Consider the following 49,993-nt stretch of genomic DNA (forward strand, 5'->3'; position numbering starts at 1 on the left):
GGAAGGTCCTGGTGTAATAGCAAGCCCGACATCAGCAGTTACAGAAGTGTCTGGTTTAAGCGTTGGAGAGCATCAATTTACAGTAACAGTAAGCGATGGTGTTGACGCGATGGAGTTAGGTGTTTCAGTAACTGTTACTGCGCAAGAAGTGACGGTACAACCTGAAGTAGAAGCGAAGTCGAGCTCAAGCGGCTCACTTGCATGGCTAACACTTCTAATGGCAGGTTTTGCAGGCTTAAGACGCCGTAAAGCAAAGCGCAGCTAATCACTCCCTAAGTGTGTTATGTGACAAAGGGCCTTCGGGCCCTTTTTTCGTTTGTGTACTCTGCTCAACATAAAAGGATGTGGCCTATATGTCGTGTTTACTTCGCTTTTTAGTCAGGCTGTTTTATTAACGTTTGCAGTTAATTAAAAATGGGGGCAAAAGCCAGATTGTAAAAGGGGGAGATAGGGAAGGTGAGTGTTTATGTTACTCTTTTGTAAGGGAAAATAAGTCATCTTAGAAAGATGGGTTTTTATCTTATAACTAAAAGTAATAAAACGATTGAAAATCCTCTGTAGCAAAATGTACAGAGTATTTCATATTTTTTTCAGTGTGTTAGTTTGAAGTAAGTGAGGGATTAGCCCCGCATTAACATAGTTGTTGAGTGAAAAAATTATACAAAAATGTGTGCAAACGCTATGATCGCACCCAGAAGGGTGGAAACCTGTGGGTTATTAATCGTGTTTAGGCATCATTATAATCATTAATAATGCTATTAAGGTGAATTAAGTTGATGAAAAAATTGCTTGGCTTACTGTGTTGTTTAACGACGTCTATCGCTTATGCGCAGGGAGATGTAAAACAACCACAGTTGATAAAAAAGTCGACAATTCATGCCAGTATTACACTAGGATACGGTGGTATAGAGAACCCTGTTCTTGGTGCGGATAACGTCACGTCTCCTGTTTTACCAAGCGTGGCTTATTATGGTGATGATTGGTACTTCGACGACTTTTCGCTTGGTTACAGCTTAATCGAAACCCCAGATTTCTATGTCGATTTACTCGGCCGCTTTAACGATGATGGTTTCTTTTTTGAGTTGGATGGTATCGATAAACTGTATGCCACGGGTGTTATTAGAACAGGCACTGATAGACCAACAAGACCCTCAGCTTCACCAATAAACCTGACCCCCATTGAACGTGATTTATCGTATATGGCAGGGGTAGCCTCAGCGGTAAACGTGTACGACTCTGTGTGGTTAAGTGCTGCATATTTTCACGATGTAACGCATGTACATGACGGTTATGAATTACTTTTGACTGGCTCTCGTGAATTTAAATTGTTTTCGGGTATCGCGGGTATAGAGGCCGGCGCGACCTATAAGAATGAAGAATTAATCGATTATTACTACACCGTATTACCATCAGAAAGTGTGGTTCGCTTACCTAAATATGATTTAGAGAGTGCGGTTAATTATCACTTAAAAGTAAGTTATGTATACCCACTGAGTGACAGTTTTAGTATCGACTTTAAGCTTAAACACACGTGGCTTGATAGCCATTTGGCACGTTCACACATGATCGAAAAAAATGGTTACTTTTCGGGTTTTGCTGGAATTACTTACCACTTTTAGGCCAGCGTATTGCAATTTCAGCCCCACCGGTGTCTGTGTTGTTTGCAAGTGTTATGACCCCACCATGCCAGCTGGCAATGCGATGCACAATGTAGAGCCCTAACCCATAGCCGCTTGCGAGTTTATCCCCTTCACCTTGTTTAAAAGGCTCTATGAGTGCGTCAGCATTTATAGGCAGTCCGGGCCCGTCATCAGTCACACTAATGGTATAAAAATCACTTTCTTCCGCGCTGTGTATTAAAATGGTGTGTTTTGCGTACTTAGTGGCATTAATCAGCAAGTTTTGAACGGCAATGGCCATAAAGCTTGCTTCGCAATAGGCATTTACTACGTCTAATTTAACGCTAAACTTAAGCTCTTTGTAGAGTTCAAATTTGTGGATCTCAGTCTCAATCAACCTTGTCAGGTTGGTTTTCTCTTGATTAAAGACACTTTGTTGATGCTCTAATCGTGCAAATGACAAATATTGTTCAAGGCGTAATTCAATTTCATCGATATCGCGTTCTATTTGAATACTTTCTTCTGTTTCACATTCAGAAATCGACAGTGCAAAGCGCATTCGCGAGAGTGGGGTACGAATCTCATGGGAAATAATGCGTGATAAATCATTATGAAGTTGTACAAACTGTGTGATGCGATCAGACATATGAGTAAAGGTATTTGCTAAAGGCGCAATGGAGGAGTTTGGTTTGATATCCAGCTCAATACGTTGCGGCTTTTTACTGAAACGGTATGCGGCACGTTGCAATAACCCCAAATCACGAAATACAGGGCGAATAAAGGCTAAGATCATGGCTGCAAGCAAAATGTAAAATGCAAAAAAAGCGAGCCAGTCATTTTTACTTTGTGAAATAAGCGTAATAGGGCCGACTCTTTGTATTGCGCCATTATCGCTCTTCAAATAAACAAATTGTTGGCCGTTTTCATTGACACTGATAATGCCATCTCTGTCGAATGATGCCTGTAAAGAGTCAGGTAAAATTAACTCATTTTGATTAAATGCGTTAATACGCGTGTCTTTATGTTGAGCGATGAGTGCTAATTCATCCACACTGAGTTGAATACTAGGGGTTTGCTCTAAGAAAAACTGATTATAGAGTTGGCCAAATGCAAGCACTAAGGCAATTAAACTTACGGTGATGATTAAATAAAGTTTAAAAAACTGCTGCTTCATATTTCTGAAATATCCAAGCTGTATCCTTTACCTCGCACAGACTTGATATCTAAAGATTCTTTATGATCTTTAATGGTTTCTTTTAGTTTTTTCCTGAGTCGACTGATTTTTAAATCGATAGCACGGTCAAGACCGTCGTACTCACGACCGATAATATGTTTGAACAAGACTTCACGTGAAACGGGTTGCGGTGAGTTTTTGGCAAGGTAGGCAATAATTTCAAATTCACTGTCGTTCAGGTTAAGCGCTGTGTTATGGAAAAAGATATCTCTTTTTTTATTATCGATGCGCAAAATATCGTTTTGCTTAGAAAAGTTATCTTGGCCAACAGAGTGGGTAATAATGGTTTTAATTTTGGCCAGTAGTAATTCAGGTTTGATTGGTTTTAAAAGATAGTCATAGGCGCCCAAATCTAACCCTTTAATTTGTGATTGCACTGAATCTAAGGCGGTTAAAAAGATCACCGGACAGCTGAACTTTTCTTTCAGCTGCGAAATTAGTTCAAAACCATTACCATCTGGGAGCATTATGTCGCAGATAATAAGTGATGGAATAAAGGTAATTTCGCTTTGGCGATATGCCTTTGCAGTATTAAAAACATCAATTGTGTAGCCATGCTTCAATAAATACGTTTGAATTAAGCTAGCTAGCTTTACATCATCTTCAATCAAAAAAATATGGTGCATTATAAACTCCAGCCAAAACGCCGTTTAATACGATAATCTTTAGCTTCATAGTTTGCTATTGAAAGTAATTGTTGTTGAACAACTTCATTGTTTATCGGATTTATTAGTTTAACAGTCAGCGGGTGCTCGGTTTTTATTATAAATTTTTCAATAATTAAGCCGTTTTGTGTATAGCACTGTGTGTACTGTGGGCGTTGTGTTACCTCTAAGCAAAGTTCTTTAAATGGGGCTAACCTAAAGTGAACTTGAATATTAAATTCACATACTTTTTGTTTTGTATCTGTTACACACACAATGGGTGATACTTTAAAAAAAGGCTGGTCTGTACTTTCATCGGCCAGCAAATTTGCTGAAAAGCACAAACATAAAAACAGTAATGACCAGCTTAATCGGTTTATCATTTAACCAAGCCCCTGTTTTCTAAAAGTCTTTTTTTCAAAGTAATTTTAACCATTGAACGCTGGTGTAACGTACCTATCTCAATATGAGAGCTCATTTTTATGCCGCTTATTATAATTATGATTATGCAGCCTATGAGTGGCAATTACACGATAAAAAACGTGTTCATCATACCTTATTTACCGTTCCCGCCACAAATAGCACTAAGAACTGCCAGCGCTTTCAGACCTATTTGTGTTATTGTCGCCACTTCTAAGTTAGCGCCTTGTTTTAAAATAGAATCTGAATTTATATTTAGTTAAAATTAATAACTTTTCATTACGCTCTGGCGCTGCTTTAGTGTTCACTATTGTTGTTCATTTGTTAACTGTTGCGTACAAATTGATACAAAGTTCATTTTAGATATAAAAACCAACATTTTAGTAATTGTAGCTAAACTCTCGCTGAGCGTGTGACTTATATTTAACAGATTCGACCTCTCCTATAAATTTTTCTGGTAGTATAGGCAGGTTATAAGCAGTTTAAGCAGTGAACAATTATGTTAAGTCCATTTTATCAGCAACATGCTGATTACGTCTCTATTACTCGTGAGCAAGGTTGTCGTTTTGCTAAGTCCGTGGCAGATGACTTTAATCCGTTACACGACAAAGATGCCAAAAAGTTTTGTGTACCTGGCGATTTACTTTTTTCGCTTGTACTCAGCCGTTACGGGATCAGCGAAAAGATGGAATTCACTTTTGCTGGTATGGTTGATGAGACATCAAAGCTCTCTTTTCCAGAAGGCGCCGATGAATTTGATATCACTGATGGCGATAAAGTAATGCTTAAAGTGAAACGTGAGGGTGCGGTCAGTCAATGTCCAGATTTGATCAATAGCTTAATTAAAAACTACGTTGAGTTTTCTGGTACCACTTTCCCGCATGTGATCATTCCATTAATGGGTAAGCAAGATGTAATGATCAATCCAGCACGACCTATGGTTATCTATGAGTCAATGCTCATTAATTTAGACCGACTTGATATTACGTCACCAGCGCTGCAATTCGCGGAGCCTGATTTCACTTATACAGGTAAGCGAGGAAAAATCACCTTACGTTTCGATTTATTAGAAAAGGGTGAAAAAGTCGGGTCAGGCGAAAAGCACATGGTGGTGTCAGGTATTCGTGAATACTGCCAAGCAACCGTGGATGATCTGATTGCGTTTTATAATCAACGCAAAGAAACACTTAAACCTGCATAACGGCAACGCTTGTAAGAAAAGGCGCTTTAGCGCCTTTTTTGTTTTTAGTGTTGCGCGTACAATAGACGTTTTACAGTAATTGTGCACCCTATCATGTCAGTAACCAGCTTTTCAGAGTTAAACCTTGCGCCTGAACTCCTTTCAGCATTGCAAGCAGAGAATTATCACACCCCAACGGCTATTCAAAGCCAAACTATCCCGCTTATTTTAGCCGGGGTTGATGTTATGGGAAGTGCACAAACAGGCACGGGTAAAACAGCTGCCTTTGTATTACCACTGCTTGATAACTTATTGCGTGAAGAGCCGCTGCCCGAGGCTGTAAAAGTTTTAATCCTGACACCAACGCGAGAGCTTGCACAGCAAGTATTTGCCAGTGTTGAGCGTTATGCAGCTAATACACCTATTAAAGCCGCGCTTGCTTATGGCGGCGCCAGTATTGGCCCACAAATTAAAGCCATTAAAGGTGCGCAAGTTGTGGTGGCTACACCAGGACGATTACTTGATCATGTGATTAAAGGGAGCATTAAATTATCTGCCATTAGTGCCCTTGTTTTTGATGAAGCAGATCGCATGCTTGATATGGGGTTCATTGATGAAATAAAGCGTATTCTTCGTCATGTTCCAAAACAGCGCCAAACCTTACTCTTTTCAGCCACATTTGATGACAGCATTTTTGAGCTAAGTAAACAGTTGTTGAATGATCCTAAGTTAGTTGAGGTTGATAAACGCAATTCGGCTGCTGTTGAAGTTGAGCAGATTGTGTATGCGGTTGATGAGGATCGTAAACGCGAACTCGTTTCACATATGATCGGCATGAAAAATTGGCAACAAGTACTTATATTCACCCGCACTAAACAAACGGCCGATAGTCTGGCAAAAGAAATGTGTAAGGATGGCTTAAAAACAGAGTCTATTCACGGCGATAAAAGCCAAGGGGCGCGAGACAAAGCGCTGCAAAATTTTAAAACGGGTGTCACTCGAGTACTTGTCGCTACAGATGTTGCGGCGCGTGGCCTTGATATCGCCTCATTAAAGTATGTGATTAACTACGAACTACCTTATGTTGCAGAGGACTATGTTCACCGTATAGGGCGGACAGGACGAGCAGGTGAAACTGGGTTGGCCATGTCATTAGTGAGTATTGATGAGCAATGGTTACTGGATGAAATTGATGTTTTATTAGATACACGCTTAACACCACAATGGCTGCCAGGGTACGAGCCTGATTTAACAAAAGAGCCAAAACAAGTCCGAAAAAACACGAATAAGGCACGACGCTCTCGTGACAAAAAACGTATATTAGGGCAAAAAAATCCTAGGCGCCGATAGATTAAGCTGTATCAGTGCTAATTTAAGGGAGCCTAAATTAGCACTAATCAACACGCTAATAGCATAAAGTCGTGTGTACATTAGCTTGGTGAACAAAAGCGTTTAATGAACTGTTATGCTTACCCGCATTTTCTTTGCTAGCGACCACGTTTTCTTGTTTTAAAATCGCTGTTAATTAAACGTATTGGTATAAACGCGCACATTATTTAAGCGATTTGTTTTTCGGCTAGGTTTAATTCCATGGTTGCTTTAAGTAAGCGGTAAAGATTAATTGACGCATCAATTTCTTCTTTACGGTTTGTTAAGCTCTCAATATTTAAACCAAGTGGCACCGCTAAATGTGCGCAGCTTTGTAATATGAGGTCAAGATTTTCACGGCAAATGCGTACTGACTCACTCAATGGATTTGCAGAATCAAGCATGCGCCATTTTGTTGCCTCCGGTACAGAGATACCCAGCCACTCCATAAAATCTAACGTTTTCTCACCACCACAGGGTGTAAACGTTAAAATTATACGCTTAGGTGCGATGCCTAACGCTTTGCAGCTACGTGCATAGCTAGTGATTAAATCAATGGTTGCTTGTGCGTTGTAGACGGCTTGTGAAATAAAAAACTTACAACCTTGCTCTGTTTTTTCTAATAGACGGTCATGCTCGTTACGTTTGCTTGCATGGCGTTCAGCAATAGTCACACCGCCAAGAAACACATCATTGTCTTGCTTAGCAAGGGTGTTATAAGCATCAGGTAAACTTAGTTTGATATCACCATGCGAAGATGGGCTGCCTACCAAGACTAGATTTTTTAAATCAAACTCATTACGTGTTTCGTGTAGCCAATCGGTAAATTCAGCTTCACTGCGCTGGGCAACACTTTTGTAGGTAATAACATCTAAATGAGACAGGCTACGCAACAAATGGCTGTACTCACGTGGGTCTACGGTTTCTTTAAATGGAAACGGACGCGGCTTTTCTGTACGGCTGCTTTCATCTTGAATGTCGTAGATAATGACACCATCGTATTCAATTTCATGAAGGCGACCCAATAATTTTTGTGCAATGGTTTCAAGCATGGCTTTATCAGTGCCTGATTTAGGCGGTGTGGTACCAATCAGGTATACACCCTGATTGGTGTCTTCAATTTTCTCTTGTAGTGATAAAGCCATAATCCTCATTCCAGCTCGTGCCTGCGTCTATGGGAAATAATATAGCAGCCATTTAGACGTCTAGATAGATTTTTCTGTTGAAAGTTTTTCAATGAGCATGAATTTAATTCAAGTTGGTGGTGGGGTGTTATCTTAAATTGACACACCTGTTTACATTAATTGTGCCCTTGACCCTCATATTTTCCAGTACTTTCATGCATAATCAAACACAACTGATTATGAGAAAAATAACTAACAAGTAAAATTAAAGGATCATTATGAAATTTAGATTATTAGCGACCAGTGTTGCTGTAACGCTTGCTCTTAGCGGGTGTGCGACGAATTCACAATCAAATATGGTTAAAGAAGTCGAAATAGAACAGGTTGTCAGCCAAGAAGATAACCGTGTATTTAGCCAAGATTACGTTTTAGAAGAACTAGAAAATGGTCTTCGTGTCATGGTGGTAAAAACGGATTACCCCGATGTTGTTTCATTACAAATTCCCGTGTCGGTAGGTTCTCGTAACGAAGTAGAAGAAGGCAAAACGGGCTTTGCTCACTTTTTTGAGCACATGATGTTTAAAGGCTCAGAAAAATTCCCACAAGACGTGTATTCAGATATTTTAAAAAACTCGGGTGTTGATAACCGCGCGTATACTACTAATGATTACACCAACTATCATTTAAACTTCTCAAAAGAGCACCTTGATAAAGTGCTTGAAATTGAAGCTGATATCTTTCAAAACCTCACGTACAGCGAAGAACAGTTCCGTACAGAAGCCTTAACAGTGAAAGGTGAGTACTTAAAAAATAATGCCAGTCCAATTCGTAAATTGCTTTCAGCAGTGCGTAACGAAGCATTTGAGAAACATACTTATAAACACACCACGATGGGCTTTTTTGAAGACATTGAAGCCATGCCAGATCAAATGGCTTACGGGAAAGAGTTTTTCGCAAAATTTTATAAACCAGAATATGTATCGTTGGTCATTGTTGGTGATGTCGACCCTCAAGAAACCATGGCAATGGTGAAAAAACATTGGGGTAACTGGAAAAAAGGTGATTACCAAGCAGATATTCCAGTAGAGCCAAAGCAACAAGCGCCAAAATATATACATGAGCAAAATGACGGTTTACCAGGCCATTGGTTGCTTGTATCGTATAAAGGCACTGCGTGGGATCCAACGCAAAAAGATCGCGCCGCACTTGATTTAATCTCACAGCTTTATTTCTCAAATAACTCAGCGCTTTATCAAGAATTGGTGGTTGATAAGCAAATCGCAAGTCAAATGTTCACTTATAATCCTGATACAAAAGATCCGGGGTTATTGCATGTCTTTGTAAAAGTAGAAAACGAAGCCGATCTTGCAAAAGCACGTGATGCCATTAACCGCACATATGTACAAGCACGCACTGAGCTTGTTGATGCCCAAAAACTGGCAGACTTAAAATCAAATTTAAAATACAGCTTTATCAATGGGCTTGATTCATCGCAATCAATCGCCTCGACACTTGCAAGCTACATGCATTTTGAGCGTGATCCAGAGGTAATCAATCAGCTCTATGCGACTGCCGATAGCATCACCCCAGAAGACATTAAAGCGATAGCGAATAAATACTTTGTTGATTCAAGCCGAACTACAGTGACGATGTCGGCTTTAGATAACGTGGCAGGATTTGAGCAAGAAGTTGACCTAAACGCAGCCGTTGCAAGTACAGAGCAAGCGCCAACAGAGCGTCATTTTAAAGTGCTCGATAAAACCAACAGTTCACCATTGGTTGATGTTAACTGGTTATTTAATACCGGTGCCGCGGCCGATCCAGCAGGTAAAAAAGGCGTCGCCGCATTAACGGCAGCCATGCTTGCGAAAGGTGGCTCAGAAACGATGAGCTATAAAGACATTCAAAAAGCGTTATACCCACTCGCGGGTAGCTTTGGGTATCAAATCGATAAAGAGATGATTTCGTTGCGCGGTCGTGTACACAAAGACAATGCGACACAGTGGTATGCGCTTGTGAGTGAACAATTACTCAACCCAGGTTTTAGAGAAGATGACTTCAAACGCCTGAAAAAAGAGCTTATCGATAGCATTAAAGCGGGGCTTAAAGCATCAAACGATGAAGAGCTCGGTAAAGAAGTGCTTTATCATCAACTGTATAAAGGCCACCCATACGAAAGCTATAACTATGGTGACTTATCTGATCTGGAAGCATTGACGCTTGATGATGTAAAAGCGTTTTACGACAAGCAATTCACACAATCAAAACTAACCGTAGGTTTAATTGGTGCGATTCCAAGCGATGTAAAATCGGCGATGCTAAAAGATTTAACATCGCTGCCAGAAGGCAAAGAAAGCCGTTTAGTCATTCCCGATGCGCCAGCACTGAGTGGTCACCATGCCACCATTGTTGAAAAGTCGGCGCAATCAACAGCCGTGTCATTTGGTTTCCCAATAGAGACGATTCGTAGTAGTGAAGATTGGACTGCATTATGGCTAGTGCGTTCATACTTTGGCGAGCACAGAAGTTCGAATAGCTTCTTGTATCAGCGTATTCGTCAAACCCGTGGTATGAACTATGGTGACTATGCGTACATTGAATACTTCCCACGTGGTATGTTCCAAACTAAGCCTGATGCGAACTTAGGCCGCTCTGAGCAAATTTTCCAAGTATGGCTGCGTCCATTGCGCTCTAATAACGATGCGCACTTTGCAACCCGTACCGCGTTATTCGAGTTAGATAAGCTTATTAAAAACGGCATCAGCAAAGAAGATTTTGAAGCAACGCGCAACTTCTTAATTAACTTTGTGCCACAAATGGTTGCAAGCCAAGACCGCCAACTAGGCTACGCGCTAGATAGTGAGTTTTATAATACAGAGAGCTTTGTTGACTATGTACGTGGCAAGCTTGAAAAGCTAACACTTGAGGATGTGAACCGTGTTATTCGCGAGAATCTGCAAACCGACAATATTCACTATGTGTTTATTACAGGTGACGGTAAAGACATGCAAAAGCGCTTAGCGTCAGAGCAAACATCGCCTATGGTTTATAACGCAGAAAAACCAGCAGGACTTGTCGCGGAAGACAACGTGATTGCTGATTATAAGCTCGCTATTCCAGCGAAAAATATATCAGTCGTTGATGTAGAAAAGGTGTTTCAATAACACACAATAGAGTGCTCCTTTAGGGGCACTCTTCTTTATTTGTTTGCGGGTAGTGATCAGCAACAACAAGTTTGTTGCGGCCAGTATCCTTCGCTTGATAAAGTGCATTATCAGCCATTTCGATCAATTGCATGGCATTATCAGCGACGTTTGGCACAAGTGTTGCCAAACCAATACTGACTGTTAAAGGGTGGCCAGCCAGTTCGGGGAGCTTTAATGCTGTAAGCTCGGCCATAAAACGCGTTAATAGCATTTGAGCCTGTAAACAGTGAGTATTTCCCAACACTAATATAAATTCTTCGCCACCGTATCTTGCACATAAATCGCCAGGTCTACGCGCGAAGTCGGGCAGTATTTTTGCGACTTCTTTTAGGCAAGTGTCACCAACGACATGGCCAAAGTTATCATTGAGAAGTTTGAAGTTATCTAAATCAATCATCGCCAGCGATATGGGAAGTTTGAGTCGCATGCAGCGGCTCCACTCTTGCTCATAAAAGTCATCAAAATGACGTCGATTAGCAATTTGTGTCAGACCATCAATGTGCGCTAACTCTTGAACTTGCTGTTCAGCAAGTTTTCGTTCAGTGATGTTTAAATGACTAATCACCACGAAACGCTGCGCATTATACTCCAGTGGCACAGCACGCATCATAAACCAGCGTTTTTCGATGTCGCTATGACAAGGGTACTCTAAGTAAAATTCAGGTTCTTGATTATTGATGACTTTATTGAGACCTGCTAAGGCTTTTATTCCAAAATCATCGCCTTGTATTGCGGCTGACTTGCAGATAGCTAAGTAATTTTGTTTCTGCCATTGAATATCACAGTCACAGTTATTCTCATCGCCAAACGTTTGCCAACTGCGATTAACAAATATGATATCGCCCAGCTCATTGATAACAACGATATGCTCTGAGATGGTATCAAGTATTAATTTCAAAAATTCTTTTGATTCAACCACATTGGTTCCTGACCATGACTACTCAATTAAGATTAGCAATAAATGCTGAGTTTTCACTGTTGTTGATGTAAAAAATAATCCGAAGCACTTAATTTATTGCGCAGTTCATTTTACTGCATTGTGAAGGTGTTACAACAGGGAATAAGTCGATACTTCAAACAACAGTGAAACAGGTTACTCATATTTTTAAGTAACCTGTTTTACGTAATAGAGAGGCTGTTGAGTCGGTTTTAAGGTTTTGCTATTTAGTTTTCTGCCGGAATCACACCAAGGCTCAACTCTGACAGTCAATCTATTTGTTATAACAATGCGCCAACTTTCACACCGATAGCTAACAACAAAGCTGCTGCAATAAAGGCGATGAGTACTACGTGACCACGCTGTTCTTTTTTCATCGTTTACTCCTAAAAAATAACAAATACTGTTGCCATACCCAATGCAAAACTAACACACGATGAAGCTGCAACAATTGCGGCCAAGTTTTGCTTCGATACTGCTTTTGCTTCGCTTTCAATGGCTGGTTCATCGTCTAGTTTGATAAGCTCACCTTGGCGTACTTCAAATACCGCACATAGGCTCATGGTGGTTTCTTTTGATGCCGCACCTTCTTTTTCAACGCGTTGAATGGTTCGTAGGCTCACATCACAGGCGTCGGCCAACTGCTGTTGTGTCCAGTCGAACTTAAGCCTTAATGTTTTAATTGTATTAGGGTTTAATTGCATCACTTACTTCCCAATAAACGGCTCGATAAGTGTGATAAAGGCAAAACCAAAAATAGCCCCCCCAATAAAGCAACCTAAGGTAACCATAGCAACTTGTTTTGGGTTATCAGTCAGTGCGGTTTGCGTGCTTTGCTTTACCAATTTGCCAGCTTTAAAAAACGAACATTCAAGCTTGCCTGTTAGCATATTTTGCATCTTAAATTCGACTGCATACGCATTATCTTGGTAGTTAAAGTCGTGACGACTTTTAAAGCCGAAGCTGCGCTTTTCACTAACCAATTCATCGTTTACATATATTTCTTCTTTGCCGCTCATAATGTGACCAAAGCATGCGATTTGGTTATCACCATCTTGAAAGTAAAGTTTATAACCTAGTTTATGTGAGTTTAGTACGTCGTTTTTCATCATCGTTTCCTTGTTAAGTTGATGATGTAAATTTAATGATTATTTTTGTTTTTTACGCCGTCAGCGATACGCCAGTCCCTATTTTGGCATATGACAGCCAAGATGTCATATTGGTTTTGTTATTGAAATATAAGCGAATTATTTTAAGTGGTTCGATTGATGTTGTATCGGTCACTGTCGTATTGGCTTGCACTAAAATAACCGTTTGATAACAAAAAAGTAGCGATGACACTCTGGTTATTAGATATAACCAGAACAAATAAACAACGGGTTAGTACATCTTGCTACAAATCCGTTAAACTTAGGGCATAGCAGTTAGGTACAACCAGAAAGGCAAAAATATGCGTCATGAAATTTGGCAACAGCTTCGCGAAGAAGCAAACGAAGTCGTTACTCGCGAACCATTATTAGCAAGTCATGTTTACTCGTGTGTGTTAAATCATGAGTGTTTGGGGTCGGCGCTGAGTTTTATTGTTGCTAATAAGCTGGCAGATGCCGTCGTGTCAGCATTTACTATTCGTGAATTATTTGACCAAGCCTTTGTAAAATGTGACTTAATGCTAACGCATGTGGCCCATGACATAAAAGCTGTTAAAGATCGTGACCCCGCAGCCGATAGTTATTTAACTGTGATACTTAACTTAAAGGGCTTCCATGCAATACAAGCACACCGACTCGCACATTGTTTATGGCTGCAAAACAGAAAAGAGCTTGCTCGCTTTATTCAAAGTAGAACCTCAGAAGTATTTGGCGTTGATATCCATCCTGCTTGTAAAGTCGGTCATGGTATTATGTTTGACCATGCAACTGGGATTGTAATTGGTGAAACCGCGGTTATCGAAGATAACGTATCGATTCTACAGTCTGTGACATTAGGCGGTACGGGTAATGAGCAAGGCGATCGCCATCCTAAAATTCGCGCAGGCGTTTTAATTGGCGCGGGTGCAAAAGTACTTGGTAATATAGAAGTCGGTGAGGGTGCGCGTATTGGCGCAAACTCTGTGGTATTGAGTCCTGTTCCTGCCCATACAACGGTGGTTGGGGTGCCAGCTAAAGTAGTCGGTAAACCAAACTGCCCATGCCCCGCAGAAAGCATGAATCAAAACTTTTTAGATGATAGTGCAGCCACCCCTAGCAATGAATCGCATACGAGTGCTATGTTGTAATTTCAATTACATTGTTATTTAAAGGGCAACGGAAGTGTCTAAATTATCTTTAGGGTTAGTCGTTGCAGCGTCTTTTTTATGTGGCGCTGCTGCGATGTCGTTCTATCAATCTTTTTCTGCTACAACAACGTCTGACATTGAGCCAGCAGCGCCGAGTGTTGCTGGTTATGAACCGCATGAAACTTCATCTGTGAGCATTAAAAAACCTGAAACCATGAGCGCTCAAAATGAGCCACTCAACAAGGCGCCTATAGAATCCGCTACGGCAACTGAGCTTGTGCAACAAATTGAAGAGTTACAGCAGCAAGTGGTAAATCAGCAAACAATTATAGCCAGTTACAAAGCGGCGGTTGTCTCACCTCAACAGATTAATTCGCGTACCGAAGCATTGCACAGTTTATTAGAAGAGCAGGCGCGTGATGAAGCATGGGCGTATCAAACAGAAACGGCCATGGCAGACTTTCTCATCATGGCCGATTTACCTGTACAGCCAGATATGACTGTTGCCAACTGTAAAACCTCCGTCTGTGAATTTAAATTGCAACAGCCTGAAGGGGTTGATTCACTTCCTGCACATTATTGGCGAAATATCAGCGATAAGTTGATGGAGCAAGGCTGGTGGAAGCAGTTTAAATACTCTTCTTCCACATCAAGCGACGATACTCTGAGCATCATTGTTAGTACTGAACAGTAAATAACGCACAGCTAGATCACGTTTGATTTTAATTGGCCGTCCGCTAGTTCAGTTATCAATAATTCCCCTGATTTGATATCAGCCACTGACTTCACAACGTGACCGTGCTCATTTTTAGTGATGCTGTAGCCACGTGCTAGCACGCTTAGCGGACTCACCGAGTCTAAACGGCTTGCTTGCAGTGAAAGGGTGTTACGAGAGATTGAGAGCTGTTGTTGCATAGCTTGCGTTAAACGGCCATGTAATTGCACTAATTGATGTTCGCTTCTGGCCAGCTGCTTTTCAGGTGAACGCTGCATTAAACGCGGTGTTAAGTTTGCAAGAACGCGCTCATAATGCTGAATTTTACCGTTAATAGCGCTGTGCAATGCGAGGGTTAACTCATCTAATTTTTGAGTTTGCTGGTTTAATTGGTTACGCGGATGACACAGCTGCAAACGATGTTCAAACTGTGTCGCAGTGCTGCGTTTAACAGACAGTGTATGTTTAAATGCATGGTGTAAATGCTTCACTAACTGACTGACTTTATTGTGTAGCTCCTGCGTGTTAGGACTAACAAGCTCGGCAGCGGCAGAAGGTGTAGCGGCACGTACATCGGCTACATAATCACTGATTGTGGTGTCGACCTCATGCCCAACTGCGCTGACAATGGGTAATTCACTGGCAAATATAGCGCGGGCGAGTTGTTCATTGTTAAAGCACCATAGATCTTCTAATGAGCCACCGCCACGACCGAGTATTAATACATCAACTTCATGTCGTTGGTTAGCAATATTAATTTTTTCAATAAGTTGGCTGTGGGCATCAGCCCCTTGCACCATGGCAGGGTAAATCACAACTTCAAGCTGCGGTGCGCGACGCTTTAAAACGGTTAAAATATCGCGGATGGCAGCCCCGGTCGCAGAGGTAATGACACCAACGCGGTTTATCGTAGTGGGGAGGGGCTTTTTATGTGCAGAACTAAAAAGGCCTTCAGCGGCAAGGCGCATTTTCAGTGCATCGAATTCTTGTTTTAGTAACCCTTCACCAGCCGGCGCCATATGCTCAACAATGAGTTGATAATCACCGCGCGGTTCGTACAATGAAACCCGAGCACGCACTGTGACTTGCGCGCCATTTGTTGGGCGAAAAGTCTGTCCACGGTTATTGCCTCGCCACATAGCCGCTTTCACTTGAGCTCTGTCGTCTTTTAAAGTGAAATACCAATGGCCTGAAGCCGGGGCAATAAAATTAGAAATCTCGCCCGTTAACACAAGTGATGAAAAGCCTTGCTCTAAAACATGGCGAATTTCCTTATTTAGGCGCGAGACCGTATAAATAGGCTGTGTTGAGTGCGTTAAAGCCATTTAAAACCCCAATAAAATAAACTGCGTCTACTTTATCATAAATAAATGCGGAATTTTATTTACTCATGCGCATAACGCTGATAAAATTTGGCCGCAATTCCTTATACTCAGATCCACATGTGAGAAGTTGCCAAAATGCTTAGAATTGCTAAAGAAGCTCTTACCTTTGACGACGTACTTTTAGTACCAGGTCATTCTACTGTTTTGCCACACACGGCAAATATTTCAACTCGCTTAACGCGTGGTATCAAACTTAACTTGCCGCTAGTTTCAGCATCTATGGATACTGTAACAGAAGCTCGCTTGGCGATTGCGCTAGCGCAAGAAGGCGGTTTAGGTTTTATCCACAAAAACATGACAATCGAAGAGCAAGCTAAAAACGTACGTAAAGTAAAAACGTACGAGGCAGGTATTGTTTCTTTCCCTGTTACTGTGACTGCGGATCTAACAATTGCTGATGCTATCGCGCTTTCAGAAGAAAAAGGTTTTTCAGGTTTCCCTGTAACCGACGCTGACAATAACCTTGTAGGTATTGTTACAAGCCGTGATATGCGTTTTGAAACTAAACTTGAGCAGCCTGTTTCTACAGTGATGACGAAAAAAGAATCGTTAGTGACTGTAAAAGAAGGTGCAGACCGCGATGAAATTTTAGGTCTCATGCACGAGCACCGTATCGAAAAAATTCTTGTAGTTGATGATGCATTTAAACTGAAAGGCATGATCACTGTAAAAGATTATCAAAAAGCACAAGACAAACCTCACGCATGTAAAGACGAACAAGGTCGTTTACGTGTAGGCGCTGCTGTAGGTGTTGGCCCAGGTACTGATGAGCGTATCGCTGCCCTTGTTGAAGCGGGTGTTGACGTATTACTTATCGATACTTCTCATGGTCACTCACAAGGTGTTATCGACCGTGTTGCACAAACTCGTCAAACATACCCAGATTTACAAATCGTAGCGGGTAACGTTGCGACAGCTGAAGGTGCAATTGCCCTTGCTGATGCGGGTGTTGATGCCGTTAAAGTGGGCATTGGTCCAGGCTCTATCTGTACTACACGTATCGTTACAGGATGTGGTGTACCACAAATCACCGCTATTTCAGATGCAGTTGAAGGCTTAAAAGGCCGTGACATTCCTGTTATTGCTGACGGTGGTATTCGTTTCTCTGGCGATATCGTAAAAGCACTGGTTGCGGGTGCATCATGTGTCATGGTGGGTTCAATGCTCGCGGGTACAGAAGAAGCACCAGGTGAAGTTGAGCTATATCAAGGCCGTTACTACAAGTCATACCGTGGTATGGGTAGCCTTGGTGCGATGAACCAAAAAGAAGGTTCATCAGACCGTTACTTCCAGAAATCGAACGAAGCAGACAAGCTTGTTCCTGAAGGTATCGAAGGCCGTGTTGCTTATAAAGGACCTATTGCGACAATCATTCACCAACAAGTGGGTGGTCTTCGCAGTGCAATGGGCTTAACTGGCTGTGCGACAATTGAAGAGTTAAATACTAAACCTCAGTTTGTCCGTGTAACGTCGGCTGGTATGGGTGAATCACATGTTCACGATGTGCAAATCACCAAAGAAGCGCCAAACTACCGTTTAGGTTAATAACCGTAACGTATTGAAATTACATGGGCTAGCATATGCTAGCCCTTATTTATTTTTCATCTCCCCTGTGGGAGAGCAGTTCCTGACTAACGAGATACTCCATGAGCAAAGACATTCACGATTCACGAATTCTCATTTTAGATTTTGGTTCGCAATACACGCAATTAATCGCACGTCGTATACGTGAAATTGGTGTTTACTGTGAGCTGTGGGCTTGGGATGTAACAGAAGAGCAAATCCGCGAGTTTAACCCACAAGGTATTATCTTGTCGGGTGGCCCTGAGTCAACAACGCTTGATAACAGCCCACGTGCTCCAGAGTATGTATTTAATGCAGGCGTGCCTGTACTTGGTATTTGTTACGGCATGCAAACAATGGCAATGCAACTTGGCGGAAGTGTACACAGCTCTGATAAGAAAGAGTTCGGTTATGCGCAAGTTGAAAAAGTAGGCAACTGTGCGTTATTCGATGCTATTGAAGATCACATTACTGATGGCGGCGCAGGCGTACTTGATGTATGGATGAGTCACGGCGATAAAGTAATGGAAGTACCTGAAACTTTCAAAACGACCGCTAAAACATCAACGTGTCCACATGCTGCTATGTCATGGGAAGAAAAGCGTTTTTACGGCGTACAATTCCACCCAGAAGTGACACATACTCACCAAGGTCTTCGTCTTCTTGAGCGTTTTGCGATTGATATCTGTGGCTGTGAAAAGCTTTGGACACCTGCAAAAATCATCGACGATGCGATTGAGCGAATTAAAGAAACAGTCGGTGACGATGAAGTTATCTTAGGTCTTTCAGGTGGTGTTGATTCATCGGTTGTTGCGATGCTTATTCACCGTGCGATTGGCGACAAGCTGACTTGTGTATTTGTTGATAACGGTTTACTTCGTTTAAACGAAGGCCAACAAGTCATGGATATGTTTGGTAACAAGTTTGGCCTAAACATCATCAAAGTAGATGCTGAAGATCAATTCCTTGCAGATCTTGCCGGTAAATCAGACCCAGAAGACAAGCGTAAAGCAATTGGTCATACATTTATCAAAGTATTTGATTCAGAAGCGAAGAAACTGAAGAATGCACGTTGGTTAGGTCAAGGTACTATCTACCCAGACGTGATCGAATCTGCTGCATCAGCAACAGGTAAAGCACACGTAATCAAGTCTCACCACAACGTAGGTGGTTTACCAGACGACATGGAAATGGGTCTTGTTGAGCCTTTACGTGAGCTATTCAAAGACGAAGTACGTAAAATCGGTCTTGAGTTAGGTTTACCGTACGACATGCTTTACCGTCACCCATTCCCAGGGCCAGGTTTAGGTGTACGTGTACTGGGCGAAATCAAGAAAGAATACTGTGATTTACTTCGCCGTGCAGACGCTATCTTTATCGAAGAGCTACACAAAGCTGAGCTTTACCACAAAGTAAGCCAAGCGTTTACGGTATTCCTACCTGTTAAATCAGTCGGTGTAATGGGTGATGCGCGTAAGTATGATTGGGTTGTATCACTGCGTTGTGTAGAAACAATCGACTTTATGACAGCACGTTGGTCACACTTACCTTATGAGTTCTTGGGGGTGGTGTCTAACCGTATCATTAATGAAATTGATGGTATCTCACGCGTTGTTTACGATATTTCAGGTAAGCCACCTGCAACTATCGAGTGGGAATAATCCTTTTATTTCTGTAACTACCGTATAAAAAACGGCGGATTAGCTTGCTAATTCGCCGTTTTGTTTATTTTGAAAGCAGTTGAACCACAAACTGTGTTTTTTTACTTTACCTTTATAAAAAGCTCTATATAATTCATCGTCATTGCAGGGGCGTAGTTCCAATTGGTAGAACAGCGGTCTCCAAAACCGACGGTTGGGAGTTCGAATCTCTCCGCCCCTGCCATTTCTTCCCGCTTTACTTTAATCGCAAATCTCCCTATATTACTTGCTCTTAATCATGATTGAGTTGTTATGAATCCAAGTTACGCTGCGATATTTTCTGTACAATCTTTAGAGTTAAACCAACACTATCGAACAGTGCCTGATGTTCAAGTAGAACATGCGCCAATGTCTGAGCAAACGCCGCTTACACTCTCGTTACAGTTTCATCATGATCTTGAAAAAGCATGTGCTCCTTTGGTGATTACACACGTTGTCAAAGCGCCAAATATAAGCTGGCAGGATGGCTGTTTAGCCTTACCAAGTGAGAAACTTAACAGTGAGCAAAAAAAACAATTGTGGTCTTTAATTGGTGAACAACTTGATAAGCTTTAAGCCTGTTGATGCAAATTATATAACTCAGCTAATGACAATCGAAAATGCCTGTCACAGTCACCCATGGACCGAAAAAACCATGTTGTCGTGTTTAGCTGGACGTTACTTTAATCTTGCCGCTTTTAAAGGTGATGAGATGCTTGGTTTTTACATTGGTGAGCAAGCTGGGCCTGACTACACGTTAATGGATATTTGTGTGGCGCCAAGTCATCAGGGGCAGGGCATTGCAAAGCAGCTTTTAGATGCTTTTATTCATCATGGTGAGCAACAGCACGCTGAGAATCTATTTTTAGAAGTGCGAGAGTCAAACACGCGTGCCATTGCACTATATGAGCGTGCAGGTTTTTCTCATATGTCGGTGCGAAAAAATTATTATCCGACAGCAACAGGTAACGAAGATGCCATTTTAATGGGCTTAACTTTACGCTTCTAGCGTTTAAGAAGCCTTTTTTAACGCACTGATAAGCATTTCGTAACTTTGTTCTATTTGCTGGGCTTGGTTACTGCGTAGTGCCGTTTCGAGTTGCCCCGCAGTCTCATGGATTTCCTCAAAGCTAAAGCAACCCGCACTGCCTTTTAGACTGTGTGCCAGCGAGCGTAATGCTTCCCACTCTTTAGTTCGGTACAACTGCACGACTTGGTTGAGGTAGTCAGGTAATTTAGAACGGTAGTTGTCGTTAATTTGCTGGAACTTCTCACTCTTGAGTAAATTTTCCCACTTGTTTTGACTGTCTTTTTCAATATTTAAATAACTAACCAGCACTTGCTCAAGGGCATTTTTATCAATCGGTTTTGCAAGTGCTTCATCGCAGCCTGCTTCGAGATAGGTGTCAACATCGGTTTTCATTACATTTGCCGTAAGCGCGATGATTGGGCCATCGTAGGCTGCATGGCGCAGCATTTGCGTCGCCTCTAAACCACCCATAACAGGCATTTGCATGTCCATAATAATGAGTTGGTAGTCATTGACGAGTGCCATTTCAACGGCTTCTGCGCCGTTTTTCGCGATGTCTGGCTCAAGTCCCCAGGTCTGTAATAACAGTTTGATAAGCAATTGGTTATCAGGGTTATCTTCAGCGACCAATATATTTGCATCAAAACTATTTGAGGCAAAAGAAAGCTGTAGATCTTTGCTTGGAGACAATTGCTCTAAGTTATGAATAAAGGCGTCATTTTGTTGTTGCTCTGGTTTTAGGTGACACGCAATTTGCACTGTAAAACAGCTGCCTATACCGGGCTCGCTCTTAAGGTAAACATCCCCTCCTAATAGCTGAGCCAAGTTTTTTGAAATACAAAGTCCTAACCCAGTACCGCCAAAGCGGCGAGTTGTTGTGGCATCGGCTTGTTCAAACGGTTTAAACACCCGTTCAACTTCGCGCTCTGACATACCAATACCTGTATCTTGAATCGCAAATTCTAAATATTGTTTTGCACTGTTGTAGCGAATTTCAATGGAGATATGCCCTTGTTCGGTAAATTTCACCGCATTACTGGCTATGTTGATTAATATTTGCTTTAAACGGGTCGTATCGCTGTTAATACTTTTAGGAATTGGCAGGCTGTAGTTAATTGTAAACTCTAATCGTTTTTCGTTTGCCAGTGGGCGAATAATCGAATCAAGATCATGAATTAATTGGACGACTGAGCATGGCCCACACTCTACAGCAAGCTTCTCAGCTTCAATCTTTGATAAGTCGAGAATGTTATTAATGAGCTCAAGCAGGTGTTTTGAGTTTCTTAAAATAGTGCTTAAATGCTGGTCGTCATTCACGGCATCTTTATTGTGTAGTAGCTGTTCGGTAAACCCCATAATGGCAGTAAGAGGCGTGCGAATTTCATGACTCATATTCGCTAAAAAACGACTTTTAAGTTGATTCGCTTGTTCAGCTTGTGCAATGGCTATTTCAAGCTTGTTATTCATTGCTTCAAGTGCTTTTGTACGGCTTTCAACTTTATCTTCTAGGTGGTGTTTATACTCTTTTAACTCATCTTGATAATGACGAATCTGGTTCACCATGTGGTTAAAGTCGTTAAATAATACACCGACTTCATCATTGGTGTGGGCGGGTAAATACACCGATAAGTCACCATCACCAACGCGATGGCTGGCCGCACCCAATAACTCAACAGGGGTGAGTAGTAAATTGCGTACCACAATATAAATTAAAATGGGTAACGAAATAACCGAGATGATCACAATCAGCGCGGTGATTAAACTAATGGCTTTACCAGATTGGTAAAGTAAATCTTTGGGCGTGGTCGATACGTAATAATCGCCATCAGTCATTTGTACCGCATAAATAATACGCTCTTCTTTATCGATACTTGACAGTTCAATGCTAGACAGCTTGCCATAATCGGCCAAGCCTTTAATTTGTTCTAATTCATACTCACTTAAATAGTTGCCCCGTAAATCGTAGTCGGAGCTAAAGAGTATTTGCCCTTTACTGGTTAAAAATAGGTTTAAGGTGTTATTAAAAGGGGCTTCTAAAATACTGGTGTTCAAAATTGATGGTTCAACATGAACAACGATAAAGCCTAACTCTTGGGGTCGTTTTAAGTAATAGTCGATATTGTAAATAGGGTGCACAAAATAAAGACTGGTTGAGCCATCTTCTTTGGGGATCATAAATTGTTGTTGACGCAAATTAGACTGTAGAACTTGATCAAAAAACGGGTAACTTTTAGGTGCAGGAGTTAATTGGCTCGAATAAAACGCATCACTTTTACCTTGCGAGTCAACATAGTTAATGCTGACAATATCGGGGTACGCTTCTGAGTAACTGGCAAATACATTCATTAACTCGCCGAGGTGTTCTATATACTGATTTTTCGAATTAGGCTCGCGTGCTAAAAAATCGGCAAGTACCGGAGAGGTTGATAAAAGGCGAGTGATGGAATGAAATGAGTCAATATAGTTGAAAATTTTATGCTGTTGCTGCTCAACAAAGCGACTCACAATAAGCTCTGCTTGTTTTTTTGTTGAATTGGTCACATTGGTTAACGTAAAGCCACCTAAAAACAACAAAGGTAAGATCACTAATGGCGTGATATACCATAATAATCGAATACTGAGCTTACTGGTTTTCATGACCTAAATTGATATCCCTCCGTGCAATTTGTCAATAGTATGCGTTACAACTTGATTACACAAGCTTAGCAAAAAAGTGAACAACGAAAATTGCTTATCAAGGGGGAATAATTACTTACAATCGCTGCTTTTTTGGCTAAGACAAACAGGGTATAATGCCCGCAATTCTATTTTATTTTTCAGTGCGCACCGAGGCCTCTCGTTTTTAGAGCCGCTAGGTGTGCTTTGTTATGACTAAAAGCAGCTTACATGTCTAATTTAACTACCGAAATTAATAAACGACGCACCTTTGCGATTATCTCGCACCCTGATGCCGCCCAGCCTTTCAACGCTTAAAACCACCTTTCATTGCACACCACAATCACATCTCTACGTACTGAATTTAAAGGCTTTTTGTCTTTTTCTCGTTTCTTTGCTTTTCAATGATGTTCAAGCGTAACCTCGGAAAGTGTGTACAAACTTGAGTACAAATTCCGTTTTAGAGGCCTTTGGCGAAAATTCTATGACACAAATCTGGCTGTAGGCCTTGTGGTTACTGGGTTTGATGAAGAAAGTACCTCCTGCTTTTGGTACTTTGGTTTCGACATTACAAAAGCGGAATAAATGCGATCATCTCTAGTTTTATGTTTGTAAGCTTATGAATTTAAAGGGTTCGTTGTTGTGGTTTTTGATGTGTCATTGTTGCGAGTGTACAAACAGTGTGTACAAATTTTTCTCGTTAGGCGTGTTGATTGCTATTCATGACACAAACCGCCTTGTAGCCCTTGTTATTCATAGGTTTGAGCTGAAAAGTTCCTAATAGCAACATTTGTGTTTTGATAAGGCTGATCTTCTAAACAAATCATGCATCTTTCTGACCATCAACAAGTGATGAATCAGGCGATGATAGCTTTACATTGATTTTCAGGAGAATGCAGATGACAGCAGTAGCGCACCAAGTAACCCCTTTTCTAACATCTTACGAAGTGATGGCTCGTTACCACATTAGCTATACGACGCTCTGGCGAAGAATAAAAGATGGCAGCTTGCCGCAACCTCGTATCAACCGAAATACACGAAACAAGCTTTGGCACATTGAAGACTTGGAAGAGTATGAGAAGAATTAGGAATTGATAGCGTAGCTTAGTTTTTCTGTTGGAACTTGGACTAACGCTTTGAAAGCTTGTGCTAACAATATAGTTAATATGTCCACCAACTTAGGCTAAGATAGCAGAATGGATTTTTTTATGGATTGGATGGATAGGTAAGTGGCGACTCCTCAAGAACGAACAACAGGTATTACAAATGCGTCGATAAAAAAACGTTTCGGCTCAATTCCCGCTTGGAAGATGTTGAGTGAATATATCTGGAACGGTTTGGATGCTGGTGCATCAGATATTGATGTCATTATTAATACCTGTGATCTCGGCGGAGTGGAGTCAATAGAGATCCATGATAATGGAGAAGGAATTGACTTTCATAACCTAGACCGAAATTTTGATAATTGGGATGACTCATCCAAAAAACAGGTTACCCAAAAAGGCAGCCAAGGCAGAGGGCGATATTCATTTCATAAATATGCTGCAACCGCAACCTGGCTTACGAGAAGAAAATCTGAGAATGCACGTATCATCATAGACTCGTCTCGTATTAAAACGTACAAAGTTGAGTTGATCGACGATAAAGAGCAGCATAGTAGTATTCTTTCAAATGGAAGTGGGACATCAGTATTTCTTACGGGTATAACGAGTGAAAAATCTCAAAAAATCCCTAATATTGAAAATATCATGGAGGAGCTTTCAAATGAATTTGGTTGGAAGCTAATAGTTTTTTCTAACATTAAAATATCAGTTAATAGAGTCCCACTGACTCCTCCTCAACATAGGTTGTTTCAAGAGCTTATAGAAGTTGATGGAAATAAATTTAATTCAAGTATCATTCAGTGGATTAAAAAACCATCTGGTGAAAAGTCATACAATTATTTTAGAGATTCAAAAGAACATCAGAAGCATAGAAACCTAACTGGTTTTAATTACAAAAACAATTTTTTCATAAGTGGATATATACAATCTGAGTGGTTCGATAATTTTCAAGATACCTCATCTCCAAATGCAGATCTCTTCATTAGTGAAAAGAGTGATGGGAATAAAGTTTTAGCTATGCTGCTAAAAGAACTGCGCAACAAAACAGCCGAGATTTATCAGGGGTTCCTTAGAGAAAGAGCTGTTCAGCTTGTCGATTCTTTCGAAGCAAAAGGATATTTTCCTGTTTACAATTGGGAGTCTGACGAAGATCGTTCCTTTAGAATTGCACATACGAAGAAATTAGTAACTAGTATCTGCGTTGCTGATCCAGCAGCTTTTAATGGGCTAAAGGCTAAGCAAACAAAAATTATAATCTGTTTGCTTGATAGGCTATCTACATCAAGTGAAAATGATAGTTTGATAGATATATTGGAAGGCGTTTTAGACTTAAATAAGGAGCAAATGGATGAATTTGCATCTCAAATAAGTAAATCTAAACTTGATTATATAATTAGCACGATTGGACACATTCATAAGCGAGATCTAGTCGTGCAGAAAATGAAGTACCTTTTTAAAGAGCACGCTAAAGAAGTTCTAGAAACACCAGACTTACAAGGTATTATTGAGGCTAATACATGGTTGTTCGGCCCTCAGTACACAACTATAGGTGCTGAAGAGGATGACTTTTCTAATACAGCTAGAAGTCTTCGGAATTCAGATATTGAAATATTGGATGGGGACAATATCAGTACCAGTGATCTTATTGAAGGCGCTACCATAGAGGGGGCAAAAGGCCAAGTAGATTTGTTTCTTGCACGCAAAATGGTCACAATAGATCATTCTACACAAGAAGAATTTATTAAATGTACGATCATTGAAATAAAAAGACCAAGTGTAGCATTGAATAAGAAACATTTAGCTCAAGCTGAACGGTATGCTGAGGTACTTGATAAGCATCCTGCCTTTAATGATGAGAGAATGAGATTTGATGTTGTTCTTGTTGGAACTAAAATCTCCCAGAATGATACTCAAATTACAAGGCGGTTGAAAGACCTTGCTGGTAAGGGCGGCGCGGGCCTTGTTTCCGGGGCGGATGAAAGAATTCGAGTATACGTTAAAAGTTGGTCTACAATTTTTAATGATTTCGAGGTGACTCATAGTGCTTTATTACAAAAGCTAAAAATTAAGAGAAGCGAGCTAGAGTATAAATCTAAGCAAACCCTTGTGGATGAATTGCAAATACCTCTCTCTGAGGCGTCTTGAAACTTATATTAATTATTCTATAAGTTGTTTTTTTGTAACTGGAAAAAAAACTAATCTAAACCGAGTCAAATGCACTTCTTGACTCGGTCATTGTAAGTTGTACTAGCTCAGTCTCTTCCTTAATTCAGCTACCCCTTATTGTCCGAAACGCCAGTTGAATGGAAAGCCTGTCGGCTCGATGATGGTTTCTAGTTGTTGATACCAAACGTCGTAAGCATGACGCATTTCATCCAGGTACTGATATTGGTTGTAGATAGCATCCAACCCTTTTTTGCTGTGGCCAATCATCAACTCGGCAACTTCTTGCGTCGTGATGGCCGACATTCGCGTTCGCATCGTTCTGCGAAGATCATGCATAGACCAATGTTCCATCTCAATACCAAGCGACCTGCGAGCCCAGATTTTCACATTGTTAGGAATAGTGGTATCAAAGCCATTTGTGGCAAGTTCTTCTTGTCCGTTAGCGGGAAACAAGTAAGTTGATTTACTCATTTGCATCGCCAGTTCAATCAGCTCGATAGCTGGTTTGATTAATGGCCGCATGATCGGCGCTCCAATTTTCTCACCTTGTTTGCGGATCTCTATGGGCACTGTCCACATTGCAGATTGCAAGTCAAAGTGATGCTTTTCAGCTTGAATGAGTTCACCCTTGCGACCGCCCAAAAGCAGAAGCAATTTTATGTAGATGCGGTTCTTCTCAGTGATTTTTGACTCATGCAAATAGCGCCAAAGTATCCTGATCTCGTTATCGTTTAGTACCCGAGTTCGTTTGCCTTTCTTGCCACCGACTTTCTTTGCTGTGATCCCTGCGGCAGCGTTAATTTCCAAAATTTGTTCATCAATCAGCCAGTCATAGAACTTGTGCAGCACAGACACCAGACGTTCTGTGTTTGAAGGGGACGATTCCGAAACCTCGCGAAGACAGTTTCGCAAGGACAATTCATTGATGTCAGTTAATGGGTACTTGCCAAGTCGGGGCAGCAAATATATTTCACTGCTGCGTTTTTGGTAGTGCCACGTTTTCTCCTTTAGCCCTTGCTTACCGGCAGAGTCTATCCAGTCTCGAAAAATCGATTCGAAGCTTTGATTGGCAGAATACTTGGCCCGTTCCTGCTGTAGGTAGAGCTTGGGGTTTCTGCCCTGGTCGAGTACCGCCCTTAACCTATCCAGCTCATTCCTAGCTTCAGCAAGCTTCATAAGTGGGTAAGTACCAATGTCTACCCGCTGTTGCTTGCCATCGAAACGATAACGAAACTGAAAAACAATTTTGCCCTTGGGCGATACCCGAGCACTTAGCCCATCACGGTCGGCTTTTACTACGGTTTCTTTTGCTTCTTTATTTAACCTGGCATCGAGCCAGCTAACTGATAACGCCATGTTATAAGCCCAGCCCTAGTTTGGATTTTAATGATTGTTTACGTGATTCTTCTTTGGGTTCTGGCGCTGTACTCATAGAAGTAACTTCACCATCTGGTGCAATGCCATCCACCGGTACAGATATCGTGGATAGATTGGGTTGGCTCATGTGAATTAACCCAAAGGTGGCCAGCATCCGCAGACGCTCAGCGCGTTCCCGTGGCGGCGTCTTTTCTAATTCTTTGAGCAGTTCAGGGTGGCTCCCTGGGGGAATGTTGACGACAACTCTCATGATCAGGCCCCATAAAACCAGAAGCCTCGGACGTTCGCCAAAACAGACTGTTCCGGCACGATAATCTTGCTTCGTGAAAAAATCTCCTTGGCCGCTTCCTTATAAGCCAAGGCTCCACCTCCGGCGATCAATACCAAGTCCGCATTAATGCTTTCGTCACGCATGGATTGGCGCATGGCTGTAAGAGCAACAGGTGCTACCTTTTTCATGGCAGCATTCAGGTAAGGTGAAATATCGACTTTTTCTCCAAATAGCAGCACTTGCAAGTCGCCGGTTCTCATGGCTTTTTCAAGTCGATCCATTCCGACTTTGGCACCATGATCTTCCGAAATCAGCTTATCAATGGTTTCCAGTAGCACGGACATTGCCTGAAGACTGGTTCCTGATGAGCTGTAGCGAATTTCTCCGGCCTCAAGGGCAACCCAGTCAACAGAAAAGAAGCCTGGATCTATGACGACGACACGACCTTCTTCAATCAAGCCCAAATCACCACCTGTTTGAACCAGATCCATATAGGCACCGGCAGGCTGCGGCAGCACTTTGACGTCATGAACAGTGATGCTGCGCTTAGGCGTTACTTGATGGACACCTTTTAAACGCTGCACAAGGTCAGACTTACGTTGTGGTTCATGAAACTGGGAAACCGGTAATCCAGTGACAACCAAATCGATGGATTCTGTTTCAGCCATTAACAAGGCGGCATGAAAAAGCGCCTTATAGGTTTTTGTGGTGGGATATTCCGGGTGAAGCTCTCGTTCCCAGCCTTGAAGGCGTCCAGCAGGTACACCTGCGGCCCAACGCTCATTATCGACAGAGACATACAAACAAGTTTCATCATCGCCTCCACCGATACGCTCCGGCATACGATCCGCAGGACCGGCACCCGCAGGCAGAATAATGGTTTTCGGTTCAATGCCTGATTGGCCAATTGCCAGCTTCAGGTTTGAGTAACCGATATCTACGCCTAGTACAAACATACTTATCTCCTGTGCACTCAAAGTGCTCTAACGGTTTTCAACCAACCGCGCTGTTCACGCTTGGGCATTTCCAAGTGCTCTGGCGGTTCACTCAAAGGTCATTATCAGGATTCGGTGCACTGGCGGTGGGCAGAAAGGTGACAAATCCTTTCATCTATCTGCCTATTGCATTTTCGCAAAAGTATGAGAATAGGCTCTGTTTGGCGGCGGATGACTGAGCCAAAAAAATCGAGACGCCAAACGTCGTTTGCATTCTGGCCTGAACTCGCCAAACGGTTTGTATCTTCATGGCGATAAGTCTTTTTAGGCGTTTCTAAGTGAAATCGGCCTGTATCCCTTGTCAGGTATGGGGTTGCGCGAGTTGATTTATATCGAGACGCCAAACAGTGATTGTTACGGCAGTTTTACGTTTGGCGTTTCGATCCAAAAGCCAAACGGATAGTGGTTTTGGCTTTTGGGGTTAATTGGATGGGGAAATTGGTTTGGTAGAAATCGTCAATGAACAATGGAAAGCAGAGGTATCAGATTTACTTCAGCAAGAAACGGACAGGCTAAAAGCGCTGGCACGAGCTGAAGTTGATGACTTTTGGGTTACCCATTACAAGGTTCGTGAGAATGAGCCCTTTAAAGACTGGGGGCTGCTTGGTGTCCGTATCAGAGACTTTAAGTATGGCTTTGGCATTGAGTGGTACATCAACAGTTTTCACGGTCAACGAGGCAAGCGCGTAGTCTTTAGTAAGGGACTGCGTATTTCAAAGACGAAGCTGAGATACTCATTTTTGGACTGCCAAGGTTTGGCCAAAGAGTGGGAGTTAGCGCTGGCCATGGAGAAAGAGGAATTTTTCAGTGATATTCGACGCCAGGTTGATAAGCTCAACATGCTGCGTCGCAGAGTGAATGCCTACTGAATTATCGGCGCTACTTCACCCCCGGTAATTGGTCCCAGCGTGTTGTATAAGCGGGAGATAAAAGCTCTCGCTTCATCGACCAATCTTTCTTTGTACCCTGTCCAGCAAAGAAAACCTTTCCGGCACCGCTTTGATTAATGGTGTCCAATACAGACATTAACTGTTGGCTATTTGAGCGGGTCGATACGTCATCGAATAGTCCTGGTTGAAACATGCCTGGATCGTAAAAGTCAGACAGCATGACGCCCGCTTTGGCATAACGAAATCCATCCTTCCAAATCCGCTTGAGTAAGTGATTGGCCAGCTCGATAAAATCCCGCGTGTCGCTACTGGGGATTAGCAATTCACCCGATGCAGAGTTGCTGTACTGCGGCTCGTTGTCCTTAAAGGGGCTGGTACGTATGAACACGGTCAGCACTTTGGCTTGCTGCTGTTCTTTGCGAAGCTTCTCAGTGGCGCGGCTTGCGTATTCGCATACGGCCTCACGTAACAATTCAAATTGCGTTACCTTTACGCCAAATGAACGGCTACAGACGATTTGTTTCTTAGTTGGTGGGATCTCTTCAAGTTCAATGCACGACTCACCATTGAGCTCTCTGACGGTTCTCTCTAAAACCACTGAAAACTGTTCTCTGATGGCTCTAGGAGAGGCATTGGCTAGGTCTAAGGCTGTGGTGATACCCAACGCATTTAAACGCTTAGAAAGCCGTCTACCAACGCCCCAAACATCATCAACCGGAACTAATGCGAGCAATCGACGTTGCCGATCTGGATTGGTCAGGTCTACAACGCCCTGAGTGGCTGGATACTTTTTGGCGGCATGGTTTGCCAGTTTGGCGAGTGTTTTAGTCGGTGCAATGCCTACACAGACGGTGATCCCAATCCAGTGACCTATCCGCTCTCGCACTTGTTGTCCGAACTCGACAAGGGATATGGCAGACTCAATACCGGTTAAGTCCAAAAACGCTTCGTCAATGGAGTAAACCTCTACTCGTGGTGCCATCTCTTCCAAAGTGCGCATCACTCGACTGCTCAAATCTGCGTACAGCGCGTAATTGGACGAGAATGCCAAAATGCCATGGCGCTGCATTTCAGCTTTGATCTGAAAGACGGGTACGCCCATTTTTATACCGAGTAACTTAGCTTCACGTGAGCGTGCAACCACGCAGCCGTCATTGTTAGACAGCACCACAACCGGCGTATCTTTTAAATCAGGACGAAACAGCTTCTCACAACTGGCGTAAAAATTGTTGCAGTCCACCAAGGCAAATACAGGCATGGGATAGTCACGACTTGCGGCGCATGTTTCGCACCACATTGGTGACCACACCAAATATCTCTAACTCTGTCCCTTCAGGAATATGAATGGGCTCATACACCTGGTTTCTTGGGATCAGCATGACGCACGGCCTTAGTTGAAGCTCCTTTACCGTGAGTTCACCATGGATACCAGCGATGACAATGTCACCGTGTTCTGCTTGGACAGAGCGATCAACCACCAAAATATCATCTGGATGAATCCCGGCATCAATCATTGAATCACCTTCAACACGCACAAAGAACGTTGCAGCCGGTCGCTTGATACACAGTTCGTTAAGGTCGAGCGTTTGCTCAACATAATCCTGCGCTGGTGAGGGAAAACCAGCAGAAACACGTTCCATGAATAATGGTATACGAAGGCGCTTGGCTTTGATGAAGGCAAGTGCGCCGCTACGGCCTATCAGCGAGACACTCATGACGAACCTCGAAAAATCATAATTAATACTGTTTGTTTATACAGTATCTAATGCTATGCTGATTTCTACAAGTAAAATTGTAGGTAAAACTGTAGTTGTTCGAGTAAGACGTTGTGTCGTGGGTGATTTCTTTTTTGTGGTGAAAAGCTTGATGTGGGGATTGCTCGCCTTCGTCAAAGCCTGCAAGGCTTGGACAATACTGCTTCTGCCTACTGCTCTTGTTTCTGTTACTGATCCTGTTACTGCTACTGGTTAAAGCATGGGTTAGGTAACTGTCAGACAAGGCTTGTTGAACCCTTCGCAAAGGGTTTAGAAAGAGTTGGTAAAATTCTGCTTCGTATTGAATTTACTGGCTTAAAGCGAAGTAAGGAGCATCATTAAAATGCTCAGTCGAACTCAGTTCAAGCCTTTTGCAACCGTTTGAAAAGGGGGTGGCTAAGCCATACGTAAAGGGTATCGGTAAGGGTTACCTAAACGGTTTAGCTAAGGCTTTCTGAAAGGCTTAGTCAAAGCCTTCATACATGGGTTCACCCAGTAGAAAGATCAAAAAAAACGCTGAGGTATCCAAGGTGCATTTTGTACAACCTGTGGCACAGTGAAATAACCCAAAGCGAACAATAGAATTGAAGAGGAACCATCAATGACAAGAGCCCCAGCGCCATTTCCGCTAGAGCGCCTCGCGGATATCCCAGAAAGACCAGAAGATTTTAGATTGCTGGAACGCATTCCTTTAACGCGTGAACCGCAGTCTTGGCCACTTGAACTCTCTCCTGTGGTCGGTGATGAACAGCCAATGGTGCTGCTCGATACAGAGACGACCGGACTGTCTGCCGATGACGAGTCCATTATTGAGCTTGGCATGGTTAAGGTGCTTTACAGCCCTTCGGCTAAGAGGATTGTGTCGATTGTTGATGTGATCAGTCTTTATGAAGATCCCGGCAAGCCAATCCCTGAGCTGATTACCGAGTTAACCGGTATCACCGATGAAATGGTGCAAGGCCAGCGCATTGATGATTTACTGGTAGCGAGTTGGTTATCCGATGATCCGCTGGTGGTTGCACACAATGCACAGTTTGATCGTCCTTTCTTTGAAAATCGGTTTGGTGCATTAGGACATCTATCTTGGGCCTGTTCAGCCAGTGGCATAGATTGGAAGGCGCTGGGTTTTGAAAGTCGAAAGCTTGAGTACCTGCTGCTTCGCTTAGGTTGGTTCTATGAAGGACACCGAGCTGCAACCGATTGTTTGGCGATGGCCTGGTTGTTTCATTTGTTGCCCGAGTCCGTTGCAAACTTGTTGTCTGAAGCAGACAGGCGAACTGTGTTAGTTCGTGCGTTTGGTGCGCCGTTCGATGTAAAGGACTATCTAAAAGAGCGTGGTTACCGCTGGCATGACGGCGTAAAAGGTGCCAACAAACATTGGTGGCGCGAAATCAGCGAAGACGAGTTGCCGCAGGAACAAATTTACCTGGATGATTTGTACCATCGTGGCTCAGAACATGCCCACTATGACTACAAAGATGCCCGCAATCGATTTAAAGCTTTGTAGCTCTCTACAAGGTAAGCCTTGCATATTTAAAAACCTCTGGAAAATGGAAAGTGAACTCATGGTTTAACCAACAAGAGGAATCTTTCCATGTACCAAGACACCTACATTGAATACTGGGGCGAAATCTTCGTCTCTGCCCGCATCATTGAATTTGGCATCACGTTCGAGCGCTTTCTTAACGATCCATGGAAGCACTTGATGTCGTGTGGCCAAGAGTCTGCTCCAGACGCGATTGCTGAAGGGATGCTGCCATTGCTACCAGCCCAGGCAGAGGTTGCCAGGCGCATTCGGGAGAGTGAGCAACGGGCTCTGCTGTCTACAGAGTCGGACAAAGGGGTATCTCATCGCGGTAACATCGTGGTGCCACTGGTTCGGGTAGCACATTGATCACGGCTATCAGCATTGACACGAAACAAGGTCTTCAAGTCCATACCTGAGCGGCAATTGCAATCCAGATCAAAAAGTTGTCGCTTAATCTTCCCTACAAAATAATTTGTGATAGGATGATACCTAATAAAATTAATTAGGTTGAAGCCTATTCAGTGTTTTATGGCAATCTGTCCAGCTTCAACCAATAGAGATTGATTAGTCATTGAGGATAAAGAGCAGCCATGTGCCATGCCGTTCAATGTGATTACGCGATGTCGGTCCTTACTTTATAAACAGAGTTTTAAGAATCTGGTTGAATTGGATAAACAAGACGCATGACAAATGATGGTCTGAAACAAACGGTAGTGGCGAAGCCAGATAGGCTTTCGCAGATAGCGCAGTTGCCACAAGCAACCAGGGATCGCATTGCCCACATCGATTTCACCTTATTGTTTAAGGGAGAGGCGGTACGGGCGGATTTAGTCGATCGCTTCAGTATAGCCGCCGCACAAGCAACGAAAGACTTCACCATGTACAGAGAGCTTGCGCCAGGCAACATTGAGTATGACCAAAAGCTCAAGTTGCACAAGCGCGGTGAAGCATTTGAGCCCTTGTTCGACTACGACGTTGTGAGAACGCTGGCGACGATTAGCCAAGGGTACGGCGATGGCTTTACTGGAAAGGTAAAACCACCCCTTGCTTGTGAAGCGCCTTATCACCTTAACAAGCCGAGTTTATCGATAGTAGCGAAAGTCACCGAGGCCATACACAAAGGCAAAGCCTTGCGTATCACCTATGTATCGTTATCGAGTGGTGAAACCACGCGTGAAATTGTACCGCATACGCTGGTGGACAATGGCCTGCGTTGGCACGTTCGTGGTTTTGACCGCAAGCATGGTGAGTTCCGTGACTTTGTACTGACCCGAATTAAAGCAGCGGTTGTGCTTGAAGACTCTACGTTATCTGAGGCTGAACTTGAAACCCAAGACCGGCAATGGAACCGATTTGTAGAGCTTGAGTTAGTGCCGCATCCACGTATTGAGCACAGCGAAGCGATTGAACTGGATTATGGCATGACGGGTGGCGTGATGAAGGTCGAGATCAGAGCAGCAACCACTGGGTACTTGCTTCGGCTTTGGAATGTTGATTGCTCCAAAGAGGCTCTGCTAAAAACACCCGAATTCCATTTATGGCTAAAAAATTATCAAACTTTATACGGTGTCGGTAACCTTGCGATTGCGCCTGGTTTCGATAGCGTCACAGCATAGGGAAGAACATGAATAATTCAGAACAGCAGTTTTTAAAAGAACTCGATGGGAAGTTGTGGTCGGCAGCCGATCGGTTACGTAACAACCTCGATGCCGCCAACTATAAGCATGTAGTGCTAGGCATCATTTTCTTAAAGTACGTGTCAGACGCCTTTGAAGAGCGCCAACAAGAGTTACGTCAGTTGTTTACTCAAGACGATAGCGACGACAACATTTACTTCATGCCTCGTGAAGATTACGACTCTGATGAAGAATACAACGATGCGGTCAATGCAGAATTAGAGCTACACGAATATTACCAAGAGAAAAACGTTTTCTGGGTGCCAAAACAGTCACGCTGGGAATTTCTTAAGAGTACAGCGGCGCTGCCTATTGGTACAGAAATTGAGATTCAAGCAGCCGGGCCTAATGGCGAAAAAGAAGTCTTTAAACTTAGCTCAATTTCTAAACTCATCGACAATGCATTAGAAGCAATCGAAACCTATAAAATCGACGACAAGCTGGCCAACCCCAAGCTAAAAGGGGTTCTGCCTCGCATCAGCCGTTATGAGGTAGATAATCACAACCTTACTGAGTTGATTAACCGCTTCTCTGATACCAGCTTCCGTAACCCAGAGTACAACGGCGAAAAGCTCGATCTACACAGCAAAGATATTTTGGGCCATGTCTACGAATATTTCTTGGGCCAATTCGCTTTAGCTGAAGGCAAACAAGGCGGCCAGTATTACACCCCAAAAAGCATCGTTACACTGATCGTTGAAATGCTCCAGCCTTATCAAGGCCGAGTCTATGACCCTGCAATGGGGGCCGGTGGCTTCTTTGTGAGTAACGACAAGTTCATCGAAGCTCATGCCGCTGATAAACATTACAACGTTGCTGAACAGCGCAAACATATTTCTGTTTATGGCCAAGAAAGCAACCCAACTACTTGGAAACTGGCCGCCATGAACATGGCGATTCGTGGTATCGACTTTAACTTTGGCAAAAAGAACGCCGATACCTTCTTAGATGACCAACACCCCGACCTGCGTGCTGACTTTGTGATGGCCAATCCGCCGTTTAATATCAAAGACTGGTGGCACGCCAAACTGGAGGGCGATATTCGTTGGAAATATGGCACACCGCCGCAAGGTAATGCCAACTACGGTTGGATACAGCATATGCTGCACCACGTTAACGATAACGGCTCAATGGGCCTATTACTCGCTAATGGTTCTATGAGCTCGAACACCAACAACGAAGGTGAAATCCGTAAAGCTTTAATTGAGGCAGATCTAGTCGAGTGCATGGTGGCTTTACCCGGTCAGCTATTCACCAATACGCAAATCCCGGCCTGTATTTGGTTTTTAACCAAAAACAAGAAAGGCGGGACTTCTCCAAGTCAAAAAGGCAAGCGTGATCGCCGTGGTGAAACCTTGTTTATTGATGCTCGTAACCTCGGTTTTATGAAAGACAGAGTGCTGCGCGACTTTACCAATGATGATATTGCAAAAATTGCAGATGTTTTTCACGCTTGGCAATCGGGTACAGACTACCAGGATGAGAAAGGATTCTGCTTCAGCGCCAAGCTTGAAGACATGCAAAAGCATGATTATGTACTAACACCAGGACGCTATGTGGGCGCAGCCGATGCTGAGGAAGATAGTGAGCCTTTCCCAGAGAAAATGCAGCGATTAACCGCGCAATTAAAATCTCAGTTTGAAGAATCTGACCGATTAGAAAAGGCGATTAAGGATAATCTTGCGGGGATTGGTTATGAGCTCTAATAAAACCATATCAGAAATTGTCGATTTTAACCCTAAACGACCAATTAAGAAGGGAGAGATCAAGCCTTTCTTAGAAATGGCAGCCTTACCAGTCGACAGCCGAGATGTAAGCGAGCTCGGAGAGAGAGAGTTTAAAGGTGGAGGGGCAAAATTTAAAAATGGCGATACATTATTCGCACGAATTACGCCATGTCTCGAGAATGGAAAAACAGCAAAAGTAAACTGTTTAGACAAGGATGAGCATGGGCATGGCTCCACAGAGTTTATTGTCATGTCCGCCAAAGAACCAGAATACGATGAGGACTATGTTTATTACTTGACGAGGCATTCCGATTTTAGAGCTTATGCTCAGTCGCGCATGGAAGGAACATCTGGTCGGCAGCGTGTAGCCTGGCAGTCTCTAGCTGAGTTTGAGTTTGATTACCCAGATAGAGAGCTAAGAAAGGAAGCAGGTAAATTTCTAAAAGAAATTGACGATAAGATAGCTTTAAACAACAAAACCAGCCAAACCTTAGAACAAATTGCTCAAGCTCTATTCAAAAGCTGGTTTGTCGATTTTGATCCCGTCAAAGCCAAGATTGAAACCTTGGCACAAGGTGGTAGCGCTGCGGATGCCGAACTGGCTGCCATGAGTGCCATTTCTGCCAAAACCCTTGATGAGTTGCACGGTTTAAAAACCAACAATTTCGAGGCATTTAACAATCTTGCCCAAACCGCCGTCCTGTTTCCTGCTGCAATGCAAGACTCCGAACTTGGTGAGATACCAGAGGGGTGGGAAGTCAAGCAACTATCAGAAATCTGCCAAGTAATTAACGGCAGGGCATATAAAAACACCGAATTCAAAACTGAAGGCACTCCGATAGTCAGGATCCAGAACCTTTCAAATGGAGGAAAGACCGTCTATTCAGATTTAGAGTTACCACCTGAAAAGTACATTGATCGGGAAGACTTTATTTACGCTTGGTCTGCCACATTTGGCCCTCATATCTGGCGAGGTCCAAAAAGTATTTACCATTACCACATATGGAAAATGGAAGTAGATGAATCAGTAATAAGCCGGTATTTTTTGTATCTGAGCATGTTTAGAAAAACTGAGGCAATGAAAAATGCAGGCACCGGGTCGATATTCACCCATCTAACAAAAAAGATTATGGAATCTCAACATGTCTTAATTGGTGATCACGCTATTAACAAAAAATTCTCAGACATAATTGTTCCAATCTTCGATCAAATTAGCTCATTAAAAAATGAATCTACCCATCTTGCTGATATTAGAGATGCACTACTTCCAAAATTATTAACTGGTGATGGTTTAACCTCGGAGGTGGCGAATGTCTAATGAATATGCAGGCTTAGCCTCAGCCGTCGATAAATTTAAAGATGCTGTTAAAAAAGAGCTAGATAATAAAAATGGTGAATTTCACGAAGCAATAAATGACGAAGAGCCCATAACTTTCAAGGGGTTAGGGTCTGAGGGTGAAAGAAGCGAGTATTTAGTTGACCCTAGTGATGTTCTTTTTTGGCACGACCCAACTGCCTATTTAGATGAACTAGAGCGTTGGAAGGGTCAGAAAGTCTTGGATGAGCACCTGGAAACTCGAAAGTATTTAGATGACAGCGATCAATTAAACCCTTTCTCCCGCCTTGTTGAGGCAATAAAGCGTGGACGCGTCGCCCCATTCGTGGGTGCAGGTTTATCATATCCTTACAAATTGCCTTTATGGGGACAAGCTTTAGAACGGCTGATAACTAAGCTTGAAGGCGCTTCGAAGTCTGACCAAAGAGCGATGCTTCCGGCACTTCAATATCTTGAAAATGTGAAGGAACTACTAGACCAGTGGAAGTATCTAGAAGCGGCACAATTGATTTACGAAAACCATAAGACTCGGTTTGAGAGTTTTGTACTCAATACATTCGATGGTTCGAATGTGTTGGAATATTTTGGTGTCCTAGATTTATTACCCCAACTGAGCGATGGATGCATTATAACAACCAATTTTGACAATTTGATTGAGCGAGTATATACGGAAAAAAATCGATCCATCGAAGGCTATATGCATGGTACTCAGTCTCGGAATCAATTTGCATCGAAGCTAATACAAGGCGAACGCTGCATATTGAAATTACATGGGAATTATAGTGATCCCGAAACGTATATTTTTTCTAAATCACAGTATGACCAAGCTTACGGAGAAGAAAGCTTGGATTATACGAAGCCATTGGCAAAAGTTCTTCGTCAGATATTTGTCAGTCATTCTCTTTTGTTCCTTGGTTGTAGCTTAGAGACGGATAAAACATTAGAGCTTTTTATTGATGTTGTCAGTTCAGAAGCATTCGATATTCCTGCACATTTTGCGTTTTTACCGGATCCATCTAATCACCAGAAAAAGCTTGAGAAAGAAGACTTGTTAGCTAAAGCAAAAATTCACCCTATTTGGTATCAAGTTGCCATTGATGATTGCGGAACGCGAAATCACTCTCAATTGGAAGATTTGATTAAATTCGCAGTCGCTTGCGCGACCGGTAAAGCTAAGGTCTAGGAGTATAAAATGAACGAAGAGCAACTAGAAAATCTCTGCTTAGACTGGTTCCAAGAAGGTGGTTGGGATGTTTTGCATGGCCCTGATATTGCCCCAGATAGCGACAACCCACTTCGTAATGACTACGCGCAAGTGGTATTGGATGGCCAACTTAGGGCGGCATTTGAAACGATTAATAAACACCTTCCTGCCGTACAGATTGAGCATTGCTACGAGCAATTTAAAGCGATTGTTTTAAAACCTGAAAGTTTAGATTTAATCACCAACAACCGCGCATTTCATCGGTTGTTATTGGAAGGGGTGCCTGTTGAATACAAAAAAGACGACGGCGAACCAATTGCAGACCATGCATTTATCATTGATTTCGATAACCTAAACAACAACACCTTTTCAGTCGTCAATCAGTTCACGATTACAGGCACTAAACAGCCACGTCGGCCTGATGTCATTTGTTTTATCAACGGCTTACCGATTGCTGTACTTGAGCTGAAAAGCCCAAGCGATGAAAATGCCGATATTTGGGATGCCTTTAATCAGCTGCAAACTTATAAAGATGAAGTTTCAGACCTTTTCATCTTCAATGAGGCGTTAGTAGTCAGTGATGGTTACACCGCTCGGGTAGGCTCTCTAACTGCTAACCGAGAGCGTTTTATGCCTTGGCGCACCATTAAAAATGAAAACGACAAACCGCTACTGGAGTGGCAGCTAGAAACCATGGTTCGAGGTTTCTTTGATCGTGAGTTGCTTCTGGATTACATACGATTTTTTGTATTGTTTGAAACAGACGGTGAGACGATCATTAAAAAGATTGCTGGTTATCACCAGTTTCATGCCGTGCGTGAAGCGGTAAAAGCTACGGTAGTTGCGGCGCGACAAGTTAATGGTGTAAGCGAGAAGCGGGCAACCTATCCTGATGAGGTTGTACCTGGTAGTAAAAAAGCTGGAGTGGTTTGGCACACTCAAGGCAGCGGCAAAAGTATTTCAATGTGTTGCTATGCCGGAATGTTGCTTCAGCAAAAGGCCATGAATAACCCAACGCTGATTGTCGTAACCGATCGCAATGATCTTGATGGACAGCTCTATGCCACGTTCTGCAATGCAGTAGAGCTCTTAAAGCAAACACCTGTTCAAGCATCTGACCGAGATGCGTTAAGGCAGTTATTAGCTGAAAGAGAATCCGGCGGTATCATTTTTACCACAGTACAAAAGTTTGCCCTGCTTGATGACGAGAAACATCATCCAATTCTCAATGACCGCCACAATATTGTTGTTATCTCAGATGAGGCACACCGAAGCCAATATGGCCTGAAAGCCACTCTAAGTGCGGATGGCCAATATAAGTTTGGTTATGCTAAGCATATGCGCGATGCCCTACCATCTGCTTCTTTTATTGGTTTTACTGGCACACCAATTTCGCAAGAAGACAAAGACACTCGAGCCGTTTTTGGTGGCTATGTGTCCATCTACGACATTCAAGATGCAGTAGATGATGGCGCAACTGTTCCTATTTATTATGAGTCACGCTTGGCAAAGCTTGATTTGAACCATGCTGAAATCGCTGAGTTGTCCGAGCAAGTTGATGAAGTGGTCGAGGATGAAGAGGACGTCAGCAACCGTGAGAAAACTAAGGGCGAATGGAGCCGTCTTGAAAAGCTTGTTGGTGCGACACCTAGATTAAGCCAAGTTGCGGCTGACTTGATCGAGCACTTTGAGACACGCAATGCCACTATGGATGGTAAAGCCATGATAGTAGCCATGAGTCGTGATATCTGTGCGCATCTCTACAATGAGATTATTGCTCTGCGCCCAGAATGGCATTCGGATGCTCCTGAAAAAGGGGCGATTAAGATTGTGATGACAGGGTCAGCTTCGGATAAGCCACTTCTGCAACCCCATATCTATAACAAAAAAACTAAAAAACGCTTAGAAAAGCGCTTTAAAGATATGAATGATCCTCTGAAGTTGGTCATTGTCAGGGACATGTGGTTAACGGGGTTTGATGCGCCTTGTTGTAACACTATGTACGTGGATAAACCGATGAAAGGCCATAACTTGATGCAGGCAATTGCTCGGGTTAACCGCGTGTTTAAAAATAAACCTGGCGGTCTAGTCGTTGATTATATCGGAATAGCCAATGAACTTAAGCAAGCATTAAAAACCTATACAGACTCTAAAGGTAAAGGCGAGCCAACACTCAATGCAGAAGAAGCGTTTTCTATTCTTTTAGAAAAAATTGATGCTATTCGTGGGATGTTCGGGAAAACACCAAAATCCGGTGGTTTGGACATATCGGGTTATGAAACACAAGCGCACAAACTCTTGGTGCCTGCCGCTAACTATGTACTCGGCTTGGAGGATGGTAAAAAGCGTTTCTTAGACTTAGTGTTGGCGGCGACGAAATCTTACTCACTATGTAGTACTTTGGATGAGGCTAAAGAGTTACGAAAAGAAATTGCGTTTTACTCAGCCATTAAGGCCGCTATTAGCAAGTTTACCAGCGTTGATAAAAAGCGTACTCAGGAAGATAAGAACTCGGCACTGAAACAGATTCTAGATAACGCAGTGATCGCCGAAGGCGTTGCTGACGTCTTCGCACTTTGTGGCTTGGACAAGCCCAATATTGGTTTGCTATCGGATGAGTTTTTAGAAGACGTGCGACAGATGCCGGAGCGCAACCTCGCCGTTGAGTTACTTGAAAAACTACTCAAGGATGACATTAAAGCGAAAACACGTAATAACGTTGTGCAAGAGAAGAAATACGCAGACCGCTTGCAAGAAACGCTTAGAAAGTACAATAACCGCGCCATTGAAACAGCTCAGGTAATTGAAGAGCTCATTCAAATGGCCAAAGAGTTTCAGGAAGAAATGATGCGCGAGGCTGAACTGGGGTTAAATCCAGATGAGATCGCGTTTTATGATGCTCTAGCCAACAACGAAAGCGCAGTACGTGAACTTGGTGATGAGATCCTTAAAAAGATTGCCGTCGAAATCACAGACAAACTCAGAAAATCGACCACGGTTGATTGGCAAGTTCGTGACAGTGTCCGAGCTAAATTAAAAATACTCGTGCGCCGCACTTTACAGCGTTACAAATATCCACCTGACAAAGCCGCTGAAGCAGTAGAGCTTGTGTTAAAGCAAGCAGAGTCATTGTCAAACTCATGGAGTAAGGCATGACGATAGTCAATAGTAAGGAGTTCATTAAAGAGGTAAAACGGACTCCTCAGAATTTCTACATTATTCACTATTCTTGCCAAAGCTTGAATGATGATAACGATGGCTTATCTCCTCGAATTACGTCGATTGCGATACTGCACTTGTCTACAGACCAGACAGTGAGTTTTTCTATTCATGCAATTGCTGAAGAACTTGGTATTAGTCGAGACAATATCCATCAACGTCTCGACGATATTGAGCTTGCCTTACTTAGTAAATTTAATGATTTTGTCCGTGATCGTCGAGATAGATACTGGATTCACTGGAATATGCGTAATCTCACTTACGGTTTCGAACATTTAGAACATCGATATCGAGTGCTTGGTAAAACCGATATGGCAGTAATTCCTGTTGAACGACGAATCAATCTCAATGATATTTTGTCTGACCGTTATGGTAGCGGCTACGTTGCAGATCCTCGGTTAAAGTCATTGATGAATTTAAATGGTGGTATCCATCGGCACTTTTTAACTGGTGCGGAAGAAGTAGAAGCTTTCAAGAGTAATGAATTTATCAAAATGCATAACTCTACGCTGTGTAAGACTGGATTTTACAGGAAAGTAATCGATAAGTTGGCCCAAGGAAAACTTAAAACGAACTCAAAGGGTATGGGGGTTCTCATTGATAGGCTTTTTGAAAGCCGGTTGGCTAAGACAATTGCATTGGCTAGTGCATTAATTTCGGTGCCCATCTCTGTTTACCAAGGCTTTATTTGGCTAACAACATGACGGGGCGGTGTTTTATGGTCAGGGAGGATTACTCATGCCAAAACTAAAAGGTTCTGAAATTAGAACAATAGACAAAATTTTCGAAATGACAGATGGCTACCTGTTAGATTTTTCAGATAGGACAATGGCTGAGTATTTTGAAGACGAGTTGAGCATTGATATTACTCAAGAAAAGTACCAGATTAATGGGGGCTCAAAGGCTAAACGTTTAAGAGCTTTTATTGAGCTAGAGGATGGTTACTTGGTTGGTCAAGTACTCAGAAAACTTTGGCAGTATAAATGTGATTACAAGCCTGAAGACCCGCAGGAAAAGGAAAAACTGTTTGAAATTTTAGCCAAAATTGAAACCGGTGTTAGTGCTTCAGTTTTAGCAACGCTTTCAACCAAAGCTGAAGTTTTGAATATGGATACGGTATCTAGGGACCTTGATAGAGCTCTGGAAAGCGCCTTTCGTGATCCGGAAAGTGCAGTCACATCGGCTTGTTCTACGCTAGAGAGTGTGTGCCGCTCGATCATAATTGAACTTGGCTTTGAACTCCCTAAGAAGAAAGATATTAAGGGATTGTTTGACTCAGTAAAGCGACCACTAGGGTTGTCTCCTGGTGAAATTAATGTAAATCCAGAAATTGCTGATGACGTAAGAAAGGTTCTATCTGGATTGGCAACCATTGTTGAAGGTATCGGGGCTCTGCGAACACATGGTGGTGATGCTCATGGTCGAGAGCGGGGTTACACCCGACTAGATGCCCGTATAGCCAAGTTAGCTATTCACTCAGCAAGTACCGCAGCGTTATTTCTAATTGAAACATGGCAACTAAAGTATCCATCAAAAGAACTCGTAAAACATTAATAGCAGGCTGTTAACCTCTTAGTGGCCTGAAAATGACATGGCAGTTTGATGCAAGATTCTTGAAGCTATCGAACTAAACAACTCTGTTTAAACCTTCACACTACCGTGTCGGAGGTTCACTATGTTCAAAAACCTATTTTTTCAAACCAAAGCACTTCCAGAGCTGTCATCGCAACTGGATATAGAAATTCCACGCTATCCGCCATTTCTGAAGGGGTTGCCAGCTGCGTCACCTGAAGATTTGCAGTCCACACAAGACGAGCTAATTGCCAAACTGCGCCAGGTACTTGGCTTTAACCTGCGTGATTTTCAAAGACTAATTCAGCCCTGCATTGATCATCTGGCAGCTTATGTTCATTTGTTGCCAGCATCTGAGCATCATCATCACAGTGGCGCTGGTGGTTTATTACGTCATTCGTTGGAAGTTGCTTTCTGGGCGGCACAAGCAGCTGAAGGGATCATCTTTGTTGCCAGTGGCACACCGGTTGAGAAAAAAGAGCTTGAACCAAGGTGGCGTGTCGCGGCGGCTCTTGGCGGTTTGTTCCATGATATTGGTAAGCCCGTTTCAGACTTGTCCATCACAGACGAAGATGGACGCTATCAATGGAACCCTTTTTTAGAAACCTTATCCCAGTGGACCACTAATAACAGCATTGAACGCTATTTCATTCGTTGGCGCGACGGACGGTGCAAGCGGCACGAGCAATTTTCAATTCTGGTGTTAAACCGGGTGATGACACCTGAGTTGCTCGCCTGGTTAACCCAGCCGGGCCCTGAGATTTTGCAAGCCATGCTGGAGGCAATTGGCAATACCGATCCCGAGCATGTCCTGTCTAAATTGGTCATTGAAGCTGACCAAACCAGTGTCCAGCGAGACCTGAAAGCTCAACGAATTTCCGTTGACGACAATGCCCTTGGTGTCCCAGTCGAACGCTATCTACTTGATGCCATGAGGCGATTACTTGCCAGTTCCCAGTGGCTGGTCAATCAGCGAGACGCCAGAGTCTGGTTACGAAAATCGAATCAATCAACCCATCTTTACCTGGTTTGGAAAAGCGCGGCTAAGGACATCATTGAGCTGTTGGCCAAAGACAAGATACCTGGCATTCCAAGAGATCCCGATACCCTTGCGGACATCCTCATTGAGCGAGGATTGGCCACTAAATCCGCCTCGAATGAGCGATATGAAAGCCTTGCCCCTGAAGTGCTGATCAAAGACGACAAGCCAATCTGGTTACCCATGCTGCATATATCTGAGGCCGATTTATTGTTCAGCTCGAATGTACCAAGTGGTGTGACACTGTTTAACAAATCTGAGTGGGAAGCAACACAGAAAACACAAGAAGAGCCACAGAGTCGCTCCAGTGAGCATTCAGACTTGCCTGAAGGGTCATCATCAATCGAACACGGCAATTCGTCTGAGTCACCATCGACAAACTCGTCCGAACAAGATGATGAACTTCGTCATGCCAGTGATGTTAATCACCTTGAGGAAAATGAAAACGTTCCGGGTGATGGATGTGAAAAGCCTAACAATTCATATGATGGCGCTATCTCAATTAACGTAAACCAGCACGATGCAGAGGCATTGAATCTCCCTGAATCTTTGGCGTGGCTCCCAGAGGCCAGTAGCGCGCTGGTTGTGTTTGGTGAACAGATACTGATCCGCTATCCCGATGCCGTAAGACATTGGTGTGCACCCCGAAAACTGCTTGCTGAACTCAGTCGATTGGATTGGATTGAACTAGATCCTGCAAACCCGACACGTAAGGCCAGAACCGTGACTACGAATGAAGGAGTTCAGGAGCAAGGGTTACTGCTGAAAGTATCGATTTCTAAAGGGCTTACTGCACTGATAGACCTTTCCAAACAAGACGCAGAATCAGTGACAGCAATTCAGAACGAAGAGGCTTCACCGCGTCCGAGTCGAATTAATACAAGCAATGCCCAAGCAAAGGAGCCCGCCACAAGAGCGGAGCGTAAGCAAAAGCCGATTGCGCCCAATGCGAACTCATGTACAGACCCTAAACACGCGCAGCGCCAACAGATGGTTAATTTTGTGAAAGATTTGCCCATCTTACTGACCGATGGCGATTACCCAGACGTGGATCATAGTGCCGATGGTATTCGCGTCACGATTCAAACCTTACGCCAAGTCGCCAATGAGCATGGCATTCCAGCCGGACAGCTGCTTCGGGGGATCTCGGCCAGTGACGAATGCCAGTTTGATGAGGGGGAAACGGTTCTGTTTACCGCTCACGCTAAACGTTAATCCATTTGAAATTAAGCGGATTGCAAACGGTTATTTGCGGAGCATGAATGAAAGAAAACGCATACGAAATGCCCTGGCGCACGAACTATGAGGCCATGGCAGCAGCAGGTTGGCTGGTTGGGGCCACTGGGGCTATTGCCGCAGAAATGCTGACTGAGCTACCACCTGAGCCATTTTGGTGGATGACAGGGATTTCCTCGGGCATGGCGTTGTACCGCCTGCCTGAGGCTTATCGTCTTTATAAGTTGCAGAAGGGGCTAAAAGGCAAACCATTGGCTTTTATGGCGCTGTCGCATTTGCAAAAAGTGATGGCAAAACATCCTGATGAATTGTGGTTAGGTTATGGCTTTGAGTGGGACCAACGCCATGCCCAACGCGCTTATGAAATCCTAAAGCGGGATAAGCAAACCTTGCTTAACTAAGGTCACGGCAAGCAAATGGGCTCGACCTGGATTCATGGTGTTGAGTCCAAAGAAGAAGATGTGTACCAGCCAGTTGGTCACACTGAGGGGCACACCTTAATTGTCGGTACGACCGGTGCCGGAAAAACCCGATGCTTTGATGCGATGATCACTCAGGCCATTTTGCGTAATGAAGCCGTGATTATTATTGACCCCAAGGGAGACAAGGAACTTAAGGATAATGCGCAGCGAGCCTGTATTGCCGCCGGTAGTCCTGAGCGCTTTGTGTATTTTCATCCGGGTTTTCCTGAGCATTCAGTACGTCTTAATCCCCTGAGAAACTTTAACCGTGGTACTGAAATAGCCAGCCGAATTGCGGCATTAATCCCATCTGAAACCGGTGCTGATCCATTTAAAGCCTTTGGCCAAATGGCACTGAATAACATAGTGCAAGGTTTGTTGCTTACTTCACAACGTCCTGATCTGAAAACACTGAGACGATTCTTGGAAGGTGGCCCAGAAGGCTTGGTAGTAAAAGCCGTCACGGCTTGGGGGGAGCAGGTGTATCCGAACTTTAGTGTGGAGATCAAGCGCTTTACCGAAAAAGCCAACACCTTGGCTAAACAGGCCATGGCGATGCTGCTTTTCTACTACGAACGCATTCAGCCCGTTGCCGCCAATACCGATTTGGAAGGCCTTTTGAGTATGTTTGAGCATGACAGAACCCACTATTCCAAGATGGTGGCCTCATTGATGCCGGTGCTCAATATGCTCACATCAAGTGAACTTGGCCCACTGCTATCACCGATTGCAAACGATGTGGATGACAGCCGGTTAATTACGGATTCTGGCCGTATTATCAACAATGCCCAAGTGGCCTATATCGGGTTGGATTCATTGACCGACGCCATGGTTGGCAGCGCCATTGGTTCGTTGCTTTTATCCGATCTCACCGCCGTGGCCGGTGACCGCTATAACTATGGTGTTGAAAATCGTCCCGTAAATATCTTCATCGATGAGGCTGCTGAAGTCGTCAACGATCCCTTCATTCAACTGCTCAACAAAGGCCGTGGCGCAAAAATGCGTTGTGTGATTGCTACTCAGACCTTTGCTGATTTTGCAGCTCGTACAGGCAGCGAAGCTAAGGCCCGTCAGGTGTTAGGTAACATCAACAACCTGATAGCTCTTCGGGTGATGGATGCCGAAACGCAGCAGTACATTACCGACAATCTGCCTAAGACTCGGTTGCAGTACATCATGCAAACTCAAGGTATGTCGTCCAACTCGGACAGCCCCGCGTTGTTTACCGGCAATCATGGTGAACGCTTGATGGAGGAAGAAGGCGATATGTTTCCACCGCAGTTATTAGGCCAGCTCCCCAACCTGGAGTACATCGCCAAGCTTTCAGGCGGCCGCGTGATCAAAGGCCGCATTCCTATTTTAACCAGCTCTACACAGGCAGCATAAGGAGTCTGTATGCATCATTCTGTCTGTCTTAAAATGACAACAATTACCAGTAAAGAAATGCTCGCTCAGTGCCAGCAACATAACCCCCAGTTCAAGGAAACTTTAAGGCTGCTTGAAACCGACTGGCCTCATGCTTTGGCCTCAGTGCACTGTTTGGCGGACTATTTAACAGATGCGCTCACTTTAGATGGCCATTCCATCTTTGATTTGTGCCTTTGTAATGGTTTGGGCAGTTATGACGAAGTCAGTTGTGATGATGACAGTATCCGACTGTGGCATTTCATTGAGGCACTGACCTGGACTGCCGCCAGTGCTTTAACGGGGGTTCGGCTGCGTGATCCTGACCATTTCGAGTGGGCTGCCGTAGATGGTGTGTATTTCTACTCCTGGATTCGTAATCGTCAAAATCGGATGGCGTATTTGGCTGAAGGTCGCATCGCAGTGCGTTATGAAAGTGGTCATACGACGACAAAGCGGCTTCAACAAGTAATTAAAGCCCGGATTATGACGCCAACCGTTGCAGCCATGCTGGCGCGAGTTGAAGAGGATGTTTGGCATGAGCAAGCATAAGTCGGTTTGGCTGCTGTGTCTGGCGCTGATGCTGGAGATTATTGCCATTGGCGTGTTAGTGCCCGGTGATTGGACTGGCCGGGTTATTAGTAAAGAGAAACAGATGATCCAAAATCAATTGGGCGCTCAAACAAGCTATTGGATTGGTCAAACTAGCCATGGCTGGTATCAATCATGGGTTGTAGATACGCAGATGGAGCAATCTGTGCGTGATTTTCTAATCCCCACTGAAGAGCAACGACTGCGCTCTAAAGGGATGGAGAACATGGGAGGCTTTTGGTTTGTCTGGGTGGAAGATCGTATTCAGGCATTTTTTGATGTGCTGTACCAAGTGTTCACTCGATTTGCTTTGCTGATGGTCTGGTTGCCCTTTGCGCTTATTCTCATGTTACCGGCGTTGTGGGACGGTTTGATGACCTGGAAGATTAAGAAAACAACCTTTGATTTTTCGAGCCCTATCATTCACCGCTACAGCATGATAATTCTGGGCTCAGGCGTCATTTTGCTGTTTATGGGATTGTTCGCCCCGCTGGCTATTCCACCGGTGGTACTACCGTCGCTGATCATCGGCTTGGCGTTGATGGCAGGGTTGGCGTTAAGTCACTTGCAGAAGAAGATATGAGGCCAGTTAGGCCTCATCTTGTAGAGCTAAAACCTTACGCCTACGGTATTGCCGTTCTCGTCTTCAGCTGGCAAATGATAAGTATCAATAAGGTGACCTTGAAGCCAAATATATTGCGGCATCCAAAACGAGTACTGTCGTATAAGAGCCAATACTTCTTTCAGCGGTTTGTTTGCATGAGGCTCGGCAAGACGAAAGTACATGAATGAGCAATCATCTCGAAAGTACTCCTGAAGCTCTGAATCCGATAGCGTTTCTTTTAGAGGCCTGTTTTGTTCGTCGTCCTCATCAGGGGAGTTGGCATAAATTTCAAATAGCTGCTTTTCAGTGAGCATCTCCAAGAAGTGGTCTTCAATTAAAACCCCATCACTGGTATCGACATCCATACCATCTTTGACATCAAAAGCCATGACACATCCAGAAGATAACGCCACTTCTGATGGTTTAAGTAAGTCATTAGCTTGCACAACTTGATGCCAATGATTAAAACCAGCAGATACTGCAACTTCATCGAGTGCTTGAGTGTGTGGAATAGATTTTTCACGTTTAAGCTTTCGTGCTTTTTGCTTTAAACGTTCAACCGAGGCAGAGGAAATGATTTTAGTAATTTGCATTGAGTTTCTCCTATTAGCGAATACGGTGCCCACTGCCGAGGTCGCAGAAAAAACCTAAGCAAAAAATAAATTTTGGGTAAGCGGATTAAATGGTTGATCTTACCTTTGCATGAGAGTGAGACAGACCGGCATCTCATCGGATTATCTGGTTGATGCTTCACCTACTGCTGGTGCATGTTTCCTTCGCTAATTCCAGCAAGAACCCCACACGCC

The 49,993-nt window shown here is 43.3% G+C and carries 42 protein-coding genes, 1 tRNA gene and 1 pseudogene; 29 read left to right on the forward strand and 15 right to left on the reverse strand.

The window, feature by feature from the left end; translation table 11 throughout:
* The coding region (locus JIG41_RS22030; protein WP_199524317.1) for a GlyGly-CTERM sorting domain-containing protein at positions 1 to 265 on the forward strand (265 nt) is incomplete at its 5' end.
* Positions 266 to 776: 511 nt separating this feature from the next.
* On the forward strand, positions 777 to 1,619 hold the full coding sequence (locus JIG41_RS22035) for a MipA/OmpV family protein (protein WP_199525480.1): 843 nt from the start codon (positions 777 to 779) through the stop codon (positions 1,617 to 1,619).
* On the opposite strand, the gene JIG41_RS22040 is transcribed toward JIG41_RS22035, so the two are convergent.
* From JIG41_RS22040 to JIG41_RS22050, 3 genes are read right to left on the reverse strand one after another with little or no spacing between them, the layout of a single operon-like run.
* Positions 1,603 to 2,793 (reverse strand): ATP-binding protein, encoded by a 1,191-nt coding sequence (locus JIG41_RS22040; protein WP_036970642.1) that lies wholly within the window; start codon positions 2,791 to 2,793, stop codon positions 1,603 to 1,605. The genes JIG41_RS22035 and JIG41_RS22040 overlap by 17 nt on opposite strands.
* Positions 2,790 to 3,479 carry a response regulator transcription factor gene (locus JIG41_RS22045; protein WP_036970639.1) on the reverse strand — a complete coding sequence of 230 codons (690 nt, stop codon included), beginning with the start codon at positions 3,477 to 3,479 and terminating at the stop codon, positions 2,790 to 2,792. Before JIG41_RS22045 ends, JIG41_RS22040 begins: the two co-directional genes overlap by 4 nt.
* Positions 3,479 to 3,880 (reverse strand): DUF3019 domain-containing protein, encoded by a 402-nt coding sequence (locus JIG41_RS22050; protein WP_036970636.1) that lies wholly within the window; start codon positions 3,878 to 3,880, stop codon positions 3,479 to 3,481. Before JIG41_RS22050 ends, JIG41_RS22045 begins: the two co-directional genes overlap by 1 nt.
* A gap of 536 nt (positions 3,881 to 4,416) precedes the next feature.
* Between JIG41_RS22050 and JIG41_RS22055 the strand changes: the two genes are divergently transcribed.
* Positions 4,417 to 5,118 carry a DUF3581 domain-containing protein gene (locus JIG41_RS22055; protein WP_036970634.1) on the forward strand — a complete coding sequence of 234 codons (702 nt, stop codon included), beginning with the start codon at positions 4,417 to 4,419 and terminating at the stop codon, positions 5,116 to 5,118.
* Positions 5,119 to 5,211: 93 nt separating this feature from the next.
* Complete coding sequence (locus tag JIG41_RS22060) at positions 5,212 to 6,447, forward strand: DEAD/DEAH box helicase (RefSeq protein ID WP_036970629.1); 1,236 nt, start codon at positions 5,212 to 5,214, stop codon at positions 6,445 to 6,447.
* A gap of 206 nt (positions 6,448 to 6,653) precedes the next feature.
* Here the strand turns inward: JIG41_RS22060 and JIG41_RS22065 are convergent, their stop codons facing one another.
* The gene (locus JIG41_RS22065) at positions 6,654 to 7,610 is read right to left on the reverse strand and encodes a methylenetetrahydrofolate reductase (RefSeq protein ID WP_036970627.1); all 957 of its coding nucleotides are present in this window, start codon (positions 7,608 to 7,610) and stop codon (positions 6,654 to 6,656) included.
* 257 nt (positions 7,611 to 7,867) lie between these two features.
* Here JIG41_RS22065 and JIG41_RS22070 point away from each other — a divergent pair, with 257 nt between their 5' ends.
* On the forward strand, positions 7,868 to 10,753 hold the full coding sequence (locus tag JIG41_RS22070) for a pitrilysin family protein (protein ID WP_199525481.1): 2,886 nt from the start codon (positions 7,868 to 7,870) through the stop codon (positions 10,751 to 10,753).
* 19 nt (positions 10,754 to 10,772) lie between these two features.
* Here the strand turns inward: JIG41_RS22070 and JIG41_RS22075 are convergent, their stop codons facing one another.
* The 3 genes from JIG41_RS22075 to JIG41_RS22085 form a co-directional block, all read right to left on the reverse strand.
* Positions 10,773 to 11,714, reverse strand: coding sequence for a sensor domain-containing diguanylate cyclase (locus JIG41_RS22075; RefSeq protein ID WP_199525482.1), 942 nt, complete (start codon positions 11,712 to 11,714; stop codon positions 10,773 to 10,775).
* Between the two features lie 404 nt (positions 11,715 to 12,118).
* Entirely contained in the window at positions 12,119 to 12,436 is a 318-nt protein-coding gene (locus JIG41_RS22080) for a helix-turn-helix transcriptional regulator (protein ID WP_036970624.1), read from the reverse strand.
* A gap of 3 nt (positions 12,437 to 12,439) precedes the next feature.
* Positions 12,440 to 12,844 carry a hypothetical protein gene (locus tag JIG41_RS22085; RefSeq protein WP_065978449.1) on the reverse strand — a complete coding sequence of 135 codons (405 nt, stop codon included), beginning with the start codon at positions 12,842 to 12,844 and terminating at the stop codon, positions 12,440 to 12,442.
* Between the two features lie 32 nt (positions 12,845 to 12,876).
* Here JIG41_RS22085 and JIG41_RS22090 point away from each other — a divergent pair, with 32 nt between their 5' ends.
* The 3 genes from JIG41_RS22090 (at position 12,877) to JIG41_RS22100 (ending at position 14,701) form a co-directional block, all read left to right on the forward strand.
* Entirely contained in the window at positions 12,877 to 13,050 is a 174-nt protein-coding gene (locus JIG41_RS22090) for a hypothetical protein (RefSeq protein WP_155950843.1), read from the forward strand.
* Between the two features lie 132 nt (positions 13,051 to 13,182).
* On the forward strand, positions 13,183 to 14,007 hold the full coding sequence (cysE, locus tag JIG41_RS22095; protein ID WP_036970620.1) for a serine O-acetyltransferase: 825 nt from the start codon (positions 13,183 to 13,185) through the stop codon (positions 14,005 to 14,007).
* Between the two features lie 34 nt (positions 14,008 to 14,041).
* Complete coding sequence (locus tag JIG41_RS22100; protein WP_199525483.1) at positions 14,042 to 14,701, forward strand: hypothetical protein; 660 nt, start codon at positions 14,042 to 14,044, stop codon at positions 14,699 to 14,701.
* 11 nt (positions 14,702 to 14,712) lie between these two features.
* Here JIG41_RS22100 and xseA read toward each other — a convergent pair whose 3' ends face one another.
* Complete coding sequence (xseA, locus tag JIG41_RS22105) at positions 14,713 to 16,047, reverse strand: exodeoxyribonuclease VII large subunit (RefSeq protein ID WP_199525484.1); 1,335 nt, start codon at positions 16,045 to 16,047, stop codon at positions 14,713 to 14,715.
* Between the two features lie 135 nt (positions 16,048 to 16,182).
* Here xseA and guaB point away from each other — a divergent pair, with 135 nt between their 5' ends.
* The 5 genes from guaB (at position 16,183) to rimI (ending at position 20,358) form a co-directional block, all read left to right on the forward strand.
* Positions 16,183 to 17,652 carry an IMP dehydrogenase gene (gene guaB, locus JIG41_RS22110; RefSeq protein ID WP_036970614.1) on the forward strand — a complete coding sequence of 490 codons (1,470 nt, stop codon included), beginning with the start codon at positions 16,183 to 16,185 and terminating at the stop codon, positions 17,650 to 17,652.
* Between the two features lie 101 nt (positions 17,653 to 17,753).
* Complete coding sequence (gene guaA / locus JIG41_RS22115; RefSeq protein WP_036970611.1) at positions 17,754 to 19,331, forward strand: glutamine-hydrolyzing GMP synthase; 1,578 nt, start codon at positions 17,754 to 17,756, stop codon at positions 19,329 to 19,331.
* A gap of 146 nt (positions 19,332 to 19,477) precedes the next feature.
* Positions 19,478 to 19,554: transfer RNA gene (locus JIG41_RS22120), tRNA-Trp, on the forward strand.
* Between the two features lie 68 nt (positions 19,555 to 19,622).
* Positions 19,623 to 19,925: a hypothetical protein gene (locus JIG41_RS22125; protein ID WP_036970608.1), complete on the forward strand. Its 303-nt coding sequence runs from the start codon at positions 19,623 to 19,625 to the stop codon at positions 19,923 to 19,925.
* On the forward strand, positions 19,912 to 20,358 hold the full coding sequence (gene rimI, locus JIG41_RS22130) for a ribosomal protein S18-alanine N-acetyltransferase (protein WP_065978446.1): 447 nt from the start codon (positions 19,912 to 19,914) through the stop codon (positions 20,356 to 20,358). Before JIG41_RS22125 ends, rimI begins: the two co-directional genes overlap by 14 nt.
* A gap of 3 nt (positions 20,359 to 20,361) precedes the next feature.
* Here the strand turns inward: rimI and JIG41_RS22135 are convergent, their stop codons facing one another.
* Positions 20,362 to 23,016, reverse strand: a complete 2,655-nt coding sequence (locus JIG41_RS22135) for a hybrid sensor histidine kinase/response regulator (protein ID WP_182396153.1) — start codon at positions 23,014 to 23,016, stop codon at positions 20,362 to 20,364.
* 917 nt (positions 23,017 to 23,933) lie between these two features.
* Between JIG41_RS22135 and JIG41_RS22140 the strand changes: the two genes are divergently transcribed.
* Positions 23,934 to 24,122: a helix-turn-helix transcriptional regulator gene (locus JIG41_RS22140; RefSeq protein WP_000127615.1), complete on the forward strand. Its 189-nt coding sequence runs from the start codon at positions 23,934 to 23,936 to the stop codon at positions 24,120 to 24,122.
* Positions 24,123 to 24,263: 141 nt separating this feature from the next.
* Positions 24,264 to 26,282 carry an ATP-binding protein gene (locus JIG41_RS22145; protein ID WP_138558354.1) on the forward strand — a complete coding sequence of 673 codons (2,019 nt, stop codon included), beginning with the start codon at positions 24,264 to 24,266 and terminating at the stop codon, positions 26,280 to 26,282.
* Between the two features lie 135 nt (positions 26,283 to 26,417).
* On the opposite strand, the gene JIG41_RS22150 is transcribed toward JIG41_RS22145, so the two are convergent.
* From JIG41_RS22150 to JIG41_RS22160, 3 genes are all read right to left on the reverse strand, one after another.
* A complete protein-coding gene (locus JIG41_RS22150) occupies positions 26,418 to 27,659 on the reverse strand; it encodes an integrase family protein (protein ID WP_025441390.1) in 1,242 nt (413 codons plus the stop codon).
* 1 nt (position 27,660) lies between these two features.
* Complete coding sequence (locus JIG41_RS22155; RefSeq protein WP_169459043.1) at positions 27,661 to 27,807, reverse strand: hypothetical protein; 147 nt, start codon at positions 27,805 to 27,807, stop codon at positions 27,661 to 27,663.
* Between the two features lie 125 nt (positions 27,808 to 27,932).
* Positions 27,933 to 28,907, reverse strand: coding sequence for a ParM/StbA family protein (locus tag JIG41_RS22160; protein ID WP_063527360.1), 975 nt, complete (start codon positions 28,905 to 28,907; stop codon positions 27,933 to 27,935).
* A gap of 464 nt (positions 28,908 to 29,371) precedes the next feature.
* On the opposite strand from JIG41_RS22160, the gene mobI reads away from it, so the two are divergent.
* Entirely contained in the window at positions 29,372 to 29,815 is a 444-nt protein-coding gene (gene mobI / locus JIG41_RS22165) for a conjugative transfer protein MobI(A/C) (protein WP_025574216.1), read from the forward strand.
* A 10-nt stretch (positions 29,816 to 29,825) separates the two neighbouring features.
* On the opposite strand, the gene umuC is transcribed toward mobI, so the two are convergent.
* Both umuC and umuD read right to left on the reverse strand, forming a co-directional pair.
* The gene (gene umuC, locus JIG41_RS22170; RefSeq protein WP_063527359.1) at positions 29,826 to 31,094 is read right to left on the reverse strand and encodes a translesion error-prone DNA polymerase V subunit UmuC; all 1,269 of its coding nucleotides are present in this window, start codon (positions 31,092 to 31,094) and stop codon (positions 29,826 to 29,828) included.
* Positions 31,095 to 31,101: 7 nt separating this feature from the next.
* Complete coding sequence (gene umuD / locus JIG41_RS22175) at positions 31,102 to 31,551, reverse strand: translesion error-prone DNA polymerase V autoproteolytic subunit (protein ID WP_007105028.1); 450 nt, start codon at positions 31,549 to 31,551, stop codon at positions 31,102 to 31,104.
* A gap of 640 nt (positions 31,552 to 32,191) precedes the next feature.
* On the opposite strand from umuD, the gene JIG41_RS22180 reads away from it, so the two are divergent.
* The 13 genes and pseudogenes from JIG41_RS22180 to JIG41_RS22240 all read left to right on the forward strand — a co-directional run bounded on the left by JIG41_RS22180 (position 32,192) and on the right by JIG41_RS22240 (position 49,166).
* Positions 32,192 to 33,097: a 3'-5' exonuclease gene (locus tag JIG41_RS22180; RefSeq protein WP_063527358.1), complete on the forward strand. Its 906-nt coding sequence runs from the start codon at positions 32,192 to 32,194 to the stop codon at positions 33,095 to 33,097.
* Positions 33,098 to 33,184: 87 nt separating this feature from the next.
* Positions 33,185 to 33,484, forward strand: coding sequence for a hypothetical protein (locus JIG41_RS22185; protein WP_063527357.1), 300 nt, complete (start codon positions 33,185 to 33,187; stop codon positions 33,482 to 33,484).
* A 317-nt stretch (positions 33,485 to 33,801) separates the two neighbouring features.
* Complete coding sequence (locus tag JIG41_RS22190) at positions 33,802 to 34,734, forward strand: WYL domain-containing protein (protein WP_138558352.1); 933 nt, start codon at positions 33,802 to 33,804, stop codon at positions 34,732 to 34,734.
* An 8-nt stretch (positions 34,735 to 34,742) separates the two neighbouring features.
* A complete protein-coding gene (locus tag JIG41_RS22195; RefSeq protein ID WP_063527489.1) occupies positions 34,743 to 36,500 on the forward strand; it encodes a class I SAM-dependent DNA methyltransferase in 1,758 nt (585 codons plus the stop codon).
* The gene (locus JIG41_RS22200; protein WP_138558351.1) at positions 36,490 to 37,839 is read left to right on the forward strand and encodes a restriction endonuclease subunit S; all 1,350 of its coding nucleotides are present in this window, start codon (positions 36,490 to 36,492) and stop codon (positions 37,837 to 37,839) included. The genes JIG41_RS22195 and JIG41_RS22200 overlap by 11 nt, the downstream gene beginning before the upstream one ends.
* Entirely contained in the window at positions 37,832 to 39,040 is a 1,209-nt protein-coding gene (locus JIG41_RS22205) for an SIR2 family protein (protein ID WP_063529636.1), read from the forward strand. The genes JIG41_RS22200 and JIG41_RS22205 overlap by 8 nt, the downstream gene beginning before the upstream one ends.
* Positions 39,041 to 39,049: 9 nt before the next feature.
* Positions 39,050 to 42,217 (forward strand): type I restriction endonuclease subunit R, encoded by a 3,168-nt coding sequence (locus JIG41_RS22210; RefSeq protein ID WP_063527793.1) that lies wholly within the window; start codon positions 39,050 to 39,052, stop codon positions 42,215 to 42,217.
* Complete coding sequence (locus tag JIG41_RS22215; RefSeq protein WP_063527792.1) at positions 42,214 to 42,984, forward strand: hypothetical protein; 771 nt, start codon at positions 42,214 to 42,216, stop codon at positions 42,982 to 42,984. Before JIG41_RS22210 ends, JIG41_RS22215 begins: the two co-directional genes overlap by 4 nt.
* A 34-nt stretch (positions 42,985 to 43,018) precedes the next feature.
* Positions 43,019 to 43,834, forward strand: a complete 816-nt coding sequence (locus JIG41_RS22220) for an abortive infection family protein (RefSeq protein ID WP_063527791.1) — start codon at positions 43,019 to 43,021, stop codon at positions 43,832 to 43,834.
* Between the two features lie 121 nt (positions 43,835 to 43,955).
* Entirely contained in the window at positions 43,956 to 46,106 is a 2,151-nt protein-coding gene (gene mobH / locus JIG41_RS22225) for a MobH family relaxase (protein ID WP_138558350.1), read from the forward strand.
* A gap of 47 nt (positions 46,107 to 46,153) precedes the next feature.
* A pseudogene (gene traD / locus JIG41_RS22230) lies at positions 46,154 to 47,974 on the forward strand (conjugative transfer system coupling protein TraD).
* A 9-nt stretch (positions 47,975 to 47,983) separates the two neighbouring features.
* Positions 47,984 to 48,544 carry a hypothetical protein gene (locus tag JIG41_RS22235; RefSeq protein WP_063529118.1) on the forward strand — a complete coding sequence of 187 codons (561 nt, stop codon included), beginning with the start codon at positions 47,984 to 47,986 and terminating at the stop codon, positions 48,542 to 48,544.
* Positions 48,531 to 49,166, forward strand: coding sequence for a DUF4400 domain-containing protein (locus JIG41_RS22240; RefSeq protein ID WP_000033753.1), 636 nt, complete (start codon positions 48,531 to 48,533; stop codon positions 49,164 to 49,166). The genes JIG41_RS22235 and JIG41_RS22240 overlap by 14 nt, the downstream gene beginning before the upstream one ends.
* 26 nt (positions 49,167 to 49,192) lie before the next feature.
* Here the strand turns inward: JIG41_RS22240 and JIG41_RS22245 are convergent, their stop codons facing one another.
* Positions 49,193 to 49,780, reverse strand: coding sequence for a hypothetical protein (locus tag JIG41_RS22245; RefSeq protein WP_020744993.1), 588 nt, complete (start codon positions 49,778 to 49,780; stop codon positions 49,193 to 49,195).
* Positions 49,781 to 49,993 lie beyond the last annotated feature (213 nt).

The organism is Pseudoalteromonas sp. bablab_jr011 (assembly GCF_016464045.1).
GTDB classification, from domain to species: domain Bacteria; phylum Pseudomonadota; class Gammaproteobacteria; order Enterobacterales; family Alteromonadaceae; genus Pseudoalteromonas; species Pseudoalteromonas lipolytica.

What these genes read in the sequence shown, in the direction of transcription:
- JIG41_RS22035 (WP_199525480.1), top strand. Translation starts at nt 777, where the DNA reads ATGAAAAAATTGCTTGGCTTACTGTGTTGTTTAACGACGTCTATCGCT.
- JIG41_RS22040 (WP_036970642.1), bottom strand. Translation starts at nt 2,793, where the DNA reads ATGAAGCAGCAGTTTTTTAAACTTTATTTAATCATCACCGTAAGTTTA.
- JIG41_RS22045 (WP_036970639.1), bottom strand. Translation starts at nt 3,479, where the DNA reads ATGCACCATATTTTTTTGATTGAAGATGATGTAAAGCTAGCTAGCTTA.
- JIG41_RS22050 (WP_036970636.1), bottom strand. Translation starts at nt 3,880, where the DNA reads ATGATAAACCGATTAAGCTGGTCATTACTGTTTTTATGTTTGTGCTTT.
- JIG41_RS22055 (WP_036970634.1), top strand. Translation starts at nt 4,417, where the DNA reads ATGTTAAGTCCATTTTATCAGCAACATGCTGATTACGTCTCTATTACT.
- JIG41_RS22060 (WP_036970629.1), top strand. Translation starts at nt 5,212, where the DNA reads ATGTCAGTAACCAGCTTTTCAGAGTTAAACCTTGCGCCTGAACTCCTT.
- JIG41_RS22065 (WP_036970627.1), bottom strand. Translation starts at nt 7,610, where the DNA reads ATGGCTTTATCACTACAAGAGAAAATTGAAGACACCAATCAGGGTGTA.
- JIG41_RS22070 (WP_199525481.1), top strand. Translation starts at nt 7,868, where the DNA reads ATGAAATTTAGATTATTAGCGACCAGTGTTGCTGTAACGCTTGCTCTT.
- JIG41_RS22080 (WP_036970624.1), bottom strand. Translation starts at nt 12,436, where the DNA reads ATGCAATTAAACCCTAATACAATTAAAACATTAAGGCTTAAGTTCGAC.
- JIG41_RS22085 (WP_065978449.1), bottom strand. Translation starts at nt 12,844, where the DNA reads ATGATGAAAAACGACGTACTAAACTCACATAAACTAGGTTATAAACTT.
- JIG41_RS22090 (WP_155950843.1), top strand. Translation starts at nt 12,877, where the DNA reads ATGATTATTTTTGTTTTTTACGCCGTCAGCGATACGCCAGTCCCTATT.
- cysE (WP_036970620.1), top strand. Translation starts at nt 13,183, where the DNA reads ATGCGTCATGAAATTTGGCAACAGCTTCGCGAAGAAGCAAACGAAGTC.
- xseA (WP_199525484.1), bottom strand. Translation starts at nt 16,047, where the DNA reads ATGGCTTTAACGCACTCAACACAGCCTATTTATACGGTCTCGCGCCTA.
- guaB (WP_036970614.1), top strand. Translation starts at nt 16,183, where the DNA reads ATGCTTAGAATTGCTAAAGAAGCTCTTACCTTTGACGACGTACTTTTA.
- guaA (WP_036970611.1), top strand. Translation starts at nt 17,754, where the DNA reads ATGAGCAAAGACATTCACGATTCACGAATTCTCATTTTAGATTTTGGT.
- JIG41_RS22125 (WP_036970608.1), top strand. Translation starts at nt 19,623, where the DNA reads ATGAATCCAAGTTACGCTGCGATATTTTCTGTACAATCTTTAGAGTTA.
- JIG41_RS22135 (WP_182396153.1), bottom strand. Translation starts at nt 23,016, where the DNA reads ATGAAAACCAGTAAGCTCAGTATTCGATTATTATGGTATATCACGCCA.
- JIG41_RS22140 (WP_000127615.1), top strand. Translation starts at nt 23,934, where the DNA reads ATGACAGCAGTAGCGCACCAAGTAACCCCTTTTCTAACATCTTACGAA.
- JIG41_RS22150 (WP_025441390.1), bottom strand. Translation starts at nt 27,659, where the DNA reads ATGGCGTTATCAGTTAGCTGGCTCGATGCCAGGTTAAATAAAGAAGCA.
- JIG41_RS22155 (WP_169459043.1), bottom strand. Translation starts at nt 27,807, where the DNA reads ATGAGCCAACCCAATCTATCCACGATATCTGTACCGGTGGATGGCATT.
- JIG41_RS22160 (WP_063527360.1), bottom strand. Translation starts at nt 28,907, where the DNA reads ATGTTTGTACTAGGCGTAGATATCGGTTACTCAAACCTGAAGCTGGCA.
- umuC (WP_063527359.1), bottom strand. Translation starts at nt 31,094, where the DNA reads ATGCCTGTATTTGCCTTGGTGGACTGCAACAATTTTTACGCCAGTTGT.
- umuD (WP_007105028.1), bottom strand. Translation starts at nt 31,551, where the DNA reads ATGAGTGTCTCGCTGATAGGCCGTAGCGGCGCACTTGCCTTCATCAAA.
- JIG41_RS22180 (WP_063527358.1), top strand. Translation starts at nt 32,192, where the DNA reads ATGACAAGAGCCCCAGCGCCATTTCCGCTAGAGCGCCTCGCGGATATC.
- JIG41_RS22185 (WP_063527357.1), top strand. Translation starts at nt 33,185, where the DNA reads ATGTACCAAGACACCTACATTGAATACTGGGGCGAAATCTTCGTCTCT.
- JIG41_RS22190 (WP_138558352.1), top strand. Translation starts at nt 33,802, where the DNA reads ATGACAAATGATGGTCTGAAACAAACGGTAGTGGCGAAGCCAGATAGG.
- JIG41_RS22195 (WP_063527489.1), top strand. Translation starts at nt 34,743, where the DNA reads ATGAATAATTCAGAACAGCAGTTTTTAAAAGAACTCGATGGGAAGTTG.
- JIG41_RS22200 (WP_138558351.1), top strand. Translation starts at nt 36,490, where the DNA reads ATGAGCTCTAATAAAACCATATCAGAAATTGTCGATTTTAACCCTAAA.
- JIG41_RS22205 (WP_063529636.1), top strand. Translation starts at nt 37,832, where the DNA reads ATGTCTAATGAATATGCAGGCTTAGCCTCAGCCGTCGATAAATTTAAA.
- JIG41_RS22210 (WP_063527793.1), top strand. Translation starts at nt 39,050, where the DNA reads ATGAACGAAGAGCAACTAGAAAATCTCTGCTTAGACTGGTTCCAAGAA.
- JIG41_RS22215 (WP_063527792.1), top strand. Translation starts at nt 42,214, where the DNA reads ATGACGATAGTCAATAGTAAGGAGTTCATTAAAGAGGTAAAACGGACT.
- JIG41_RS22220 (WP_063527791.1), top strand. Translation starts at nt 43,019, where the DNA reads ATGCCAAAACTAAAAGGTTCTGAAATTAGAACAATAGACAAAATTTTC.
- mobH (WP_138558350.1), top strand. Translation starts at nt 43,956, where the DNA reads ATGTTCAAAAACCTATTTTTTCAAACCAAAGCACTTCCAGAGCTGTCA.
- JIG41_RS22235 (WP_063529118.1), top strand. Translation starts at nt 47,984, where the DNA reads ATGCATCATTCTGTCTGTCTTAAAATGACAACAATTACCAGTAAAGAA.
- JIG41_RS22240 (WP_000033753.1), top strand. Translation starts at nt 48,531, where the DNA reads ATGAGCAAGCATAAGTCGGTTTGGCTGCTGTGTCTGGCGCTGATGCTG.
- JIG41_RS22245 (WP_020744993.1), bottom strand. Translation starts at nt 49,780, where the DNA reads ATGCAAATTACTAAAATCATTTCCTCTGCCTCGGTTGAACGTTTAAAG.